This window comes from Streptomyces sp. NPDC058464 (genome assembly GCF_042721035.1).
Taxonomy (GTDB): Bacteria; Actinomycetota; Actinomycetes; order Streptomycetales; family Streptomycetaceae; genus Streptomyces.
The window spans coordinates 46,580-102,583 of the sequence record NZ_JBHXMA010000029.1 but is presented as its reverse complement, the minus strand read 5'-3'; the positions used below and the strand labels follow the sequence as shown (position 1 = coordinate 102,583).

The 56,004-nt window shown below is 70.6% G+C and carries 52 protein-coding genes, 1 tRNA gene and 1 riboswitch (1 of these 54 running past the window's edge); of the genes, 24 read left to right on the top strand and 29 right to left on the bottom strand.

The annotated features are described in order from the left end of the window. A protein-coding gene (locus ACFWPQ_RS33455; RefSeq protein WP_361285183.1) for an HAD-IB family phosphatase crosses the window boundary here: on the top strand, nt 1–215 show its 3' end. 418 nt of this gene lie to the left of the window's left edge; the window shows 215 of its 633 coding nt (coding positions 419–633); its start codon lies beyond the left edge, outside the window; it ends in the stop codon at nt 213–215. A 662-nt stretch (nt 216–877) separates the two neighbouring features. Continuing rightward, nucleotides 878–1,978: a globin domain-containing protein gene (locus ACFWPQ_RS33450; RefSeq protein WP_384043147.1), complete on the top strand. Its 1,101-nt coding sequence runs from the start codon at nt 878–880 to the stop codon at nt 1,976–1,978. A 4-nt stretch (nt 1,979–1,982) separates the two neighbouring features. Here ACFWPQ_RS33450 and ACFWPQ_RS33445 read toward each other — a convergent pair whose 3' ends face one another. The 5 genes from ACFWPQ_RS33445 to ACFWPQ_RS33425 form a co-directional block, all read right to left on the bottom strand. Further along, nucleotides 1,983–2,465 carry an NUDIX domain-containing protein gene (locus ACFWPQ_RS33445; protein WP_384043036.1) on the bottom strand — a complete coding sequence of 161 codons (483 nt, stop codon included), beginning with the start codon at nt 2,463–2,465 and terminating at the stop codon, nt 1,983–1,985. Nucleotides 2,466–2,551: 86 nt separating this feature from the next. Beyond that, nucleotides 2,552–3,457, bottom strand: coding sequence for a LysR family transcriptional regulator (locus ACFWPQ_RS33440; RefSeq protein WP_384043033.1), 906 nt, complete (start codon nt 3,455–3,457; stop codon nt 2,552–2,554). A gap of 230 nt (nt 3,458–3,687) precedes the next feature. Continuing rightward, on the bottom strand, nt 3,688–4,821 hold the full coding sequence (locus tag ACFWPQ_RS33435) for a cystathionine gamma-lyase (RefSeq protein WP_384043030.1): 1,134 nt from the start codon (nt 4,819–4,821) through the stop codon (nt 3,688–3,690). After that, nucleotides 4,818–5,309: a low molecular weight protein-tyrosine-phosphatase gene (locus ACFWPQ_RS33430; RefSeq protein ID WP_384043027.1), complete on the bottom strand. Its 492-nt coding sequence runs from the start codon at nt 5,307–5,309 to the stop codon at nt 4,818–4,820. The genes ACFWPQ_RS33435 and ACFWPQ_RS33430 overlap by 4 nt, the downstream gene beginning before the upstream one ends. 7 nt (nt 5,310–5,316) lie before the next feature. Then, nucleotides 5,317–5,694 (bottom strand): phage holin family protein, encoded by a 378-nt coding sequence (locus ACFWPQ_RS33425; RefSeq protein WP_384043024.1) that lies wholly within the window; start codon nt 5,692–5,694, stop codon nt 5,317–5,319. Between the two features lie 59 nt (nt 5,695–5,753). Between ACFWPQ_RS33425 and ACFWPQ_RS33420 the strand changes: the two genes are divergently transcribed. From ACFWPQ_RS33420 to ACFWPQ_RS33405, 4 genes are all read left to right on the top strand, one after another. Then, a complete protein-coding gene (locus ACFWPQ_RS33420; RefSeq protein ID WP_089100494.1) occupies nt 5,754–6,071 on the top strand; it encodes a cupin domain-containing protein in 318 nt (105 codons plus the stop codon). Between the two features lie 165 nt (nt 6,072–6,236). Beyond that, nucleotides 6,237–6,449, top strand: coding sequence for a DUF5326 family protein (locus tag ACFWPQ_RS33415; protein ID WP_089100495.1), 213 nt, complete (start codon nt 6,237–6,239; stop codon nt 6,447–6,449). A gap of 211 nt (nt 6,450–6,660) precedes the next feature. Then, a complete protein-coding gene (locus ACFWPQ_RS33410; protein ID WP_384043020.1) occupies nt 6,661–7,449 on the top strand; it encodes an IclR family transcriptional regulator in 789 nt (262 codons plus the stop codon). Nucleotides 7,450–7,547: 98 nt separating this feature from the next. After that, entirely contained in the window at nt 7,548–7,985 is a 438-nt protein-coding gene (locus ACFWPQ_RS33405; RefSeq protein ID WP_189262811.1) for an SsgA family sporulation/cell division regulator, read from the top strand. 170 nt (nt 7,986–8,155) lie between these two features. Here ACFWPQ_RS33405 and ACFWPQ_RS33400 read toward each other — a convergent pair whose 3' ends face one another. Next, entirely contained in the window at nt 8,156–9,763 is a 1,608-nt protein-coding gene (locus ACFWPQ_RS33400; RefSeq protein WP_384043016.1) for a YibE/F family protein, read from the bottom strand. Nucleotides 9,764–9,834: 71 nt separating this feature from the next. Next, nucleotides 9,835–10,012, top strand: a riboswitch (TPP riboswitch). Between ACFWPQ_RS33400 and thiC the strand changes: the two genes are divergently transcribed. Next, a complete protein-coding gene (gene thiC / locus ACFWPQ_RS33395; RefSeq protein ID WP_384043014.1) occupies nt 10,005–11,807 on the top strand; it encodes a phosphomethylpyrimidine synthase ThiC in 1,803 nt (600 codons plus the stop codon). It overlaps the preceding riboswitch by 8 nt. Nucleotides 11,808–11,882: 75 nt before the next feature. Here thiC and ACFWPQ_RS33390 read toward each other — a convergent pair whose 3' ends face one another. Next, nucleotides 11,883–12,311 carry an NUDIX domain-containing protein gene (locus ACFWPQ_RS33390; protein WP_384043011.1) on the bottom strand — a complete coding sequence of 143 codons (429 nt, stop codon included), beginning with the start codon at nt 12,309–12,311 and terminating at the stop codon, nt 11,883–11,885. A 33-nt stretch (nt 12,312–12,344) separates the two neighbouring features. Next, nucleotides 12,345–13,283, bottom strand: a complete 939-nt coding sequence (locus ACFWPQ_RS33385; protein WP_384043008.1) for an NADP-dependent oxidoreductase — start codon at nt 13,281–13,283, stop codon at nt 12,345–12,347. Between the two features lie 156 nt (nt 13,284–13,439). Here ACFWPQ_RS33385 and ACFWPQ_RS33380 point away from each other — a divergent pair, with 156 nt between their 5' ends. Next, complete coding sequence (locus ACFWPQ_RS33380; protein ID WP_361285148.1) at nt 13,440–13,856, top strand: helix-turn-helix domain-containing protein; 417 nt, start codon at nt 13,440–13,442, stop codon at nt 13,854–13,856. Nucleotides 13,857–13,902: 46 nt separating this feature from the next. Here ACFWPQ_RS33380 and ACFWPQ_RS33375 read toward each other — a convergent pair whose 3' ends face one another. The 3 genes from ACFWPQ_RS33375 to ACFWPQ_RS33365 all read right to left on the bottom strand — a co-directional run bounded on the left by ACFWPQ_RS33375 (nt 13,903) and on the right by ACFWPQ_RS33365 (nt 17,410). Next, complete coding sequence (locus ACFWPQ_RS33375; RefSeq protein ID WP_384043005.1) at nt 13,903–14,772, bottom strand: hypothetical protein; 870 nt, start codon at nt 14,770–14,772, stop codon at nt 13,903–13,905. A gap of 181 nt (nt 14,773–14,953) precedes the next feature. Beyond that, nucleotides 14,954–16,042, bottom strand: coding sequence for a metallophosphoesterase (locus tag ACFWPQ_RS33370; RefSeq protein ID WP_361285143.1), 1,089 nt, complete (start codon nt 16,040–16,042; stop codon nt 14,954–14,956). A 255-nt stretch (nt 16,043–16,297) separates the two neighbouring features. Further along, a complete protein-coding gene (locus ACFWPQ_RS33365) occupies nt 16,298–17,410 on the bottom strand; it encodes a LacI family DNA-binding transcriptional regulator (RefSeq protein WP_089100504.1) in 1,113 nt (370 codons plus the stop codon). Between the two features lie 470 nt (nt 17,411–17,880). Here ACFWPQ_RS33365 and hisC point away from each other — a divergent pair, with 470 nt between their 5' ends. The 4 genes from hisC to cydD all read left to right on the top strand — a co-directional run bounded on the left by hisC (nt 17,881) and on the right by cydD (nt 25,533). Continuing rightward, a complete protein-coding gene (hisC, locus tag ACFWPQ_RS33360; protein ID WP_384043000.1) occupies nt 17,881–18,960 on the top strand; it encodes a histidinol-phosphate transaminase in 1,080 nt (359 codons plus the stop codon). Nucleotides 18,961–19,235: 275 nt separating this feature from the next. Then, the gene (locus tag ACFWPQ_RS33355; RefSeq protein ID WP_384042998.1) at nt 19,236–20,744 is read left to right on the top strand and encodes a cytochrome ubiquinol oxidase subunit I; all 1,509 of its coding nucleotides are present in this window, start codon (nt 19,236–19,238) and stop codon (nt 20,742–20,744) included. 18 nt (nt 20,745–20,762) lie between these two features. Continuing rightward, on the top strand, nt 20,763–21,770 hold the full coding sequence (cydB, locus tag ACFWPQ_RS33350; protein WP_384042995.1) for a cytochrome d ubiquinol oxidase subunit II: 1,008 nt from the start codon (nt 20,763–20,765) through the stop codon (nt 21,768–21,770). 91 nt (nt 21,771–21,861) lie between these two features. Continuing rightward, nucleotides 21,862–25,533 carry a thiol reductant ABC exporter subunit CydD gene (gene cydD / locus ACFWPQ_RS33345; RefSeq protein ID WP_384042993.1) on the top strand — a complete coding sequence of 1,224 codons (3,672 nt, stop codon included), beginning with the start codon at nt 21,862–21,864 and terminating at the stop codon, nt 25,531–25,533. Between the two features lie 19 nt (nt 25,534–25,552). On the opposite strand, the gene ACFWPQ_RS33340 is transcribed toward cydD, so the two are convergent. From ACFWPQ_RS33340 to ACFWPQ_RS33310, 7 genes are all read right to left on the bottom strand, one after another. Next, nucleotides 25,553–26,440, bottom strand: coding sequence for an HAD hydrolase family protein (locus ACFWPQ_RS33340; RefSeq protein ID WP_384042990.1), 888 nt, complete (start codon nt 26,438–26,440; stop codon nt 25,553–25,555). 71 nt (nt 26,441–26,511) lie between these two features. Beyond that, nucleotides 26,512–27,414: an LLM class flavin-dependent oxidoreductase gene (locus ACFWPQ_RS33335; RefSeq protein WP_384042987.1), complete on the bottom strand. Its 903-nt coding sequence runs from the start codon at nt 27,412–27,414 to the stop codon at nt 26,512–26,514. A 42-nt stretch (nt 27,415–27,456) separates the two neighbouring features. Beyond that, nucleotides 27,457–27,939 (bottom strand): hypothetical protein, encoded by a 483-nt coding sequence (locus ACFWPQ_RS33330; protein WP_384042984.1) that lies wholly within the window; start codon nt 27,937–27,939, stop codon nt 27,457–27,459. 19 nt (nt 27,940–27,958) lie between these two features. Beyond that, complete coding sequence (locus ACFWPQ_RS33325; RefSeq protein ID WP_361285118.1) at nt 27,959–28,534, bottom strand: RNA 2'-phosphotransferase; 576 nt, start codon at nt 28,532–28,534, stop codon at nt 27,959–27,961. Nucleotides 28,535–28,655: 121 nt separating this feature from the next. After that, nucleotides 28,656–29,603, bottom strand: coding sequence for a MerR family transcriptional regulator (locus ACFWPQ_RS33320; RefSeq protein WP_384042981.1), 948 nt, complete (start codon nt 29,601–29,603; stop codon nt 28,656–28,658). Nucleotides 29,604–29,915: 312 nt separating this feature from the next. Beyond that, entirely contained in the window at nt 29,916–31,676 is a 1,761-nt protein-coding gene (locus ACFWPQ_RS33315; RefSeq protein ID WP_384042978.1) for an SDR family oxidoreductase, read from the bottom strand. Beyond that, nucleotides 31,673–32,521, bottom strand: a complete 849-nt coding sequence (locus ACFWPQ_RS33310; protein ID WP_384042975.1) for a M24 family metallopeptidase — start codon at nt 32,519–32,521, stop codon at nt 31,673–31,675. Before ACFWPQ_RS33310 ends, ACFWPQ_RS33315 begins: the two co-directional genes overlap by 4 nt. 230 nt (nt 32,522–32,751) lie before the next feature. On the opposite strand from ACFWPQ_RS33310, the gene ACFWPQ_RS33305 reads away from it, so the two are divergent. From ACFWPQ_RS33305 to ACFWPQ_RS33280, 6 genes are all read left to right on the top strand, one after another. Further along, nucleotides 32,752–33,717 (top strand): ABC transporter ATP-binding protein, encoded by a 966-nt coding sequence (locus tag ACFWPQ_RS33305; RefSeq protein ID WP_384043144.1) that lies wholly within the window; start codon nt 32,752–32,754, stop codon nt 33,715–33,717. Further along, complete coding sequence (locus ACFWPQ_RS33300) at nt 33,707–34,612, top strand: ABC transporter permease subunit (RefSeq protein WP_384042972.1); 906 nt, start codon at nt 33,707–33,709, stop codon at nt 34,610–34,612. The genes ACFWPQ_RS33305 and ACFWPQ_RS33300 overlap by 11 nt, the downstream gene beginning before the upstream one ends. Continuing rightward, nucleotides 34,609–35,520 carry an ABC transporter ATP-binding protein gene (locus ACFWPQ_RS33295; protein WP_384042969.1) on the top strand — a complete coding sequence of 304 codons (912 nt, stop codon included), beginning with the start codon at nt 34,609–34,611 and terminating at the stop codon, nt 35,518–35,520. The genes ACFWPQ_RS33300 and ACFWPQ_RS33295 overlap by 4 nt, the downstream gene beginning before the upstream one ends. Nucleotides 35,521–35,531: 11 nt before the next feature. After that, a complete protein-coding gene (locus ACFWPQ_RS33290; protein WP_384042966.1) occupies nt 35,532–36,251 on the top strand; it encodes an ABC transporter permease subunit in 720 nt (239 codons plus the stop codon). A 79-nt stretch (nt 36,252–36,330) separates the two neighbouring features. Continuing rightward, nucleotides 36,331–36,549: a hypothetical protein gene (locus ACFWPQ_RS33285; RefSeq protein WP_217546002.1), complete on the top strand. Its 219-nt coding sequence runs from the start codon at nt 36,331–36,333 to the stop codon at nt 36,547–36,549. 302 nt (nt 36,550–36,851) lie between these two features. Then, a tRNA-OTHER gene (locus ACFWPQ_RS33280) sits at nt 36,852–36,957 on the top strand. Between the two features lie 121 nt (nt 36,958–37,078). Here ACFWPQ_RS33280 and ACFWPQ_RS33275 read toward each other — a convergent pair. The 9 genes from ACFWPQ_RS33275 to ACFWPQ_RS33235 form a co-directional block, all read right to left on the bottom strand. Next, nucleotides 37,079–37,876, bottom strand: a complete 798-nt coding sequence (locus ACFWPQ_RS33275; protein ID WP_361285096.1) for an HAD family hydrolase — start codon at nt 37,874–37,876, stop codon at nt 37,079–37,081. Then, nucleotides 37,873–39,150: a serine--tRNA ligase gene (gene serS / locus ACFWPQ_RS33270; RefSeq protein ID WP_384042962.1), complete on the bottom strand. Its 1,278-nt coding sequence runs from the start codon at nt 39,148–39,150 to the stop codon at nt 37,873–37,875. The genes ACFWPQ_RS33275 and serS overlap by 4 nt, the downstream gene beginning before the upstream one ends. Nucleotides 39,151–39,680: 530 nt before the next feature. Then, on the bottom strand, nt 39,681–40,616 hold the full coding sequence (pheA, locus tag ACFWPQ_RS33265) for a prephenate dehydratase (RefSeq protein WP_384042959.1): 936 nt from the start codon (nt 40,614–40,616) through the stop codon (nt 39,681–39,683). Between the two features lie 157 nt (nt 40,617–40,773). Further along, a complete protein-coding gene (gene efeB, locus ACFWPQ_RS33260) occupies nt 40,774–42,054 on the bottom strand; it encodes an iron uptake transporter deferrochelatase/peroxidase subunit (protein WP_384042956.1) in 1,281 nt (426 codons plus the stop codon). An 8-nt stretch (nt 42,055–42,062) separates the two neighbouring features. Continuing rightward, nucleotides 42,063–44,138 carry a copper resistance CopC/CopD family protein gene (locus ACFWPQ_RS33255; protein ID WP_384042953.1) on the bottom strand — a complete coding sequence of 692 codons (2,076 nt, stop codon included), beginning with the start codon at nt 44,136–44,138 and terminating at the stop codon, nt 42,063–42,065. A 14-nt stretch (nt 44,139–44,152) separates the two neighbouring features. Further along, a complete protein-coding gene (locus tag ACFWPQ_RS33250; protein ID WP_384042951.1) occupies nt 44,153–44,644 on the bottom strand; it encodes a copper chaperone PCu(A)C in 492 nt (163 codons plus the stop codon). After that, on the bottom strand, nt 44,641–45,297 hold the full coding sequence (locus ACFWPQ_RS33245; protein ID WP_361285078.1) for an SCO family protein: 657 nt from the start codon (nt 45,295–45,297) through the stop codon (nt 44,641–44,643). Before ACFWPQ_RS33245 ends, ACFWPQ_RS33250 begins: the two co-directional genes overlap by 4 nt. Nucleotides 45,298–45,410: 113 nt before the next feature. Continuing rightward, the gene (locus ACFWPQ_RS33240; RefSeq protein ID WP_384042949.1) at nt 45,411–46,178 is read right to left on the bottom strand and encodes a YcnI family protein; all 768 of its coding nucleotides are present in this window, start codon (nt 46,176–46,178) and stop codon (nt 45,411–45,413) included. Nucleotides 46,179–46,424: 246 nt separating this feature from the next. Beyond that, entirely contained in the window at nt 46,425–47,321 is an 897-nt protein-coding gene (locus tag ACFWPQ_RS33235; protein ID WP_384042946.1) for a hypothetical protein, read from the bottom strand. Nucleotides 47,322–47,569: 248 nt separating this feature from the next. Between ACFWPQ_RS33235 and ACFWPQ_RS33230 the strand changes: the two genes are divergently transcribed. The 4 genes from ACFWPQ_RS33230 (at nt 47,570) to ACFWPQ_RS33215 (ending at nt 50,509) form a co-directional block, all read left to right on the top strand. Beyond that, on the top strand, nt 47,570–48,019 hold the full coding sequence (locus ACFWPQ_RS33230; protein WP_361285069.1) for an ATP-binding protein: 450 nt from the start codon (nt 47,570–47,572) through the stop codon (nt 48,017–48,019). A gap of 38 nt (nt 48,020–48,057) precedes the next feature. Continuing rightward, entirely contained in the window at nt 48,058–48,633 is a 576-nt protein-coding gene (locus ACFWPQ_RS33225) for a GNAT family N-acetyltransferase (protein ID WP_384042944.1), read from the top strand. Between the two features lie 99 nt (nt 48,634–48,732). Beyond that, nucleotides 48,733–49,677, top strand: coding sequence for an intradiol ring-cleavage dioxygenase (locus tag ACFWPQ_RS33220; RefSeq protein WP_384042941.1), 945 nt, complete (start codon nt 48,733–48,735; stop codon nt 49,675–49,677). A gap of 10 nt (nt 49,678–49,687) precedes the next feature. Then, the gene (locus ACFWPQ_RS33215; RefSeq protein WP_384042939.1) at nt 49,688–50,509 is read left to right on the top strand and encodes a triphosphoribosyl-dephospho-CoA synthase; all 822 of its coding nucleotides are present in this window, start codon (nt 49,688–49,690) and stop codon (nt 50,507–50,509) included. Between the two features lie 117 nt (nt 50,510–50,626). On the opposite strand, the gene ACFWPQ_RS33210 is transcribed toward ACFWPQ_RS33215, so the two are convergent. Both ACFWPQ_RS33210 and ACFWPQ_RS33205 read right to left on the bottom strand, forming a co-directional pair. Continuing rightward, a complete protein-coding gene (locus tag ACFWPQ_RS33210) occupies nt 50,627–52,123 on the bottom strand; it encodes an aminopeptidase P family protein (RefSeq protein WP_384042937.1) in 1,497 nt (498 codons plus the stop codon). A 142-nt stretch (nt 52,124–52,265) separates the two neighbouring features. After that, complete coding sequence (locus ACFWPQ_RS33205) at nt 52,266–53,660, bottom strand: PP2C family protein-serine/threonine phosphatase (RefSeq protein WP_384042935.1); 1,395 nt, start codon at nt 53,658–53,660, stop codon at nt 52,266–52,268. 646 nt (nt 53,661–54,306) lie between these two features. Here ACFWPQ_RS33205 and ACFWPQ_RS33200 point away from each other — a divergent pair. Both ACFWPQ_RS33200 and ACFWPQ_RS33195 read left to right on the top strand, forming a co-directional pair. Continuing rightward, nucleotides 54,307–54,981, top strand: a complete 675-nt coding sequence (locus ACFWPQ_RS33200; protein WP_384042932.1) for a bifunctional DNA primase/polymerase — start codon at nt 54,307–54,309, stop codon at nt 54,979–54,981. A gap of 54 nt (nt 54,982–55,035) precedes the next feature. Then, on the top strand, nt 55,036–55,653 hold the full coding sequence (locus tag ACFWPQ_RS33195) for a hypothetical protein (RefSeq protein ID WP_384042930.1): 618 nt from the start codon (nt 55,036–55,038) through the stop codon (nt 55,651–55,653). The last annotated feature ends 351 nt before the right edge of the window (nt 55,654–56,004 follow it).

Below are 56,004 nucleotides of genomic sequence, written 5' to 3'. Positions count from 1 at the left end.
AGGTGACGATCGCGGACCGCTTGTGCGAGCAGTTCGGAGTCGGCCGGGCGGACTGTGTCGCCTATGGCGACTCGATGTCGGACCGGGACTTGTTCGCCGCGGTTCCGGTGTCCGTGGCGGTCAATGCGGACGGACATCTCGCCGGTCTGGCGACGTACTCCTACACGGGCAGGGATCTATGGGATGCCTATGAATTGGCGCGCGGCGCCCGGTAATTGAGGGAACCGATGGTTCGCCCGTTGCCAGATTCAAGGGGGAGGCAGGGGGGACTTGTGCGCGCGGCGACGGCCGGTAGGGTCGACTCCGGTTAACGTCCGGGGCTGGACGCTTCCGCGGGAGTGATTGCGGCCCATGTCACACTCTCGCCTTACTTGTCCGTACACGGGGAATTGCGGGTTGAATGTGGTCGTGTCGGCCACGGGGCCTGACCGGGGAGAGCTAGCCGTCAACGGGGGAAAGCAAGCACCTTCCGAGTGAAGTGCGCAGACCGACCGCAAGATGTTCGAGGCGAGGGCACACCATGGACGCTCCGACCACCACGTCGGCGGGCAACGACGGGGCCGGCGGAGGCCACTGGTTCGCCCCCCACGACAGGCCCGCGTTCCACCCCTCCGCCGGGCCTCCGGTCGTGGCGCCGGGCGGAGGGCAGGAAACGCCTCAGAGCCGTCCTCCCGTGCCCGCGGAGCCCCGGGAGCGAATACGGCCGACGGCGGAGCCGCCGCGCCTTCAGGGGGCCGCTCAGGCCCCACCCGGTGGGCAGCCCGTGGCTCCCGGCCCCTTCGGGCCTCCGGCCGGGCACCCCGCACCCGGCACCTTCGAGCAGCGCGTCCCGCCACAGCGCAGTACACAGCAGACGCAGGGCGCCTCCCCGGACGCGATCCGAATCCGCAGCACCATGGCCGAGGTCGGTCCGATCGCCGACAAGGTCACCTCGTACTTCTACGCGCTGCTCTTCGTCCGCCACCCCGAACTGCGTTCACTGTTCCCCGCCGCCATGGACACCCAGCGGGACCGGCTGCTGAAGGCGCTGCTCACCGCGGCCGAGCACATCGACAACACGCCCGTCCTGGTCGAGTACCTGCAGAACCTGGGCCGCGGTCACCGCAAGTACGGCACCAGGCCCGAGCACTACCCGGCTGTCGGCGAGTGCCTCATCGGCGCATTGAGCAGGTACGCCTCGGGCATCTGGGACCCCGAGACAGAGGCGGCCTGGGTACGGGCGTACACGACGATGTCCCAGGTGATGATCGACGCGGCGGCCACGGACGAGTTGCGCGCCCCGGCGTGGTGGCACGCGGAGATCGTCGCCCATGACCTCAGGACCGCGGACGTCGCGGTGCTCACGGTCCGTCCGGACCAGCCGTATCCCTTCCTCGCCGGGCAGTACACGAGCCTGGAGACAGCCTGGTGGCCGCGGGTGTGGCGGCATTACTCCTTCGCCTCCGCGCCCCGCTCGGACGGCCTGCTCATGTTCCATGTGAAGGCCGTCCCCGCCGGCTGGGTCTCCAACTCGCTGGTACATCGCGCCCGCCCTGGTGACGTCGTCCGCCTCGGCCCGCCCGGCGGCTCGATGACCGTCGACCACACGAGGGACAACGGGCTGCTCTGTCTGGGCGGCGGCACCGGCATCGCACCCATCAGGGCGATGGTCGAGGAGATCGCCGAACGCGGCGCGCGCCGCCCGGTCGAGGTGTTCTACGGGGCCCGCACCGACCACGATCTGTACGACATCGACAACCTGCTCCGGCTCCAGCAGATCCATCCCTGGCTCGCGGTCCGGGCGGTCGTCGACCAGCAGGCGCACCTCCAGCTCCCCGACGCCATCCGTGGGTACGGCCCGTGGGTCGATTACGACGCCTATCTCTCCGGCCCGCCCGGAATGATCCGCAACGGGATCACCGCGCTGCGGGACGTCGGCATCCCCGCACACCGCATCCGGCACGACTCGGTCGAGGAACTGGTCGTCGTCGGCGACTGATCCCTTATCCGAGGTCCGGGGCGTGCATGGCCCGCACACCCTCGATGTTGCCGTCCAGGTAGTGCCGCAGTGACAGCGGTACGAGGTGCACGGAGGCGATCCCCACCCGGGTGAAGGGGACGCGCACGATCTCGTACTCGCCGGTGGGCTCGTCGACTTCGGGTCCGTGCCGCAGGGCCGGGTCCATGGACTCCAGCCGGCAGACGAAGAAGTGCTGCACTTTCACACCGGTCGCGCTGCCGTTGTCGCCGATGTGTTCCACGGTGTCCACGAAGCAGGGCACCACGTCGGTGATCTTCGCGCCGAGCTCCTCGTCCACCTCGCGGTGCAGGGCGTCGACGACGGTGGCGTCCTCCGGCTCGACCCCGCCACCGGGGGTGAGCCAGTAGGGATCGACACCAGGCTTGGTGCGCTTGATCAGAATCAGGTTGTCGCCGTCCAGGAGGACGGCACGGGCGGTGCGCTTGACCACGGGTCGGACGGTCATGGGAGGAATGTGGCCCAGCTGGTTCCACGTGAAACATCGCGAGGCGCCACCGTGCGGACGCATCGCGTTAACTCAGCAGGACATGCTCAGCCCCAGTCCGAGGCCGCGTGCTGAAGCCACTCGTGCGCCCGTGCCACATGGGGCATGGCGAGTGTGCCGGTGCGTACCACGAGGAAGTACGTCCGCAAGGGTGGCACCGCGGGATCGTGCAGTGCCACGACCTCCCCGCGCTCCAGAGCGGCCGTGCACAGATACCGGGGCAGTACGGCGAGGCCGGCACCCGCGACCGTACAGGCGAGGACCGCGCGCAGATCGGGCACCACGACCGTGCCCGAGGCGGCCGGACGCGTGTCGAAGACGGAACCCCAGTAGCGCGAGACGAACGGCAGCGACTCATGGACCTCGACGACCGGCAGGTTCTCCAGGGCGGCCCAGCCTTTGCCACGTACGGCGTCGGCGCCGATCTCCTCGGACCAGCGTGGAGCGGCGACCAGCACGTGCTCCTCGTCGCAGAGCGCGGTGGCGGTGAGCAGAGCGCCGCGGGGCCGGGCCGTACTGATGGCCAGGTCATGGTGACCGGCGGACAGCCCCTCCAGGGTCTCCTCGGCGTTCCCGAACGAAGCGCGCAGCGCGAAGCCCTGGCCGTCGTCGCCGGCGAGCTCCGTGAGTGCGGGAAGGGCACGTTCGGCGGTGAACTCCGGTGGGCCGGCGAGATGCAGGGTGCGCACCGAGGAGTCGTCGTCGAGGCCGCGTTCCGCTATCTCCACGAGGGCGTCGAGATGCGGGGCGGCCTTGTGGGCGAGTTCGTCGCCGATGGTCGTGGGGGTCACCCCACGGGCCTGGCGCAGGAAGAGCGGGCGGCCCAGCTGCCGTTCCAGGGTCCGGATCTGGGAGGTCACGGCCGGCTGCGAGAGACCGAGCAGGGCGGCGGCGCGGGTGAAGGAGCCGGCCCGGTGCACGGTGACGAAGGTGCGCAGCAAGGCCAGATCCATCGCACGCCCTCCCGGTTCGCCCTGCCCCTTTCCGGCCCCCGGGCAGGTCCCCAACTATAAATAAGTCGATAGGTCTCTGTCGCTACAGTGATTGGACACTGACGCAGAGTCAACTAGCCTTGGTCGCGCGGTTCTTGGCGCGCGAGAACCGGGACGGTCCGAGCCACGAGGGGGGAGGCTCGGACCGTCCGTTATGCGTAGCCGGACCCGCTGAGGCGTCCGTAATCCGGTCACCGGTCCGACTCGTCGAGCGCGCGCAGCACATCGGCGACGAGATCTTCGGGATCCTCCGCACCGACCGACAGCCGGATGAAGCCCTCCGGTACGTCGTCCCCGCCCCAGCGCCGCCGCCGCTCGGCCGTGGAACGCACCCCGCCGAAGCTCGTGGCATCGTCGACCAGCCGCAGGGCCTGAAGGAAACGCTCGGCACGCGTGCGCGTGGGCAGCGTGAAGGAGATCACCGAGCCGTAGCGGCGCATCTGCTGCGAGGCGATCTTGTGTGCGGGATCGTCGGACAGCCCGGGATAACGCAGGCCGGTCACCTCGGGCCGCTCGCGCAGTGCCTCCGCGAGCAGCAGGGCGGTCGCGTTCTGCCGGTCCACCCGCAGCTGGAGGGTGGCGAGGGAGCGATGGGCCAGCCAGGCCTCCATGGGTCCGGAGATCGCCCCGATGATCTTGCGCCAGCGGCGTACGGCGGTCATGGCCGCCGCGTCGCGCCCGGCGACGTACCCCAGCAGCACGTCTCCGTGGCCGGTGAGCTGCTTGGTGCCGCTGGCCATGGAGAAGTCGGCACCCAGCGCCAGCGGCCGCTGGCCGAGCGGGGTGGCGAGGGTGTTGTCGACGGCGACGAGGGCGCCACGCGCGTGTGCGGCCTCGGCGAGGCGCCGGATGTCGCAGACGTCGAGCCCGGGGTTGCACGGCGTCTCGATCAGCAGCAGCTTCGCCCCGTCCAGGGCGTCGAGCTGGGCGTCGCCGGCGGTCGGTGCGGTGCGCACCTCGATGCCGTACGCCTCCAGCTGGGCGCGGACCAGGGGCAGCACCTGATAGCCGTCGGAGGGCAGCACGACCGTGTCCCCGGCGCTCAGCTGCGAGAAGAGCACCGCCGCGACGGCCGCCACACCGGAGGCGAACACCAGCGTCTCGACGTCCGCCTCGCCGGGCGCCTCCAACTCGCCGATGGCCCGCTCCAGATGGGTCCAGGTCGGGTTCTCGTCGCGCCCGTAGGCGTACGGTCCGCTCACCTCGCCCGGCAGATGGAAGTGCGCGGCGAAGACCGGCCCGGGCAGGGTCGGCTCGTTCTTGACCGGCTCGGGCAGCCCCGCGCGCACCGCCCGCGTGCCCTCGCCCATGGCCGCCTCGCTCATGCCGCCGTTCCCTCCACTTCGTCCCGCACCGCGGCGAGCAGCCCCTCGCTCGCCGCCTCCACCATCTCAAGGCACTCCTCGAAGCCGTCCAGACCGCCGTAGTACGGATCCGGTACGTCGAGGTCGTCACCGGCCGCCGGGTCGTACGCGCGCAGCAGGCGCACCTTGCGCGCGTCCTCCTCGGTGGGGGCCAGCCGCCGCAGGACCTTGAGGTGACCGGAGTCCAGGGCGATCACGAGGTCGAGCCGGCCGAACCAGGACGCCTGGAACTGGCGGGCGGTGTGGTCGCTGCCGTAGCCGTGCTCCGCGAGGACGCGGACGGTGCGCGGGTCGGCGCCGTCGCCCTCGTGCCAGCCGCCGGTGCCGGCACTGTCGGCCTCGACGCGGTCGTCGAGCCCGGCCTCGGTCACGCGGGCGCGGAAGACGGATTCGGCCATCGGGGAACGGCAGATGTTGCCGGTGCAGACGAAGCAGACACGGTAGGTCATCGGGTGCTCAGTCCGAGTCGGGAAGGACCATGTTGAGGGCCCAGGACACGATCGAGATGATCAGACCGCCGAGGACGGCCGTCCAGAAGCCCTCCACGTGGAAGCTGAGGTCGAGCTTGTCGCACACCCACGACGTCAACAGCAGCATCAGCGCGTTGACCACCAGGGTGATCAGGCCGAGGGTGAGGATGAACAGCGGGAAGGTCAGGACCTTCACGATCGGCTTGACCACGAAGTTCACCAGGCCGAAGACCAGGGCGACCAGGATCAGCGTCCAGACCTTCTTGGCGGTGCTGTCGCCGGTCAGGGTGATCTTGTCGAGCAGCCACACGGCGACCGCCAGGGCGCCCGCGTTGGCGATCGTCTTGACTACGAAATTCTTCATGTGTCTGATCGTGGCAGAAGAGATCGGATGCAAATAGTGAGGCGAGGGCGACAACTGAGATGAAGGCATTCCGGCTGGACGAACTGGAGGCGGAACGCGCCGCCAACGACGGGGCATACCTGCAGTTCCTGCGGGAACGGAACATGTCGGTCGGTCTCTACGCCCTCGACGCGGGCTCGCACGACCCGCAGCAGCCGCACAACCAGGACGAGGTCTACTTCGTCGTCAGCGGCCGCGCCGCGATCACCGTCGGCATGGAGACCACGCAGGTGGCGCGCGGCAGCGTGGTGTACGTTCCGGCCGGGGTGGCCCACAAGTTCCATCACATCAGTGAGGATCTGAGGGTTCTGGTGGTCTTCTCTCCCCCCGAGGCCTGACCTCGGCTCTAGGGGTTCCCTAGGGGAAGGGTCAGGGGAGGACAAGGGATCAGGGACCTCCGAACGGCCCCCTCGCGGCTCTAGCATCGAGTGCAGGACATCGCATCGTGCGGGACGCACGAGACCGTACGTGCCGGAGCGCACGAGAAGGCGGAGGACAGGGCAATGCGAGAGATCTTCACGGGTCTGCCGTGGTGGGTGAAGTGGATCGCGGTGCCGGTCATCGCGCTGGTCGTGTTCGGCGGCCTGATCACGGCCGTGATCAGCTGGGTGGTCTTCCTGCTCTTCAAGCTGCTGATCTTCGTGGCGCTGGTCGGCGGACTGATCTACATCGTGCGGAAGTTCATGTCGAACTCCTCGTCGAAGAGCGACTGGTGAGGACCGTGGGAATCGGTGGCCGGTAACAGGAATCACCGGTTCCCTCGGGGGAGGGAAGTTTCCCGCACAGCCGGACCGGGAGCGGTGGCGGACGGTTAGAGTCGCTGACCCCCTCGCGCTCCGGGAGTGACCCTTGGCCACGCTTGACGCCGCCCCCGCACCCACGGAACATCCAGCACCCCCCGTCCAACGACGTTCCGGCACACCCCCCGTGCAGCGGCCGGCCGGCCCGGTCGACCCCGCACAGCCACACTCGGCCACGCTCATCGGCTCCGTGCAGCGCGCGATGCGCCTGCTGGAGTGCGTCGCCGGACACGCGCACGGCGCACCCGCCAAACAACTGGCCCGGGAGACCGGCCTCGCGCTGCCCACCGCCTACCACCTGCTGCGCACCCTCGTTCACGAGGGCTACCTGCGCCGCGACAAGGGGCTGTTCTTCCTCGGTGAGGCGGCGGAGCGGCTGAGCAGCAGCGGAGCACAGCAGAAACGTCGCAGCGCGGTCGTCGACACCCTCGCCCACTGGCGCGATTCGATCGGTGTCCCGGTGTACTACGCCATGTACCGGGACGGCGAGATCGAGGTCATGTGCGTCTCCGACTCCCCGGGGACTCCGGCGGTCGAGGAGTGGGCCGGCTTCCGCGAGACCGGGCACGCGCACGCCATCGGCCAGTGTCTGCTCTCCCAGCTGGACGAGGACGTCCGCCGCGACCATCTCGGCCGCTATCCGGTGCGACCCCTCACCCCGTACACGGTCCGTGACGACCAGACCCTGCTGCGACGGCTGGAACGGACGCGGCGGATGGAACCGGTGGTGGAGCGCCAGGAGTACGCACTGGGGACGGTCTGCGCGGCGATCCCCCTCACCGTCGGCACCACGGCCGCCACGATCGCCGTCTCCCTCCCTCTCCACCAGGCCGACCGGCTGCTGCCCGCCGTCCGGCAGTTGCAGGGCGAAGTGAGCCGGCATCTGGGCTCCCTGGCGATCGCTATCAGTATCTGAAAACTCACTCCTTGTGATCTCCCGTGTACGTTCAGCAAGATTTGACCACCATCAAGGGATAAATCCCGGCCAGTCGGTGTCATATGACGGGGTAGGCAATGCGCGAGTCCGTACAAGCAGAAGTCATGATGAGCTTTCTCGTCTCGGAGGAGCTCTCCTTCCGCATCCCCGTGGAGTTGCGCTACGAGACCTGTGATCCCTATGCCGTCCGGCTCACCTTCCACCTGCCCGGGGACGCGCCGGTGACCTGGGCCTTCGGCCGGGAGCTGCTGATCGACGGGGTGGGGCGGCCGTGCGGCGAGGGCGATGTGCACATCGCGCCCGCCGATTCCGAGGTGCTGGGCGAGGTGCTGATCCGGCTTCAGGTCGGCGGCGACCAGGCGGTGTTCCGGTCCTCCGCACCTCCGTTGGTGGCTTTCCTCGACCGTACGGACAAGCTGGTGCCGCTCGGCCAGGAGGGTTCGCTCGCCGACTTCGACGCCCACCTCGACGAGGCCCTGGACCGCATCCTGGCCGAGGAACAGAGCGCCGGCTGAAGCGTTACGGTACGGGACGCACGCCGCTCCGCCGAGCCGCGTGAGGACGCGCAGGAACGCTTCTGCGCGTCCGGTGCGAGGCCTCTGCCGGCACGCTTCTTCTCATGCGGACCGTCCGTGCCTCACCTCGTGCTTCGTGGACGGCCTCCTCCCGGGCCGTCCACCGCGCCTCACCGCTTCCGGCGCCGTCCCCGTCCGCCCCGTGCCGCGGCCGGCGCGGCCTCCACGGACACGGCTGTCTCCGTGCCCGGCCGGTCGGCGGACACCACCAGGGCCGCGAGCAGCGTGGTGACCGGCACCGAGGCGACCAGGCCGATCGAACCGACCAGGGTGCGCACGATCTCCTCGGCGACCAGCTCGCTGTTGGCGACCGTGGCCACACTGCTCTGCGCGATCGAGAAGAGCAGCAGCAGCGGCAGCGCGGCACCCGCATAAGCCAGGACGAGGGTGTTGACGACGGACGCGATGTGGTCACGGCCGATACGGATGCCCGCCCGGTACAGCCCACGCCAGCCCATTGTCGGGTTGGCCTCGTGCAGCTCCCAGACGGCCGAGGTCTGGGTCACCGTCACGTCGTCCAGGACACCCAGCGAGCCGATGATGACACCGGCCAGCAGCAGACCGCTCATGTCGATCGACGGATACAGGCCGTGGATCAGGCCGGTGTTGTCGTCGGTGTTGCCGGTGAGCGCGGCCCAGTCGATGAACTCCGAGCCGAGCAGTCCGATCAGGCACAGCGAGACCAGCGTGCCGAGCACGGCCACCGAGGTCCGGGCCGACAACCCGTGGCAGATGTACAGGGCGATCAGCATGATGGCGCTCGACCCGACCACCGCCATCAGCAGCGGGTTCGAGCCCTGCAGGATTCCCGGCAGGATGAACAGGGTCAGCACCAGGAAGCTGACCGCCAGCGCGACCAGCGCCATCACACCGCGCAGCCGGCCCACCACCACCACGGCGAGCGCGAAGATCCCGGCCAGCAGCGCCATCGGGAACTTCCGGTTCACGTCGGTGACGGAGTACTGGAGGTCCTTGGGCGCGGAGGGCTCGTACGCTGCCACGACCTTCTCGCCCTCGTGCAACTGCCGCGACTGGTCGGGCTGCACGATCTCGGTGAAGGTACGGCCCTTGTCCTTGCCGGCGTCGACCCGGACCGTGGCCTTCTTGCAGGTGTCTCCCTCCTCCTTCGAGGAAGCGCCGTCGGCGGTGGAGGTGTCTCCGGCCGAGCCGCCGCCGGAGGCGTTGACCGACTTGCAGCTGACCGAGACGACCTTGGTGACCGTCGCCGCCTGCGTCTGGCGGTCGAAGCCGACGCCGGTGCGCTCGTGCGGCGGGGCACCGCCGGGCCACAGCACCACCAGGCCGACCACGACCGCGGCGGTGAAGGGGATCAGGATCGCCGCGATGACCTTGCGCAGATGCTTGGAGACGGGCGCGGCGGGGCCGTGGCTGTGGCTGTGCCCGTGCGAGTGGCCGTGACCACCGCCGGGTCCGGAGCCGCTCTGGCCGGTGCTCGGACCGGGCGCATGGCCATGGGGCCGGCCGTTGGCCGAATGGCCATGGGCCTCTCCGTGGCCGTGACTGTGGCCGGGGGCCTGGCCGTTGTCGTGATGGTGGGTGTGGCTGAGGGCGTGCCCCTGGTCGTACTGCTCGCCCTGACCGTGGGTGTGTCCGTCACCGGCACCATGGCCCCCGTGGCCGGGTCCGCCGCCCTGCGCGGCGCCGTTGCCGCGCCGCGGCTCGGGGGGCGGATAGGGGTGCTGCTGTGTCGAGGTCACCGCCCGATCATCGCAAGAACGGCAGGGGCCCTCTGTTCACCGCGCCCGAATTGACGCTAGCGTGGAGGCACCTTTGCACACGCGGGAGCTCGGAGCACCGGGCTGAGAGGGCGCTGACCTCCGTATTCGCGATGTTTCACGTGGAACGAGTGATGTTTCACATGAAACGCCGCCCGACGGAAGCCGCTGCGTCGACCGCCGAACCTGTTACCGGGTAATGCCGGCGTAGGGAGTAGGTCTCATGGCCAACAAGGACGCACGCACGCCTGCCTTCAGCCAGGACGAACAGCCCATTTCGGGTGAAAAGTCGCCGGAGGTCGGGAAGTCCATCGGCTGGCACAAGGGGTATGTCGAGGGCACCCGCCCCGATCTGCGGGTGCCGGTCCGTCAGGTGCACCTCACCAACGGGCAGTCGGTCACGCTCTACGACACCTCGGGCCCGTACACCGATCCGCTCGTCGAGACCGACGTCCGCAGGGGCCTGCCGCCGCTGCGGGAGAACTGGATCATCGCCCGCGGCGACACCGCCGAGTACGCGGGCCGGCCCGTCCGTCCCGAGGACGACGGGATCAAGCACACCTCGCCGCGTGGTGGCCTGCGCAACCTGGACGCGGTCTTCCCGGGCCGCCCGCGCCAGCCGCGCCGCAGCCGGGACGGCGAGGCGGTGACGCAGCTCGCGTACGCCCGCCGGGGCGAGATCACCCCGGAGATGGAGTACGTGGCCATCCGCGAGAACGTTTCTCCCGAGGTGGTCCGCGAGGAGATCGCGGCGGGCAGGGCCGTACTGCCCGCCAACGTCAACCACCCGGAGATCGAGCCGATGATCATCGGCAAGCGGTTCCTGGTGAAGGTCAACGCCAACATCGGCAACTCCGCGGTCACCTCCTCCATCGAGGAGGAGGTCGAGAAGATGACCTGGGCGACCCGCTGGGGCGCCGACACGGTCATGGACCTCTCCACCGGCCGCAACATCCACACCACCCGCGAGTGGGTGCTGCGCAACTCCCCCGTCCCCATCGGCACGGTGCCGCTGTACCAGGCCCTGGAGAAGGTCGACGGCAGGGCCGAGGAACTGACCTGGGAGATCTACAAGGACACGGTCGTCGAACAGGCCGAGCAGGGCGTGGACTACATGACTGTCCACGCGGGCGTACGCCTCCCGTACGTGCCGCTCACCGCCAACCGCAAGACCGGGATCGTCTCGCGCGGCGGCTCGATCATGGCGGCCTGGTGCCTCGCGCACCACAAGGAGTCGTTCCTGTACGAGAACTTCGAGGAACTCTGCGAGATCCTCGCCGCCTACGACGTCACGTACTCCCTGGGCGACGGCCTGCGCCCCGGCTCCATCGCGGACGCCAACGACGAGGCCCAGTTTGCGGAACTGCGTACCCTCGGGGAACTCAACCGGATCGCGAAGCGTTTCCACGTACAGACGATGATCGAGGGCCCGGGCCATGTCCCGATGCACAAGATCAAGGAGAACATCGACCTTCAGCAGGAGATCTGCGATGAAGCTCCGTTCTATACGCTCGGCCCGCTGACCACGGACGTCGCGCCGGCGTACGACCACATCACCTCCGGCATCGGTGCCGCGATGATCGCCTGGTGGGGCACGGCGATGCTCTGCTACGTCACGCCCAAGGAGCACCTGGGCCTGCCCAACCGGGACGACGTCAAGACCGGCGTCATCACCTACAAGATCGCCGCCCACGCGGCCGACCTCGCCAAGGGCCACCCGGGCGCACAGGAGTGGGACGACGCGCTGTCCGACGCCCGCTTCGAGTTCCGGTGGGAGGACCAGTTCAACCTCGCCCTGGACCCGGATACGGCCCGAGAGTTCCACGACGAGACGCTGCCGGCGGAGCCGGCGAAGACGGCGCACTTCTGCTCGATGTGCGGGCCGAAGTTCTGCTCGATGAAGATCTCGCAGGACATCCGGCGCGAGCACGGCGGGAGTCGGGACGAGGTCGAGGCGGGGATGGCTCAGAAGTCGAAGGAGTTCGCGGCTGCGGGGAACCGGGTGTATCTGCCGATCGCGGACTGAGGGCGGACCCGGGAGTGTGCCGGAGGCTCGGGAAGTGGGCTCCGGCACACGGCCCGGCCGTCGGGACCGCCTCGGCTATCGGGCTCGCCATGCCTCGACGTGGGCCAGCACGTACGCGGCGAGTTCGGGTGGGTGCAGGTCGAGTGCGGTCACGGCGGTGGGGTTCGGCGGGATCCGGACCGGCTCGAAGTCGCCGGTGTCCACCTCGGGGCCGTCGCGGCGGTCCGGGTCCGTGTCCAGCAGGTCGGCGAGGAAGAAGTGCCGGGTGACGGTGAGCGTCCCGCCCGGTTCGGTCACGGTCAGGAGGGGTGTGGCGGGACCGATCGTGGCGCCGATCTCCTCCATGACCTCCCGGCGCAGTGCCGCTTCGAGACCGGCGTCGTCGGGTTCGACGCTGCCGTCCACCGTCGTCCAGTACGGGGAGCCACCCGGCCATCCCCGGCGCAGGAGAACCAGGTGGTCACCGTCGAGCAGGACCACGCGCACCTTGTGACGGACCTTCATGGACGGACCTTCATAGGGGGACGGTGGTGCCTTTCACGGGACCATGACGAGCTTTCCGGCGGTGCGGCCGGCCTCGATCGCGCGGTGGGCCTCGGCGGCCTCGGACAGCGGGTAGGTGTCCTGGACGAGTATCCGCAGCCTGCCCGCCTCGATACGTTCCGTGATCCGTTCCAGCAGCTCACCGGAGGGGGCGGCAGTGACCCACACGTAGCGCATCCCGCGCTCGGCCGCCTGGCGTTCGTCCGTTCCCGGGTCGATCGACGCACCGACGAGCAGGCCGCCGGGGCGCAGCACATCGAGGGAGCGCGGTCCGTAGGAGCCGCCGACCAGGTCCAGAACCGTGTCCACCGGAGCCACGGCGGACTCGAAGCCGGTGGTCGTGTAGTCGATCAGCTCGTCGGCACCCAGCCCGCGCAGCAGGTCGTGCCGGCCGCCCCGGGCCGTGCCGATGACGTACGCCCCCAGCTCCTTGGCCAGCTGCACCGCGACATGGCCGACGCCACCGGCCGCCGCGTGGATGAGCACCCGGTCACCGGGCCGGACCCGCGCCAGCACCGCCAGTGCCTGCCAGGCGGTCACCGCGGCGAGGGGGACGGCACCCGCGACCGCCAGATCCACGTTCCCGGGAGCGGGGGCCAGCGCCCCGGCCGGTACAGCGGTGAACTCGGCGTACGCACCGCGCCGGGAGACCGGCAGCAGGCCGTACACCCTGTCGCCCGGGGCGAACCGTGTCACGCCCTCACCGACCCGCTCCACGGTGCCTGCGACATCGTTGCCCGGCGTCCACGGCAGCTCGACCAGCTCCGGCACCCGGCCGGAGCGGAGCACCGCGTCGCCGGGATTGACCCCGGCCCCGGCGACCCGCAGCAGGACCTCTCCGGGGCCCGGCTCCGGTATGCCGGTCTCGGCGTACTCCAGCGTCTCGGGACCACCGAACACGGACTGGACGACGGCATGCATACGGGCGGACATCGGATCAGGGCTCCTCGGCGACGGGGAGCGACAGGCCGCGGAGGCTAGCGGCGGGTCGCGGTCGTTGTGGTGGCCGCGGCGGTCGCGGCGCGTTCCATGTTCGGCCCCGGCAACCGCCCTGTGGAAGAAGGCACTTTCCTGATATCGAGGTTCCTCATGGATACCGGCTTCGACTTGAGAGAACACGGCGGCGTGGACGTCTTCCTGCGCGACTGCCCCACCCGTGCCGTGCTGGACGTGATCGCCGGCAAGTGGACCATGCTGGTGCTGGTGGCCCTTGCGGACGGCCGGCCCATGCGGTTCGCGGAGCTGCGCAGACGGCTGGACGGCGTGACACCGAAGGTGCTGACGCAGACCCTGCGCGCGCTGGAGCGGGAGGGACTGCTGACGCGCACGGTGTATCCGACGGTGCCGCCGCGGGTCGAGTACCGGCTGACCCGGCTGGGCCGGGAGGCGGGCGGGCTCGTGCAGCGCATCACCGACTGGTCGCAGGCGAACGTGGCCGCCATGCAGGCGGCGCGGGAGGAGTTCGACGGGCGCGCTGCCCGTCAGCTCCCCGGCGCGGCCTCCTAGACCGGTTGTCCGGCCTGCGCCCCCTGGCCGGGGGCGCAAGCCGGCGTCATTCCGGCTGGTGTTCCGGGCCTCCGAAGTCCGGGCTGGTGTAGTCCGGGCTGGTGAAGCTCGGGCGGGGGGCGGGTGCGGCGCCGTCGTCGGTGCTGAAGCCGGGACGGTCGTAGCCGAGCCGCGGCATCCGGCCCGCCGGGCTCGACGGGGCGGTGTGCCGCAGTCCGGCCGTGCCGGTGTCGGTGGCCAGTGCTTCCCGCAGGAAGGGCAGGATGCCGCGCTCCAGCAGGGCGTCCCGCCAGGCCTCGCGGGCCTTGGCCACCTCCCCGCCGGGTTCGCCGTAGGCTCCGGCCTCCAGCGAGGGGCTGTTGCGCAGTGCGGTGAGCAGCAGTCCCGCGCCGGCCATGATGATGGCGGCCGCGGTCACGACGCCGAACACCCAGCCCGCGGTGAGCATGGTCTGGGCGAACGCCGGGGCCGGGTCCAGCATCTTCAGGACGTAGCCGACGAGCAGGAAGATGGCGGCGGCGGTACCGGCGAGCACGGGCGCCAGGACCAGGGCGAGGGCGAAGCCTCCGGCGCCGGTCGTCTCGGCGGCCTCGCCGAGGGTGGTGGCGAGCCCCATGGCGCCGCCCGCGCCCGGCTCCACGGAGCCGGGTTCGTGGACGGCGGCCGGGGTGGACCGCGCCGGATTGCGCAGTTCCTCGCGGACCTTCACATAGTGCTGGTACTCGGTCGCCGCGGCCGCCGTGATCAGAGTGGTGGCGTTGAGCGCCATGGTGCGCAGCTGTTCGGTGTTCAAACGCTGGCCTATACCGGCCAGTTCGGGACGGTACTGGGCGGAGCGCAGCGCCTCGTCGAGGATCCGCTCGTACTCCTGGCGGTCCTCGCTGTGCAGGTGCTGCGGAACGCTGTTCATGTGCATCCCCCGATGCTCCGTAGGGCTGGTGGCTCGCACGCCGGCGAGCCGTCGGGCAGAAACGGAGGGGAGCCTGCTACGGATAAACCGATGGTAGAGCCGTTACGGCACGCGGTGACAGGGGGTTGCCGGAAATTGGGGGTGTCCCGCGTGTGACGTCGGGGGGATCGAACAGCCCGGCGAAAGCTCAGTTGTCCAGCGGAAGTTGCCTCACCAGCAGCTTTCCGGCCATGGTCACGCCGCCGTCCATGGCGATGGCGAGCCCGTCGGCGTAGACGTGCGGTCCCTCCACAACGGGGCCGTTGCCCTCTTCGCCCTCCTCGGAGCCGACTTCTCCCAGCAGATAGGGAATCGGGCTGTGTCCGTGAACGATGCGGGTGCCTCCGTACGTATCGAGAAGGGAACGGACGGCGTCTGCACCCCCCTCGTCGCGGAAGGAGAAGCGCTTGGTGAACTTGCGGAACAGATCCCACACCTCGTCCGCGTCATTACGCGTGATGGTCTCGCGGACCGTGTCGTTGACCGCCTCGATCGAGTCGCCGTAGTCGAGGTAGGCGGTGGTGTCGGAGTGGACCAGCAGATAGCCGTCGACCTCCTCGACGGCGTCCAGGCGGGCCATCCACTGCAGGTGGTGGTCCTGGAGCCGGTCCATGTCGGTCTTCTGGCCGCCGTTGAGCAGCCAGGCCGCCTGGAAGGTGGCGGTGCCCGCGCCGGAGTTGACGGGGGTGTCGCCGAACCGCTTGGCGCCGAGCAGCAGCAGTTCGTGGTTGCCCATGAGGGCCTTGCAGTAGCCGCCGGCCGCGGCCGCCTCGGCGGACAGTCGCATCACCAGGTCGATGACGCCGATGCCGTCCGGACCGCGGTCGGTGAAGTCGCCGAGGAACCACAGCCGGGCGGTGCCCGCACACCACTGTCCGTCCGCGTCGATCAGACCCTGCTCGCGGAGCGCGGCGAACAGCTCGTCGAAGTAGCCGTGCACGTCACCGACCACGAACAGCGGGCCGGGGCCGTTCCCGGGCTGCGCGGCGGGGCCGGCGGCCGGTTCGACGGGCGTCTGGAGCGTGTCGCCGCGGTGGATGACCGGCAGGTCGCGCTGGGTGGGCGTGTATCCGTCCGGATATCCCTCGGGGTACATGTCGTCGAGCGGTGGGACGACGTCGCCGGGGTGGGTGCTGGGGGCGTACGGACCGGTCTCGTTGACGTACCCGGGCACCCGGAAGTCGCGCAACGTCGCCGTCCGCTCCGCCTCGGGTCCCTGACCGGCCCCCTGAGTCATCAGACCCCTCCACCATCGCGCCGCATCTGCACCGCTTCGGACTGCCTGGTCGCAGCGGCCCGCGGTGTCGTGGGCCCATCATAGGAATGCCCGTCGCGCCGTGTGATGACCCAGGGGTGGTGAATCCGGGCAGGACTCCGGTTCAGCGTGGCTTTCGCCCCGGTTGGGCAGGGGTTCGACCCCGCACCGTTCAGCTGCCGGCCGCCGTCCGACGGCGCCCGGCAGCTGCGCCGACCCGCTCTTCGCACGCCCGTGCTACTCCTCTTCCGGTGCCCGCGGCGGGCTGACCGTGGTGCGCTGGGTGCGTCGCTGGGAGGAGGTGCGCACGATCAGTTCGGTCGGTATCACCTGCTCGACCGGCTGGTCCGACTCGACCCCCTCGATCGCGTCGATGAGCAGCTGCACCACCGCCGTGCCGATGCGGCGCGGCTTCAGGGAGAGCGTGGTGATGGGCGGCTCGGTGTTGGCGTACACGGTCGACTCGCTGCAGCACACCAGGAGCAGGTCGTCGGGGACGCGCAGCCCGTAGCGGCGGGCGGCGGCGAGCAGGTCGGTGCCGTTGGGGTCGAAGAGGCCGTAGACGGCGTCGGGACGGTCCGGGCGGGCCAGCAGCCGGTCGGCGGCGACCGCGCCCGCGCACGGGTCGTGCGCCGGGTAGGCCTCGTAGACCGGGTCCTGGCCGACGCGTTCGCACCAGCGCAGGTAGGCGGTGGTCGACAGGTGCGTGTACGTGTCCGTCGTGGTGCCCGTGAGCAGGCCGATCCGGCGGGCGCCCGCGTCGGCGAGATGGTCGAGGATGCCGAGGACGGCGGCCTCGTGGTCGTTGTCCACCCAGGCGGTGACCGGGAGGGAGCCGGCCGGGCGGCCGTCGGAGACCACCGGCAGGCCCTGCCGCACCAGTTCGCTGACCACCGGGTCCTGGTCGGAGGGGTCGATGACGACCGTGCCGTCCAGGGCGACGTTCGACCACACGTCGTGGCGCGAGGTCGCGGGCAGGATCACCAGGGCGTAGCCGCGGGCGAGCGCGGCCGAGGTGGCGGCCCGCGCCATCTCGGCGAAGTACGCGAACTCGGTGAAGGTGAAAGGTTCATCCCCGTACGTCGTCACGGTCAGGCCGATGAGTCCCGACTTGCCGGTACGGAGGGTTCGGGCGGCGGCCGAGGGGCGGTACCCCAGCCGGTCCGCGACTTCTCTGACATGGCGGCGGGTGGCATCCGGGAGCCGCCCCTTGCCGTTCAGGGCGTCGGAGACGGTCGTGATGGAGACTCCGGCGGCGGCGGCCACGTCTCTGATGCCCGCCCGGCCCGGCCGGCTGCCTCGCCGAGAGGTTTCCGCGCGGCTCACCTGGTGCTTCCCTGCTGCTGTCATGGCGAGCCGATAGTAGGGCTCATGCGGTGGGGTAGTGCGGACGCATATGCACGCGTTGACAGGCACGTTTCTGCAAGGTCAATACGGGTCAACTACCTTAGAAAGAAAGTCAGTTGAACGATCCAATAGTGAGACGTGACTTGTCGGCACGGATGGGCCTGCCAAGTGCCCGATGTTTCGAAGAGGTCTCAACTCACCTGCACGGGTGATGCGCGCCACGGCGCGAGCCACCGGCGCGTAGATATATGTAGGGCGCGCCCCCGAAAAATGCGCCTTCGTGCGGTGATGCCCGTGATGCCAGTGGGACGGATGGGGTTCGTCCGCTCCGGTTCGTCCCCCACTCGACTGTCGGGTCGCTCCGGTTCCGCGCGCTTCTTCGCTGTACGCAGCGGCGCCGAATCCTCATAAGGTGAGCAGTATTGGATGTCGGCGGTGCGGACGGTCCGCCGGTGGTCGCGAGGAGGACTGCGGTGAGCGAGACGAGCCCCAAGCTGCGCGCCGAGCTGGAGGGTATCCCCACCTACAAGCCGGGCAGGCCGGCGGCGGCCGACGGTCCGGTCGCGTACAAGCTCTCCTCCAACGAGAACCCGTATCCCCCGCTGCCCGGCGTGATGGAGTCGGTCACCGCGGCCGCCTCCTCCTTCAACCGCTACCCGGACATGGCGTGCACCGGGCTGATGAACGAGCTCTCGGACCGCTTCGGTGTCCCGCTCACCCACCTCGCCACCGGCACCGGGTCGGTCGGTGTCGCCCAGCAGCTGATCCAGGCCACCAGCGGCCCCGGCGACGAGGTGATCTACGCGTGGCGGTCTTTCGAGGCTTACCCGATCATCACGCAGATCAGCGGTGCCCGGTCGGTCCAGGTGCCGCTCACGCCGGGTGATGTGCACGACCTGGACGCGATGGCGGACGCGATCACCGACCGCACCCGCCTGATCTTCGTCTGCAACCCGAACAACCCGACCGGCACGGTGGTGAAGCGGGCCGAGCTGGAGCGGTTCCTGGACCGGGTGCCGGGTGACGTGCTGGTGGTCCTCGACGAGGCCTACCGGGAGTTCATCCGCGATCCCGAGGTGCCCGACGGCGTCGAGATCTACCGGCAGCGCCCCAACGTCTGCGTGCTGCGGACCTTCTCCAAGGCGTACGGCCTCGCCGGGCTGCGCGTCGGCTTCGCGATCGCTCACGAGCCGGTGGCGGCGGCGCTGCGCAAGACGGCGGTGCCCTTCGGCGTGAGCCAGCTCGCCCAGGAGGCCGCGATCGCCTCGCTGCGGGCCGAGGACGAGCTGCTCGGCCGGGTCGGCTCCCTGGTGTGCGAGCGGCAGCGCGTGGTCGAGGCGCTGCGCGGCCAGGGCTGGACGGTGCCCGAGACCCAGGCCAACTTCGTGTGGCTGCGGCTGGGGGAGCGTACGACCGCCTTCGCGCAGCTCTGCGAGGAGCACGGTGTGGTCGTCCGGCCGTTCCCGGGCGAGGGTGTGCGGGTGACGGTCGGCGAGACCGAGGCGAACGACATCTTCGTGAAGGTGACGGAGGCGTTCCGCAAGGAGCTGTAGAGCCCGCGCGGCCGGCGGGGAGCTCTCCGTCGGCCACGGTGGGTGCCGCGGGTGCGGGGTCGTACGGCCGGCATGAGGGCCGGACGGCCCCGTACGCATCTCCCGGAGGGTGCCGAACGGCTCAAGCGCGACCCCCCTTCGATGGTCGACCATCAGTGCGTCATAATGGCTTGTGAATGTGAATGCATTCACAAGCTTGACCCATTTGATCCGTTCTGTACGCGACAAAAGGGTCATGTGCCGCTGTATCACGGCGACGTAAGGAGACTGACGACGTGTACCTGGCTCTGGCGCCGGAGACACTGGCGCGCTGGCAGTTCGGCATCACCACCGTCTACCACTTCCTGTTCGTCCCGCTGACGATCTCGCTGGCCGCTCTCACGGCCGGCCTGCAGACCGCCTGGGTGCGCACGGAGAAGGAGAGGTACCTCAGGGCGACCAAGTTCTGGGGCAAGCTCTTCCTGATCAACATCGCGATGGGCGTGGTCACCGGCATCGTGCAGGAGTTCCAGTTCGGCATGAACTGGTCCGACTACTCGCGGTTCGTCGGTGACATCTTCGGCGCCCCGCTCGCCTTCGAGGCACTGATCGCGTTCTTCTTCGAGTCCACCTTCATCGGGCTGTGGATCTTCGGCTGGGACAAGCTGCCCAAGAAGATCCACCTGGCCTGCATCTGGATGGTCTCCATCGGCACGATCCTGTCCGCGTACTTCATCCTCGCGGCCAACTCGTGGATGCAGCACCCCGTCGGCTACAAGATCGACAAGGCGAAGGGGAGGGCCGAGCTCACCGACTTCTGGGCGGTCCTGACCCAGAACACCGCGCTGGCCCAGGCCTTCCACACGCTGTCCGCGTCCTTCCTGACCGGCGGCGCGTTCATGGTCGGCATCGCCGCCTTCCACCTGTTCCGCAAGAAGCACATCTCCGTGATGAAGACCTCGCTGCGGCTCGGCCTGGTCACCGTCGTCATCGCCGGCATGCTCACCGCGATCAGCGGCGACACCCTCGGCAAGGTCATGTTCAAGCAGCAGCCGATGAAGATGGCCGCCGCCGAGGCCCTGTGGGACGGCCAGAAGCCGGCGCCCTTCTCGATCTTCGCCTACGGCGACGTCAGCAAGGGCCACAACACCGTCGAGCTGTCCGTCCCCGGCCTGCTGTCGTTCCTGGCCGACGACAGCTTCAACTCGTACGTCCCCGGCATCAACGACACCAACAAGGCCGAGCAGCAGAAGTATGGCGCGGGCGACTACCGGCCCATCATCCCCGTCACCTTCTGGGCGTTCCGCTGGATGATCGGCTTCGGCATGGCGTCCTTCGCCATCGGCCTGGCCGGGCTCTGGCTGACCCGCAAGAAGTTCATGCTGCCGCAGCACCTGAGGGTCGGCGAGGACGAGGTGCCGCATCTGGTCCTGTTCAAGAACAAGGCGCTCAGCCCCAAGCTCGGCCGGCTGTACTGGCTGGTGGCGATCTGGACGCTCGGCTTCCCGCTGATCGCCAACTCCTGGGGCTGGATATTCACCGAGATGGGCCGTCAGCCCTGGGTCGTCTACGGCGTCCTGCAGACCCGCGACGCGGTCTCCCCCGGTGTCTCCCAGACCGAGATCCTCATCTCGATGATCACCTTCACCGCGCTCTACGCCGTCCTCGCCGTCGTCGAGGTCAAGCTGCTCGTGAAGTACGTGAAGGCGGGCCCGCCCGAGCTCACCGAGGACGACCTCAACCCGCCCACGAAGATCGGCGGCGAGAACCGTGACGCCGACAAGCCGATGGCCTTCTCGTACTAGGCCGAGGGAGACGCAGTCATGGAACTTCACGACGTCTGGTTCGTCCTGATCGCCGTCCTGTGGACCGGCTACTTCTTCCTGGAGGGCTTCGACTTCGGGGTCGGCATCCTCACCAAGCTGCTCGCCCGGGACCGCCTGGAGAAGCGGGTGCTGATCAACACGATCGGCCCGGTCTGGGACGGCAACGAGGTGTGGCTGCTCACCGCGGGCGGTGCGACCTTCGCCGCCTTCCCCGAGTGGTACGCCACGCTCTTCTCCGGCTTCTACCTGCCCCTGCTGGTCATCCTGGTCTGCCTGATCGTCCGGGGCGTCGCCTTCGAGTACCGGGCGAAGCGGCCCGAGGAGAACTGGCAGCGCAACTGGGAGACCGCGATCTTCTGGACCTCGCTGATCCCGGCGTTCCTGTGGGGCGTGGCCTTCGGGAACATCGTGCACGGCGTGAAGATCGACCGGAACTTCGAGTACGTCGGCACCCTCTGGGACCTGTTCAACCCGTACGCCCTGCTGGGTGGCCTGGTGACGCTGACCCTGTTTACCTTCCACGGGTCGGTGTTCACCGCGCTCAAGACCGTCGGCGACATCCGGGTACGGGCACGGAAGCTGGCGACCAAGGTCGGTGTCCTCACCGCCGTGCTGGCGCTGGCCTTCCTGCTCTGGACCCAGGTCGACAGCGGTGACGGCAAGAGCCTGGTGGCGCTGGTCGTGGCGGTGGCCGCGCTGGTGGCCGCTCTCGGGGCCAATCTGCGGGGCCGTGAAGGATGGGCGTTCGCCCTGTCCGGTGTGACCATCGTGGCCGCCGTGGCAATGCTCTTCCTGTCGCTCTTCCCGAACGTCATGCCGTCGTCGCTCAACGGGGACTGGAGCCTCACGGTCACCAACGCCTCGTCGAGTCCCTACACCCTGAAGATCATGACGTGGCTCGCGGCGATCGCCACACCGCTCGTCCTGCTCTACCAGGGGTGGACCTACTGGGTGTTCCGCAAGCGGATCGGTACGCAGCACATAGCGACCGAAGCCGCGCACTGAGTCCGAGGGGAGGGTGTCTCATGGTGATGGTCGCGGTGGCTCGTGATGTTTCACGTGAAACGCCCTCTCCGGGCCGAAGGGCATGTTTCACGTGAAACCAATCGATCCCCGTCTGCTGCGTTACGCCCGCGCCACCCGCTTCTTCCTGGTGGCCGTCGTCGGCCTCGGTGCCGTCGGAGCCGGGCTGGTCATCGCTCAGGCCATGCTCCTCGCCGAGGTGGTGGTCGGCGCCTTCCAGCATGGCCACTCGGTCTCCGAACTCCGCACGCCCCTGCTGCTGTTGGTGGCCGTGGCGGTCGGCCGGGCGCTGGTCTCCTGGCTGACCGAGCTGGCCGCGCACCGGGCGAGCGCGGCGGTCAAGTCCGAGCTGCGAGGGCGGCTTCTCGACCGGGCTGTGGCACTCGGTCCCGGCTGGCTGGGCGGCCAGCGGACCGGTTCCCTGGTCACCCTCGCCACGCGCGGGGTCGACGCCCTCGACGACTACTTCTCGCGCTATCTGCCGCAGTTGGGGCTGGCGGTGGTCGTGCCGGTCGCGGTGCTGGCGCGGATCGTCACCGAGGACTGGGTGTCCGCGGCGATCATCGTCGGGACGCTGCCGCTGATCCCGCTCTTCATGGTGCTGATCGGCTGGGCCACCCAGTCCCGGACGGAACGTCAGTGGCGGCTGCTGTCTCGGCTCTCCGGCCACTTCCTGGACGTGGTCGCCGGGCTGCCCACGCTGAAGGTGTTCGGGCGGGCCAAGGCGCAGGCCGAGTCCATCCGACGGATCACCGGCGAGTACCGGCAGGCGACCATGCGGACGCTGCGGATCGCCTTCCTCTCCTCCTTCGCGCTGGAACTGCTCGCCACGCTGTCGGTGGCGCTGGTCGCCGTGACCATCGGCATGCGGCTCGTGCACGGCGACATGGACCTGTACATCGGGCTGGTCATCCTGGTGCTGGCGCCCGAGGCGTATCTGCCGTTGCGACAGGTGGGCGCCCAGTTCCACGCGGCGGCGGAGGGGCTGGCGGCGGCGGAGGAGATCTTCGCGGTGCTGGAGACGCCGGTGCCGGTGTCCGGGGCGGGTGAGGTCCCCACGGAGGCCGGCCTGGCCTTCGAAGGGGTGACGGTCCGCTACCCGGGCCGGTCGGCGGACGCGGTGACCGATGTGTCGTTCACCGTCGAACCCGGGGAGACCGTCGCGCTGGTCGGCCCCAGCGGGGTGGGGAAGTCGACGCTGCTGAACGTGCTGCTGGGGTTCGTACGGCCGGTGGCGGGGCGGGTGCGGGTCGGGGGAGCCGACTGTGCCGACCTCGTCGACCTCGCCGACGTCGACCTGGAGGAGTGGCGGTCGCGGATCGCGTGGGTGCCGCAACGGCCGCATCTGTACGCCGGGACGATCGCCGAGAACGTACGGCTGGCGCGTCCCGACGCGGACGACGACGCCGTCCGCAGGGCGTTGCGGGACGCCGGGGCGCTGGAGTTCGTGGACGCGCTGCCGGAGGGGGTGGAGACGGTTCTCGGCGAGGACGGAGCCGGTCTCTCCGCCGGGCAGCGGCAGCGGCTGGCGCTCGCGCGGGCGTTTCTGGCGGACCGGCCGGTGCTGTTGCTGGATGAGCCGACGGCTGCGCTGGACGGGGTGACCGAGGGGGAGGTCGTGGCGGCGGTACGGAGGCTCTCCGAGGGGCGGACCGTGTTGCTGGTGGTGCATCGGCCGGCGTTGCTGTCGGTGGCGGACCGCGTGGTGCGGCTCTCCGGCGGCGAGGTCCCCAGGGGGCTCCGCCCCCTGGACCCCCAGAACCTTCGCCCACCCACCACCCGACTCGGTCAGTTGGAGGGTGAGGTCGCGGATCGGCTCGGTGGGCTGGGAGGCGAGGTCGTGGGGCTGGTCGGTCAGTTGGAAGGCGACGACGCGGACCGGCTCGATCGGTCGGGAAGTGAGGTTGCGGGGTGGGCCGGTGGGCTGGGGAGTGAGGTCGTGGGGCCGGTCGGTGGGCTGGGGCGTGGGGTTGGGGAGTCGGGGGCTGGGCGTCGGCTGAGTGTTCTTGGGCGGGTTCGGGCCGCCTCCGGGGCTCGGCGGGGGCGGCTGCTGCTCGCGCTTGTGCTCGGGGCTCTCGCGCTCGGCAGCGCCGTCGGGCTGATGGCGACTTCCGGGTGGTTGATCTCGCGGGCCTCGCAGCAGCCGCCGGTGCTGTATCTGATGGTCGCCGTGACGGCCACGCGGGCCTTCGGGATCGGGCGGGCCGTGTTCCGGTACGGCGAGCGGCTGGTGTCGCACGACGCGGTGCTGCGGATGCTGGCCGATACGCGGGTCGCCGTGTACCGGCGGCTGGAGCGGCTCGCGCCGGCCGGGCTGCGGACGACCAGGCGGGGTGATCTGCTCAGTCGGCTGGTCGCCGATGTGGACGCCCTGCAGGACTACTGGCTGCGGTGGCTGCTGCCCGCCGGGGTCGCGGTGGTGGTGTCCGCCGGGGCCGTGGGGTTCACGGCCTGGCTGCTGCCCGAGGCCGGGGCCGCGCTGGCGATGGGGCTGCTGGCGGCCGGGGTCGGTGTCCCGCTGGTGACGTCGGCCGTGGCCCGGCGTGCCGAGCACCGGCTGGCGCCCGCCCGCGGGTTGCTGGCGACGCGGGTCACCGACCTGCTCACCGGCACCGCCGAACTGACCGTCGCCGGCGCGCTGCCCGCTCGTACCGACGAAGCCCGGCGGGCCGACGGCACGCTCACCCGGATCGCCTCACGAGGAGCCACGGCCACCGCACTCGGTGACGGGCTGACCGCACTGCTGACGGGGCTCACCGTCGCGGGCGCCGCGCTGCTGGGCGCCCAGGGGGTCGCCGACGGCCGGCTGAGCGGGGTGGCGATGGCGGTCGTCGTGCTCACTCCGCTGGCTGCCTTCGAGGCCGTCCTGGGGCTGCCGCTGGCCGTGCGGCACCGCCAGCGGGTGCGCAGGAGCGCCGAGCGCATCTACGAGGTGCTGGACGCGCCCGAGCCCGTGCGGGAGCCGGAGCGGCCGCGCCAGGCGCCCGCCGCGCCCTTCCCCGTCGTACTGAAGGGCCTGACGGCTCGGTACCCGGGACAGGTGCGGGACGCGCTCGCCGGGCTCGACCTCACCCTGCACGAGGGGCGCAGGGTCGCCGTGGTCGGTGCCTCCGGGGCCGGCAAGTCGACCCTCGCCCAGGTCCTGCTGCGGTTCCTCGACCCGGGCGCGGGCTCCTACACGCTCGCCGGTGTGGACGCGTACGCCCTGGACAGCGACGACGTGCGGCGGTCGGTCGGGCTGTGTGCCCAGGACGCGCACCTCTTCGACAGTTCCGTGCGCGAGAACCTGCTGCTCGCCCGGAAGGCCGCCGACGAGGAGGAGCTGCGGGACGCGCTGGGGCGGGCCCGGCTGCTCGACTGGGTGGACGGGCTGCCCGACGGCCTCGACACGCTGGTCGGCGAGCACGGGGCGCGGCTGTCCGGCGGGCAGCGGCAGCGGCTGGCGCTCGCCCGGGCGCTGCTCGCCGACTTCCCGGTGCTCGTGCTGGACGAGCCCGCGGAGCATCTCGACCTGCCCACGGCCGACGCGCTCACCGCGGATCTGCTGGCCGCCACCGAGGGCCGTACGACGCTCCTCATCACGCACCGGCTGGCGGGCCTGGAGGCCGTGGACGAGGTGATCGTCCTCGACGAGGGCCGGGTGGCGCAGCGCGGGACCTACGCGGAACTGGCCGCCGTGGCCGGACCGCTGCGCGGGATGGCGGAGCGGGAGGCGGCGGCGGAGTCGCTGGTGGGGGCCCGGTAGTCCGGCGCGGCGGACGGTCTCAGCCGCGGGCGGCCAGCAGTTGCTCGATCACGACGGCCACCCCGTCCTCGTTGTTCGCGACCGTACGGCCGGAGGCGGCGGCCACGGCGGCGGGGTGGGCGTTGCCCATGGCGTACGACTGGCCGGCCCAGGTCAGCATCTCGACGTCGTTGGGCATGTCACCGAAGGCGACGACCTCCGCGCGCGAGATGCCGCGCTCGGCGCACTCCAGGGCGAGTGTGCTGGCCTTGGAGACGCCCGGACCGCTGATCTCCAGCAGGGCGCTGGGGCTGGACCGCGTGACCGTGGCGCGTTCGCCTATGGCCAGGCGGGCGATGGCGAGGAAGGCGTCCGGGTCGAGGTCGGGGTGGTAGGCGAGGATCTTGAGCACGGGCTCGCCCGCGCTCGGACCGTCGACCGCGAGGATCTCCTCGGCGGCGAGCAGGTGGTCCGGTATCTCCAGGTGCAGCTTGGGATAGGCCGGCTCCTGGTGGAAGCCGTAGGTCTGCTCGATCGCGTACACCGTGCCCGGCGCGGCCTCGCGCAGCAGGCCCACGGCGTTCAGCGCGTTCTCCCGGGCCAGGTCGCGCACCTTCACGAAGCGATGGGCGCCGGGGCCGCCGTGCAGGTCGACCACGGCCGCGCCGTTGCCGCAGATCGCCAGGCCGTGGCCGTGGACGTGGTCGCTGACCACGTCCATCCAGCGGGCCGGGCGGCCGGTGACGAAGAAGACCTCGATCCCCGCCTCCTCGGCGGCGCCCAGCGCGGCGACCGTCCTCGGGGAGACCGACTTGTCGTCGCGCAGCAGGGTGCCGTCGAGATCGGTGGCGATCAGCCGGGGCGGGGTCGCGAAGGCAGGGGTCTCGGGCTGTCGGGTCGCTGAGGTCACCGGGCCATTCTCGCGCATATGCCCGCACGGTCGTGCGGTCGGGCGCACAGATGAGACACAGACGACTCCGAAGCGTCCTCGGCCGTGCCTCAGCCGAGTTGGGCCACGGCCTCCATGGCGATCTGCTCGAAGACCTTCTGCTCGGCCGCGAAGTCCGAGTCGGGGATCGGCCAGTGGATCACCAACTCGGTGAAGCCCAGCTCCTGGTGGCGGCCTGCGAAGTCCACGAAGGCGTCCAGGGACTCCAGGGGGCGGCCGCGGTCCGGGGTGAAACCGGTGAGCAGGACCTTGTCCAGCTCCGACACGTCCCGGCCGGTCGCCGCGCAGGCCTCGGCGAGCTTCCCCAGCTGACCGCGGAGCGCCTCGACCGACTGCTCGGGCGTGCCGTTCTCGTACAGCTTCGGGTCGCCGGTGGTCACCCACGCCCGGCCGTACCGCGCGGCCAGCTTCAGCCCGCGCGGGCCGGTGGCGGCCACCGCGAAGGGCAGCCGGGGCCGCTGCACACAGCCCGGGATGTTGCGCGCCTCGTCGGCCGAGTAGAACTCGCCCTCGGACGTCACGGCGTCCTCGGTGAGCAGCCGGTCGAGCAGCGCCACGAACTCCGCGAACCGGTCGGCCCGCTCCCGCGGGGTCCACGGCTCCTGGCCCAGCGCGGTGGCGTCGAAGCCGTTGCCGCCCGCGCCGATGCCGAGGGTGATGCGGCCGCCGGAGAGGTCGTCGAGGGAGATCAGCTCCTTGGCGAGGGGCACCGGATGCCGGAAGTTCGGCGAGGTGACCAGCGTGCCGAGGCGCAGTCGGTCGGTGACGGAGGCGGCGGCGGTCAGCGTCGGTATCGCACCGAACCACGGGCCGTCCCGGAAGCTGCGCCAGGACAGGTGGTCGTACGTGTACGCGGTGTGGAAGCCCAGCTCCTCCGCGCGCGTCCAGGCGGCGCGGCCGCCCTCGCTCCAGCGGCGGTACGGGAGGATCACGGTGCTCAGACGCAGACTCATGGGTCCGAGACTAAGGGGACTCGCCGACAACGGACGAAACGGTCACCGTATGCGGCTGCTCAGCCACGGCGTGAGCAGGTGCGCGGCGAGGTATTCCTGGTACGTGCGGTCCCCGGCCAGCGGCACGACCAGGGTGGCCGCCGGCGGGAAGCGGCGGGCCCGGACATGGGCCAGGCCTCCGAAGACGGAGTGCAGGAAGGCGGGCACGTCGTCGCGCGGGACGTCGTGGAAGTCCACGCCCTCGACGGTGATCAGCGCGTCGTCCTCCGGGAAGAGCCGCACGCTCACCCGGGGCAGACCGCCGAACTCGGCGTACGCCTCGTGCGGCAGCGAACCGTCCGGGTCCGTGGTGACACCGAAGCCCGCCGCGCTGCGCCGCGAGGTCCGATCGGCACCGATGTCGTGCGTGACCTCGATCGCGCGTCCGTGCTCGGCGGCGATCGCGCGGAGCGCGCCGACGGCCGCCTCGGTGGTCGGCAGGTGCTCTCGGTGGTTGCGGTGCTCCTGGTACTCCGAATGGTCCATACCACTCATGATGCCGAGGTCAGTGCGGATCGGGGAAGCGCAGGTAGCGCGGCGGTACGGCCTGGGTCAGCCACACCCCGTTCGCACTGATGTGGAAGACGTGCCCGTCCCGGTGCATCGCGCCCGCGTCGACCGAGAGCACCACGGGGCGCCCGCGCCGGGCACCCACCCGCGTCGCGGTCTCCCGGTCCGCCGACAGATGCACGTCGTGCCTGTTCATCGGCCTGAGACCCTCGCTCCGGATCGCATCCAGATTCCTTGCGACGGTGCCGTGGTAGAGATACGGCGGCGGGGTCGCCGGGGGCAGTCCGAGGTCGACGTCGATGCTGTGGCCCTGGCTGGCGCGGATCCGGGTGCCGTCGATCGCGAACCGCTGCTTGTCGTTGGCGGCGACTACGTGGTCCAGCTCCTCGCGGGTGACCGGGAAACCGTGCGCCGCTGCCGCCGCGAGCAGCGTGTCGATCTCCACCCAGCCCGCGTCGTCCAGGCTGAGCCCGATGCGTTCGGGCTGGTGGCGCAGGTGTTTCGAGAGGTACTTCGACACCTTCACGGTGCGCCGCTCGTCCTGTGCTCCTTCGTTGTGTCTCGTGTTCATGCCATCAGGGTGCCGGGCGAGACGTGGATCACGCAGATATTTTTCGCCGCAGGTTTGATCCACAACCAAGTGCGGTTATCCACAAGGAAATTGGCCGAGTTGTGGACAAGTGCTGGGCAGTTCAGGGTGTTTCGTCAAGATCGTTAACAGGGTTGTGATCTGCGGCGAGTGCGTCCAAACGCCGGGCCCGGACCTCGCGTTCGGCGGCGATCGCGAAGAACTCGGCGATGCGGTCCGGGCCGACGAGCCGTCGTACGGCCTGAATCGTGTCGATGGGGAGGGACACGGGGCGCGTCTCGTCGGGGGTTTTCGGCTGCTCCCCCGCACCGAGTCGCCGGCGCACCTCACGGGTGGCGAACAGGCGCATGGCGCGGGCGAGTTCGGCGTCCACGGTCTGCTGGGCGAGGGGGCGCAGCCGGCGCACCAGCGAGGCCGCTTCGGCCGCGCCGGCGTCGGTGCGGTGGTCCGGGTCGTCGAGGTAGCGGGCGAAGACGTGCTCGGTGGTGAACTCCAGGAAACGGGCCGCGATGTGCTCGACCTGCACCCTCAACTCCCGCAGGTGCCCGGCGATCGCGGAGAGGGGGACGCCCGCCGCGTACAACTCCGCTGCCACGGCCAGCTCCTGGGGGCTGGGGACGAGGAAGGAACCGGGGTCGCCGTCCACCGGTTCCAGTACGCCGAGTGCCACGGCCTCGGCGACGGCCGTGTCGTCGGGGGTGCCGCCGAAGCGGGCGTCCAGGTCGGTACGGGACAGGCGCACCGGTTCCTCGTCGGTCCAGGGGCCCTCGGCCTCGGTGACCAGTCCGAGGACGCCGGCCAGGCCGCGGCCGGTGTCCCAGGCGTCGAGCAGTTCCTTGATGGAGGCGAGGGTGTAGCCGCGGGCGAGGAGGTCGGCGATCTGGTGGAGGCGGGTGAGGTGGGCGTCGGAGTAGAGGTTGGCGCGGCCCTGGCGTTCGGGGCGGGGGAGGAGGCCCTTGTCCTGGTAGGCGCGGATGGTGCGGACGGTGGTGCGGGAGCGGTGGGCCAGGTCCTCTATGCGGTAGGCGGGGGTGGCCGGGGGGTCGGTCATGTGGGAGGTCCTTGGCTGGTGCGGCTGGGTGGGGGCCGGGGGCGGGGTGGGGACGCTTACCGGCGCTGGCCGGGTGCCTCCCCCAGCCTTCGGCCGGGGGGACCCCGAGCGCCCACCCGTGCCGCCCTGCGGCACGCCTGCTGGCCGGGTGCCTCCCCCAGCCTTCGGCCGGGGGGACCCCCAGCGCCCACCCGTGCCGCCCTGCGGCACGCCTGCCCGCGGCTGGGAAGAAGCGGCGGGCGAAGCGCCCCGTCAGGGGCGCGGGGAACTGCGCGGTCAGCCCCCACGCAGCCGCGGCCGAAGAACGACGCACTACAACTTCGGCTCCACCCGCGCGATCCTCCTCAACACCCCCGGCGCCAGCCGCGACAGCGCCCACGCACCCTTCGCCTCCGGCGTCACCGGGACCACCGCGCGGTTGTGTTCCACCGCCTCCAGGATCGCCGAAGCCACCTTCTCCGGCGGGTAGTTGCGCATGCCGTACAGCCGTGCCGACCGCTGCTGCCGGCGGCGTTCCTCCTCCTCGTCGACCCCCGTGAAGCGGGCCGTGGAGGTGATGTTGGTGTTGATGAGCCCGGGGCAGATCGCGGTCACCCCGATGCGCCGGGAGGCGAGTTCGGCGCGCAGGCACTCGGACAGCATCAGGACCGCCGCCTTGGAGGTGCTGTAGGCCGGCAGGGCGCGGGAGGGCTGGTACGCGGCGGCCGACGCCACGTTCACGATGTGGCCGCCCTGGGCGCGTTCCGCCATCCGCGCCCCGAAGAGGCGGCAGCCGTGGATGACGCCCCAGAGGTTGACGTCCAGGACCCGCCGCCAGTCCTCGGTCGTCGTCGTGAAGAAGGACCCCGACAGGCCGATGCCCGCGTTGTTGACCAGCACGTCCAGGACCCCGTACTCGCGGTGGACCTTCTCCGCGAGCTTCTCCATGGCCTGCTCGTCGGAGACGTCCGCCGTCTCGGGCCAGGCCTCGGCCGCTCCGATCAGCCGGGACAGCTCGGCGGTGCGTGCGGCGGCCTCCGCGTCCCGGTCCACGGCCACCACCCGCGCGCCCGCCTCCGCGAACGCGAACGCCGTCGCCCGCCCGATGCCGCTGCCCGCACCGGTGACCAGGACCAACTGGCCCCCGAACCGCTGGGCGTGGCGGTCCGCGGGCTTCTGCTCCGCGCTCCGGCCGGCCTCCACCGACGTCACGAACTCCTCGACCCAGGACGCCACCTGGTCCGGGCGCGTGCGCGGAACCCAGTGCTTGTCGGGCAGGGTGCGGCGGGTGAGCCGGGGCACCCAGCGCTCCAGGTCGTCGTAGAGCCGCTCGGAGAGGAACGCGTCGCCGAGGGGCGTGATGAGCTGCACGGGCGCGTGCGCGTACGCGTCCTCGCGCGGGCGGCGCAGCCGGGCCCGTACGTTGTCGCGGTACAGCCAGGCGCCGTGCGCCGCGTCGGAGGGCAGGGAGGAGGTCGGGTAGTCCCCTGCGGGGAGGTTCTCGGCCCGCTGGAGGATCCTCGGCCAGGCCTTGCCCAGGGGGCCGCGCCAGGCCAGTTCGGGAAGGGCCGGGGTGTGCAGCAGGTACACGTACCAGGACTTGGCGCCCTGGCCGAGGAGCTGGCCCACCCGGCGGGGCGTCGGACGCCGCACGCGCGCGTCGATCCAGTGTCCGAAGTGGTCCAGGGACGGCCCGGACATCGACGTGAAGGAGGCGATACGGCCCTCCGTGCGCCCCACCGTGACGAACTCCCAGGACTGCACCGATCCCCAGTCGTGGCCGACCAGGTGCACCGGGCGGTCCGGGCTGACCTCGTCGATCACCGCCAGGAAGTCGTCCGTGAGCTTGGCGAGGGTGAAGCCGCCGCGCAGGGGCCTGGGGGCGGTGGAGCGGCCGTGGCCGCGGACGTCGTACAGGACGACGTGGAAGCGGTCGGCGAGGCGGGCCGCCACGTCGGACCAGACCTCCTTGCTGTCCGGGTAGCCGTGGACGAGGACGACCGTCGGGGCCGACGGGTCGCCCAGCTCCGCCACGCACAGGTCGACGCCGCCCGTACGCACCCGGCGCTCGCGGGCGCCTTCGATGTCCGTCACTTGTCCTCCGCCCAGCGCCGCACGTGCGGCAGATCGTCGTCCAGCCAGAAGGCGCTCTGCTCGGGGTCCCGGGAGTCGGTGACCACGAGGATCTCCTCGAACTTGGCGCCCGTGCCCCGGAAACCGAGGTGCGGTTCGACCGCCCACAGGCCCGGCTTGGGCGGGTGGTCGGAGAAGCGGTACGGCGACCACAGGGGCGACCAGCCCTCGCGGTGGCCGTGCAGCGCGTCGGACGCCAGGCCCTTCAGGGACTGGGTGCCGAACCCGAAGAGGTGCGGTGACCAGCGGCGCTGCTTCACCCGGTCCACCTTGTGGGCGATCACGCCGAAGGGGTAGGCGCGGTGCCGGTTGGCGTAGCCCTGGCGGACCATGAGGCGGTCCACGTCCTCGTAGATCTCGCGCAGCGGGCGCCGCTCGCGCACCTCGCGCAGGATCAGCTCCCGGTGCGCCTCCAGGTCGGCCATCAGCCGGTCCTGCACGGGGTTGGGCCCGAGGGAGCCGGAGTAGCCGATGTCGGCCGTGTAGCCCTCGTACACCGGGGCCAGGTCCAGGATGAACGGCATCCCGGGCGCGAGCCGGCGGTCGGTCGGGAAGAACTGCAGCGGTATGCGGAAGTCCGTGAACGCCGTGCGGTCGCCGAACCAGGCGAAGGGGAGGTGGAACCAGTCCCGCACGCCCCGCGCGCGCAGCCACTCGCGCTGCATCCGGGCCGCCTCGCGCTCGGTGATCCCCGGCTCCAGCCGGGCCGCGACCGCCTCCGCGCACTCGTACGCGAGCCGTTGGACCCGCCGGAAACCCTGGAGCTCCGTGGCGCGTTCATCGTGCAATGCCACTGCCGTCGTCATCCGCCCCGTCCCCGTCTCCGTCGACTGCGGTACGTGCCCGTAACTTGACACTGGTGAATGTGACAGTTGTTAGAGGCGACGTCAATAGGAGGGTCGAGGCCTGTGGACAACTCTGCGTAGCTCTCAGGCAGGGGTTCCCCTAGGGCCCCGTAATACTGGAGTCTGACGCGAAGACGGCTGCAAGGTTGACGACCGCAGTGGCCCGGGTCACTAACTTCTATGCCGTGACTGTGATCGCGACCGAAAGCCTGAGCAAGCGGTTCCCCCGGGTGACCGCGCTCGACCGGCTGTCCGTGGACATCGGACCCGGTGTGACCGGACTCGTCGGAGCCAACGGCGCCGGCAAGTCCACCCTGATCAAGATCCTGCTGGGTCTGTCCCCCGCGACCGAGGGCCGCGCCGAAGTGCTCGGCCTCGACGTCGCGACCAAGGGCGCCGCCATCCGCGAGCGGGTGGGCTACATGCCGGAGCACGACTGCCTGCCGCCCGACGTCTCGGCCACCGAGTTCGTCGTGCACATGGCCCGCATGTCCGGCCTGCCGCCCGCCGCCGCCCGTGAGCGCACCGCCGACACCCTGCGCCACGTCGGGCTCTACGAGGAGCGGTACCGCCCCATCGGCGGCTACTCGACCGGCATGAAGCAGCGCGTCAAGCTCGCCCAGGCCCTGGTGCACGACCCGCAGCTGGTCTTCCTCGACGAGCCGACCAACGGCCTCGACCCGGTCGGCCGCGACGACATGCTCGGCCTGATCCGCCGGATCCACACCGACTTCGGCATCTCGGTCCTGGTCACCTCGCACCTGCTCGGCGAACTGGAACGCACCTGCGACCACGTGGTCGTCGTCGACGGCGGCAAGCTGCTGCGGTCCAGCTCCACCACCGACTTCACGCAGTCCACGACCACCCTCGCCATCGAGGTCACCGACAGCGACGAGCACCCCGACGGCACCCGCGCGGTGCGCGACGCGCTCCACGCGCGCGGGGTGGAGACGGACAACGAGGGCGGCGGCCTGCCCGGTGCCGGCCACATCCTGCTGCTCACCGCCCAGGGCGAGGAGACGTACGACCTCGTCCGCGACGTCGTCGCCGACCTCGGCCTCGGCCTGGTGCGCATGGAGCAGCGCCGGCACCACATCTCCGAGGTGTTCACCAACGACGACGAGCAGCGGAAGGAGGCGACCGTCCATGGCGGTTGACCAGCCCATCGCGGGACCGGGTGACCAGTCCCGGATCCATGACATCGGCTACCGCGGCTACGACGGCCCCCGCCTCGGCCGCGCGTACGCCCGCCGGTCCCTCTACTCGCAGACCCTGCGCGGCTCCTACGGCCTCGGCCGCTCGGTGAAGTCCAAGGTGCTGCCGATGCTGCTGTTCGCGGTGATGTGCGTGCCGGCGGCCATCATGGTCGCCGTCGCCGTCGCCACCAAGGCGCACGACCTGCCGGTGCCCTACACGCGGTACGCGATCATCATGCAGGCCGTCATCAGCCTGTACGTCGCCTCCCAGGCACCCCAGGCCGTCTCCCGCGACCTGCGCTTCAAGACCATCCCGTTGTACTTCTCCCGGCCCATCGAGACCGCCGACTACGTCCAGGCCAAGTTCGCGGCCCTGGCCTCCGCGATGTTCGTCCTCACCGGCGCCCCGCTGGTCGTGCTGTACATCGGCGCCCTGCTCGCCAAGATGGACTTCGCCCACCAGACCAAGGGGTTCGGCCAGGGACTGCTCGCGGTGGCCCTGCTGTCCCTGCTCTTCGCCGGCATCGGCCTGGTCATCGCGTCGATCACCCCGCGCCGCGGCTTCGGCATCGCCGCCGTCATCGCCGTACTGATCGTCTCCTACGGCGCGGTCTCCACCCTCCAGGCCATCGCCGACTCCCAGGGCAGCACCAGCGCCATCCCCTGGATCGGCCTCTTCTCGCCGGTCACCCTGATCGGCGGCCTGAGCACCGCCCTGCTCGGCGGCACCAACACCTTCCCGGGCGGCGACGGACCCTCCCACGCCCAGGGCGCGGTGTACCTGCTCGTCGTCCTCGGCCTCATCGCCGCGAGCTATGGCCTTCTGCTGCGCCGCTACAAGAAGGTGGGACTGTGACCACGCTCTCCATCGACCACGTCTCCCGCTGGTTCGGCAACGTGGTCGCCGTCAACGACATCACCATGACCATCGGCCCCGGCGTCACCGGCCTCCTCGGCCCCAACGGCGCCGGAAAGTCCACCCTCATCAACATGATGGGCGGCTTCCTCGCCCCCTCCACCGGCACGGTCACCCTCGACGGCAAGCCGACCTGGCGCAACGAGGCCATCTACAAGCACATCGGCATCGTCCCCGAGCGCGAGGCGATGTACGACTTCCTCACCGGCCGCGAATTCGTCGTCGCCAACGCCGAGTTGCAGGGCCTGGGCGCCAAGGCCGCCCAGAAGGCCCTGGCCACGGTCGAGATGGAGTACGCGCAGGACCGCAGGATCTCGACGTACTCCAAGGGCATGCGCCAGCGCGTGAAGATGGCGTCCGCCCTGGTCCACGAGCCGTCCCTGCTCCTCCTCGACGAGCCCTTCAACGGCATGGACCCGCGCCAGCGCATGCAGCTCATGGACCTGCTGCGCCGCATGGGCGACGAGGGCCGCACCGTCCTCTTCTCGTCCCACATCCTCGAAGAGGTCGAGCAACTCGCCTGGCACATCGAGGTCGTGGTCGCCGGACGGCACGCGGCCAGCGGCGACTTCCGCAAGATCCGCCGCCTGATGACCGACCGCCCGCACCGCTACCTGGTCCGCTCCAGCGACGACCGTGCCCTCGCGGCCGCCCTCATCGCCGACCCCTCCACCTCGGGCATCGAAGTGGACCTCGCCGAGGGCGCACTGCGCATCCAGGCCGTCGACTTCGGCCGCTTCACCGCCCTGCTGCCCAAGGTCGCCCGCGACCACGGCATCCGGCTGCTCACGGTCTCGCCGTCCGACGAGTCCCTCGAATCCGTGTTCTCGTATCTGGTCGCGGCGTAGGAGGCCAAGAGATGTACGACCCCACAGTCGCCCGGCTCACCTACCGAGCCCTGCTCGGCCGCCGCCGGGCCCTCATCCTGGGCGCCCTGCCCCTGCTGCTGATCGCGATCTCCGTCGTCGTCCGCGGCCTCGCCGGCGCCGACGACCAGACGGCCTCCGACCTGCTCGGCGGCCTTGCCCTCGCCACCATGGTGCCGATCATCGGCGTCATCGCCGGCACCGGCGCGATCGGCCCGGAGATCGACGACGGCTCGGTGGTGTACCTGCTGTCCAAGCCGATCAAACGGCCGACGATCATCCTCACCAAGCTGATCGTGGCCATCGCCGTGACGATGGTCTTCTCCGCCCTGCCGACCCTGATCGCGGGCTTCATCCTCAACGGCAACGGCCAGCAGATCGCCGTCGCCTACACGGTCGCCGCGCTGGTCGCCTCCATCGCGTACGCCGCGCTCTTCCTGCTGCTCGGGACGGTGTCCCGGCACGCGGTGGTCTTCGGGCTGGTCTACGCCCTGGTCTGGGAGGCCCTGTTCGGCTCCCTGGTGCCGGGGGCGCGGACGCTGAGCGTCCAGCAGTGGTCCCTGGCGGTCGCCCACAAGGTGACCGGCGGCGAGCTGGTCACGTCCGACGTGTCCCTGACGACGGGCACGGTGCTGCTGGTCGCGGTGACCGTCCTGGCCACCTGGTACGCCGGCCAGAAGCTGCGCGCGCTGACGCTGGCGGGCGAGGAGTAGACGCCCGCTTTATTGACGGGGGCTTCATCCGGGCCCGGGCACACTGGGCAAAGGGGATGTTCTGTGGAGAGGAACGGGGATGGCTGAGGGCTTCCGGGACGCCGACGCAGACTGGGACGGCGTGGTGCTGGACGAGGAGTTCATACGGTCCGCGGGGGCGGCGGAGCCGTCCGCGCGAGCGCGGATGCTGGCAGCCCGCTGGAAGGCCGAGAAACCCGAGCCTCAGCCGTGGCGGTCGGACGAGCCGCCGGCGGGGTGGTTCTTCAGCAAGGGGCGGCGTAAGTGGTGGCGGCGATAGACCGTTGTGAACTGCGGGCCGGCGGGGGCTGGTCGCGCCCGCGCGGCGGGAGCCGCAAATCAAACACAGCCCCGCGCTCCTGATGGGGCGCTCCAGTGGGCCCCGTTTAATCAGTGGCGGTCAACTCGGGTCAAAGGCACAGTTGTTGTGTCACCCCACCGTCTGGGAGAGGAGCCGGACGATGTCCATGCACGACAGTACGTCCCGCTCCCGTCAGGGCAGCCTTCGGCGGGTCGCCGTGTAGCTGCCCGGGGCGGCCGCTTCGAGCACGCGATGGTCGCTCTCGCGTGGGCCGCCCACCCGGAGGATTGGCCGAGTGGTAAGGCACTGGCTTGCGCTGTGTTTGATTGAAAGCGAGTCATGGTCGGGCCTGGAAAGCCCGCGCACGTTCGATCCGTGCATCCTCCGCGAGCATTGAACAGACCTGAGCTGGAGCGCCCCTATAGGGGCGCTGGGGGTACCCCCGGCCGAAGGCTGGGGGAGGAACTGCGCGACCGGCTCCCACCGGGCCCGCAGTCACCCCACCGCCTCAACCCAGCAGACGCTCCACGACCACCGCGATCCCGTCCTCCTCGTTGGAAGACGTCACCTCGTCGGCCACCTCGCGAAGCTCCTCGTGAGCGTTGGCCATGGCCACGCCCCGCGCCGCCCAGGCGAACATCGGGATGTCGTTCGGCATGTCGCCGAAGGCGATCGTGTCGGCGGACTTCAGGCCCAGTCGGCGTGCGGCCAGGGACAGGCCCGTCGCCTTCGAGAGACCGAGGGGCAGCAGCTCCACGATGCCCTCGCCCGCCATGGCGACGGTGACGAAACCCCCGGCGGCCTGCCGCGAGGCCTCCGCGAGCTCGTCGTCGGACAGCTCCGGGTGCTGTATGTAGATCTTGTTCAGCGGGGCCGCCCAGAGGTCGGCCACGTCCGTGAAGGGGGTCGACGGGAGGTGGCCCGACACCGCGTACCCCGGCCCCACCAGCACCTCGCCGTCGAGGCCGTCGCGGCTCGCCGCGAGGTGCAGCGGGCCGACCTCCGCCTCGATCTTCGCGAGGGCGACCGCGGCCAGCTGTCGGTCCAGGGTCACGGACGTGAGGAGGCGGTGCGCCCCGGCGTCGTACACCTGCGCGCCCTGGGCGCACACGGCGAGGCCGTCGTAGCCGAGGTCGTCGAGGATGTGCCGGGTCCAGGGGGCCCCGCGTCCGGTGACGACCAGGTGCGTGGCGCCCGCCGCGGTGGCCGCGGCGAGCGCGTCACGGGTGCGCTGTGAGATCGACTCGTCGGAGCGCAGCAGCGTCCCGTCGAGGTCGGTGGCGATGAGCCCGTAGGGGAAGCTCACCGGGACACCGGCTCCAGGACCTCCCGGCCGCCCAGGTACGGGCGCAGCACCTCGGGCACGTACACCGAACCGTCGGCCTGCTGGTGGTTCTCCAGGATCGCCACGATGGTGCGCGGTACGGCGCACAGCGTGCCGTTGAGCGTGGCCAGCGGCTTGACCTGCTTGCCGTCGCGCACCCGGATCGACAGCCGGCGGGACTGGAACTCGGTGCAGTCCGACGTCGACGTCAGCTCGCGGTACTTGCCCTGCGTCGGGATCCACGCCTCGCAGTCGAACTTGCGGGCGGCCGAGGCGCCGAGGTCACCGGTGGCGACGTCGATGACGCGGAACGGCAGCTCCAGCGAGGTCAGCCACTGCTTCTCCCAGGCCAGCAGGCGCTGGTGCTCCGCCTCCGAGTCCTCGGGGGCGACGTAGGAGAACATCTCCACCTTGTCGAACTGGTGGACGCGGAAGATGCCCTTGGTGTCCTTGCCGTGCGAACCGGCCTCGCGGCGGAAGCAGGGCGAGAAGCCGGCGTACCGGAGCGGAAGGCGCTCCGCCTCGATGATCTCGTCCATGTGGTACGCGGCGAGGGGCACCTCGGACGTGCCGACCAGGTAGAGGTCGTCCTTGTCGAGGTGGTAGACGTCCTGGGCCGCCTGGCCGAGGAAGCCGGTGCCCGCCATGGACTGGGGGCGGACCAGCGCCGGGGTCAGCATCGGCGTGAAGCCGGCCTCGGTGGCCTGGGCGATCGCCGCGTTGACGAGCGCCAGCTCCAGCAGGGCGCCGACACCGGTCAGGAAGTAGAAGCGGGAGCCGGAGACCTTGGCGCCGCGCTCGACGTCGATCGCGCCGAGGAGCTGGCCGAGCTCCAGGTGGTCCCTGGGCTCGAAGCCCTCGGCGCCGAAGTCACGGATGGCGCCGTGCTCCTCGAGGGTGACGAAGTCCTCCTCGCCGCCGACGGGCACGTCGGGGTGGACCAGGTTGCCGAGCCGGAGCAGCAGCTCGTGGGCCTCGGCGTCGGCGGCGTCGCGCTCGGCGTCGGCGCTCTTGACGTCGGCCTTCAGCTGCTCGGCCTTCTTGAGCAGCTCGGCCTTCTCGTCGGCGGAGGCCTTGGGGATGAGCTTGCCGAGCTGCTTCTGTTCGTTGCGCAGCTCGTCGAAGCGGACGCCGGAGGACCTGCGCCGCTCGTCGGCAGAGAGGAGGGCGTCGACGAGCGCGACGTCCTCTCCACGGGCGCGCTGGGACGCGCGCACACGGTCGGGGTCCTCACGGAGCAGGCGAAGGTCAATCACGCAGCCAAGGCTACCGGTGCAGGGTTGCCCCTCACGAATCACTATTGACACGTGTTCCGAATCGCGGCTTACGTTCCGTTATGGGGGAATTGCCGAGCGTGTCAATAAAAAGTGTCTCACTCCCTGGGACGGGGCATGCGTGAGGCCTGCGGTTGACTGGATTTCCTTGTGGGGGACGGGACTTGAGGGCGAGGTTGTCCACAGGGATCCATGCCCTCCCAAGAGTTATCCACAGGGTGTGTGGAAGAGATGTGGACTTCGGAATTGATCACTCGGCGAGCAACCTGTGAAGAGAGGAATTCCCGGCCCAAACCATGACAACACCCTCTTTCGAGTGGAAAGGCGTCGCTCTAAAAGATGAACCAAGGGAAACGAGTGGACGAAGGGTGACGTGGGCGAGCAGGGCCGAGCCGATGGCCTGTAGGGCGATTTGTCGACAGACTCATGCTTCGCTGTCGACTTGTCCCCAGGTCGAGAAGGGCACCTGTGGATAACTTCTGTGGATAACGAAGATATGAGGGTACGGCTGGTTAGAAGCGGCCGTCCTGGCAGTGCGCCACCCAGTCGGAGGCCGCCACGAACTCCTCGTCCGACGTGCCCGGCCGGGTGGGCCCCGCGACCTCGCCCGGCTTGACGTCCGCCCGCGGGTAGGAGCCCAGGAACCGCACCTGGCGGCAGATCCGCTTCAGCCCCATCAGCGCCTCCGCCACCCGCCGGTCGGAGATGTGGCCCTCGGCGTCGATACAGAAGCAGTAGTTGCCGATGCCGGCTCCGGTCGGCCGGGACTGCAGCAGCATGAGGTTGATGCCCCGGGTGGCGAACTCGCCGAGCAGGTCGCGCAGCCCGCCGGGGTGGTCGTCGTTCTGCCAGAGGACGACCGACGTCTTGTCGGCGCCCGTGCGGGCGGCGGGCCGGGCCGGGCGGCCGACCAGGACGAACCGGGTCTGCGCGTTCTCCGCGTCGTGGATCCCGGTCTCCAGGGCCTCCAGGCCGTACCGCTCGGCCGCGAACTCACCGGCGAACGCCGCGTCGTAGCGGCCCTCCTGGACCAGGCGGGCGCCGTCCGCGTTCGAGGCGGCGGACTCCCAGAGGGCGTCCGGGAGGTTGGCCCGCAGCCAGTTGCGGACCTGCGGCTGGGCCACCGGATGGGCGGTCACCGTCTTGATCTCGGAGAGCTTGGTGCCGGGGCGGACCAGCAGGGCGAAGGTGATCGACAGCAGCACCTCGCGGTAGATCATCAGCGGCTCGCCCGCGACCAGCTCGTCGAGGGTCGTGGTGACCCCGCCCTCCACGGAGTTCTCGATCGGCACGAACGCGGCCTCGGCCTCGCCGTTGCGCACGGCGTCCAGCGCGGACTGCACGGAGACGTACGGGATCAGCTCCCGGGTCGCGGCCTCCGGAAGGGTGCGCAGGGCGACTTCGGTGAAGGTGCCTTCAGGACCGAGATACGCATAGCTCGCTGGCATGTCCCTCACCCTAATGGGCGCAGCGAGACGCGGCTCACTTGTCTCATCGGATCCACTCGACCGGGTGGTTTGAAACCCGGAAACGCACCAATAGTGATCAGAAACCTCAGAAACCACTGAGGTGACCCGCCATCGCCCGGCTGCCATCCCCCGGCTGTCAACCCTCCAGCAGCCGCTGCCCCACGTACTCCCCGGCGGCCGCACCGCCCGGCACCGCGAACAGGCCGCTCGCCTCGTGCCGGATGTACTGGGACAGCGCGTCCCCGCGGTCCAGCTTCCGCTGCAGCGGCACGAACCCGCGCAGCGGATCGGCCTGCCAGCAGACGAAGAGCAGCCCCGCGTCCGGCGCCCCGTCCGCGTCGATGCCGTCGTGGTACGAGAACGGGCGCCGCAGGATCGCCGCGCCCCCGTTCTGGTCGGGCCGGGTGATCCGGGCATGGGCGTTGATCGGGACGACGTACTCCCCGTCCGCCTTGGCCTTCTCCAGGTCCATCGCCGTCGTCTCGGTGCCTCCGGACAGCGGCGCCCCGTTCGACTTCTTCCGCCCGATCACGTTCTCCTGGGTCGTGAGCGACAGCTTCTCCCAGTCGTCGAGCAGCATGCGGATCCGGCGAACGACGGCGTAGGAGCCGTTCGCCATCCACGCCGGGCCGCTCGAACCGCTCGCCGGCACGAAGATCCGCTTGTCGAAGTCCGACTCCGTCGGCTTCGGGTTGCGGGTGCCGTCCAGCTGGCCCATGAGGTTGCGGGCCGTCATGGGGTGGGCGGTGGCGCCCGGGGTGCGGTTGAAGCCGTTCATCTGCCAGCGGACCTTCGCCGCCCTGCCCGCGTCCTTCTGGATCGCGCGCAGGGCGTGGAAGGCGACGAGGGCGTCGTCGGCGCCGATCTGCACCCACAGGTCGCCGTTGCTGCGGGCCTTGTCGAGGTGGTCGGAGGAGAAGTCGGGCAGCGGGTCCAGGGCGGACGGCCGCTGCTTCTGCAGGCCGGTACGGGTGAAGAAGCTGTTGCCGAAGCCGAAGGTGATCGTCAGCGCCGAGGGACCCGCGTCCCGGGCCACGTCCGTGTCGTCCTGCGTCATCGGCTCGCCCGCCATCAGCCGCTCGGCCGTCGTCGACCAGCGGCGCAGCAGCGCGGCGGCCTCGGTGCGGCCCGCGCCCGCCGCCAGGTCGAAGGCGACGAGATGGCCGCGCGCCTGGAGGCCCTCGGTGATGCCGGGCTGATGTTTCCCGTGAAACATCGCCCGGTCGGAGCCCACCGAGCTGAGCGGGGTGGCCTGGGCGGGGGCGGCCGTGTAGCCGACGCCCGCGCCCGCCGCGCCGAGCACGAGACCGGTGGCCCCGGCGCTGCCGAGCAGCGCACGCCTACTGACGCCCCCGGCCGGGGGAGCCTCGGCGGCTGCGGTACGGGCCTCGGGGACGGACTGGGACTGTTCGGGCATGGTGCGGTTCAGCCGATCTGCGCGTTCTTGGAGACGGTCACCTGGTCGATGTCGGAGGTCCGCACGGTGACGGAGACCTTCCAGTCGCCGGCCATGGGGATCTGCACGCCGTTCGCGGCCCAGTGCCCGGTGGTGACGTGGTCGGGCGCCACGGGAAGCGGCCCGATCTTCTTGGCGTCGAGGGTGAAGGCGACCTTCACCTCGGGGATGTCGAAGGCGCGGCCGTTGGGGCGCTGGACGTAGACGTGCATCTCGTTGCTGCCCACGGTCGCGGGGTCGAGATCCACGCGGACGACACCCTTGCCGTCCTTGCCGCCGGTGTCGAAGGACATGTCGAGGGTCAGTGCGCCGGAGGACGAGTTCGACGACGAGGACGAGGAGGAGGACGCCGCTGCGGTGGCGGCCTTGGCCTCCTGCTCGGTCCGGCTCGGCTCGGTCTGTGTCAGCACGGTCGTGACGGCGAGCAGGACGACGGCGACCCCGGCCTCGGCGAGCACCGAGCGGCGCAGGCCGAAGCGGTGCGGGTCGGCGTCGCGCAGGCGCTTCTGCCGGGCGGTGTCCATCGCGGACTGCTGACGGGCGAGCTGGGCGGCGCGCTCGGAGGCGTCGTCGGCGGACGCGACCTTGCCGGAGACCGCGGAAGCACCGGAAACTCCGGAAGCACCGGAAACGGCTGAAGCACCGGCAACAGCGGAGGCGCTGGTGCCGGCCTTGGCGGCCTTCACGGACGCCTCCTTCGTGGCGGCGGACGCCTTGACCGTCTCCTTCTCCTCCGCAGCCTCTTCCTCCGCCTCGGCCTCTTCCGCCGTGTCCGTGTCCGCGTCCGTGTCCGTGTGCGTCTGTGTCACCGCCGCGTCCGCGAGCCGTCCCGTCCACCGTCGCGAGATGGACGCGATACCGATGAGCAGCGCCACGAGCCCGATCTTGACCAGCAGCAGCTCGCCGTACGTCGTGTCGGTGAACGCAGACCAGGAGCCGAGCTGGCGCCAGGACTGGTAGATGCCGGTGCCGACCAGGGCGAGCACCGACCCGAAGGCGACGCGGGAGAAGCGGCGTACGGCGGTGGAATCGACCGGGGTGTCGGCGGGCGCCCGGTAGAGGGCGACCAGCAGGGCGGTGAGGCCGCCCAGCCAGGTGGCCACGGCGAGCAGATGGATGATGTCGACCGGCATCGCGATGCCCGGCTGGAGTCCGGTGGAGGCGTGCTCGGCCATGGCCCAGCTCGCCGCGAGCCCGGCGGCCACGACGGTCCCGCCGATCGCGAGCCCGAAGGTCAGGTCGCGCTTCTCGTCCTCCTCCTCGCGCTTGTCGTAGGCGCCGAAGAGGACGGCGATGAACAGTGCGGCCGCCGCGAGCAGCAGCAGCCGGGAGACCAGGGCGGCGCCGGGCTTGGTCTGCAGGACCTGGCCGAGGAGGTTCAGGTCGAAGATGTCGCCGACGCTGCCGGAGGTCGTGTACGAGCCGCGCAGGAGCAGCAGCCAGAGGGTGGCGGCGGTGAGCGTCAGCCAGCCGGCCACGACGAGGCGCTGCATGGCCCGCACCCCGGAGCCGCGCTGCCAGCAGGCGAGGACGAAGGCCGCACCGCCGACGAGCACGATGTACCCGGCGTACGACATGTACCGCCCGAAGCCGTAGAGCCAGCCGACGATCCCGCCGCCCACGTCCTGGTCCGGGACGGAGGCGACGGTCTTGGAGGGTGTGCCCACGGAGAAGGTGAAGGCGCCGCCGACGGGATGGCTGTCCGCCGAGACGACCTGGTAGGCGACGGTGTACGTGCCCTTGCCGAGCCCGCTCTTGAGCTGCACGGCGTAGGTCGTGCCGCTCAGGTTCGTCGGCTTGCCCAGGTCGACGCGCTTGCCCTTGGGGTCGAGGACCCGGAACGAGTTGTCGTTCAGTGACACGTTCTCGGAGAACGTGAGCGAGACCTGGTCGGGCGCCTTCGGGACCACCACCCCCTGGGAGGGGTCGCTGCCGGTCAGCGCGGCGTGCGCGGAGGCCGGCCCGGCGCCGGCCAGCAGCGCGCCGGTGACGGCGAGGAACAGCAGCACCAGGGTGCGCAGGCGGGGCGTGATGGTCCGCGTCAAGGTCGGTCCCTCCCTCAGTGTCCGGTCGACGGGTTGTACGTGGCGGACTTCACCGGCATCTCGACGGTGAGTGGACCGGATTCGGCGAACTTGAGTTTCAAGGTGATCGTGTCGCCCTGTTCCGGGCGGCGCCTCAGCTTCTCGAACATCAGATGGTTGCCACCGCTTTTGAACACGAGTTGACCGTGAGCGGGCACCTCGAAGGAGGTGACCTCCTCCATCGCGCCGCCGTTGGTCTCGTGCATGGTGATCTCACCGGCGGAGTCGCTGGTGACGGACGTCAGCTCGTCCTTCGTGCCGCCCTTGTTGGTGATCGTCAGGAATCCGGCGGCCATGTCGGCGGAGACCGGCTGGGGCATGTAGGAGGCGCCGACGGACAGCTCGGCCCCCGAGGAGCCCGAGGAACCGGAGGAACCCGAGCCGCCGCAGCCCGCGAGGGCCAGCGCCCCCGTGATCGCTATTCCGGTCAGGGCGAGGTGCCTGCCGGTCGGAGTCGGGCGTTTCACGGGTTCTCTCCCTTGATCAGCTTGGGGAGGTCCTTGGTGTAGTCGTCCACGGTGGCGTCCTCGCCGTAGAGGACGTATCCGCCGTCGGTCTTCGGCGAGAACGCGATGACCTGGGTGCCGTGCACCGAGACGACCTTGCCGGTCTTCTTGTCCTTGTGGGTCGGCTCGATGGAGATGCCGAGGGTGCGGGCGCCGGCCTGGATGGTGGCGAAGTCGCCGGTCAGCCCGACGAAGCTCGGGTCGATGCCCTTGAGCCACTTGCCGAGCTCGGTCGGGGTGTCCCGGGCCGGGTCGGTGGTGACGAACACGACCCGCAGCTTCGCCTGGTCCGCCTTGGACAGCGCCTTCTTGGCGACCGCGAGGTTGTTCATGGTCAGCGGGCAGACGTCGGGGCAGTGCGTGTAGCCGAAGTAGATCAGCGTCGGAGCGCCCTTGGTCTCGGCGCGCAGGTCGTACTTCTTGCCGTGGGTGTCGGTGAGCACCAGGTCCGGCTTCTCGAACGGCGTGTCCAGGATGGTCGCGGCCTTGTTCGAGGTGTCCCCGGAGACCACGGTGACGGGTGACTTCGCGTCGTCGTCGCCGCTGCCGCAGGCGGAGAGGGTCAGGGTGGCGGCGGCGAGCAGCGCGGCCGCGGCGAACGTCTTCTTGCGCATACGAAAATGTCCCAGATGTGAGAGATCCGGCGCGCACCGGGGGGCCGGACGACAGCCGTACGACAGCTGCGACAGCGTCGCACGGCCCCCTGTGCGCGTCACGGACGCGGAGCTCAGGCCTCGGTGCCGGTGGTGGACCGGCGGCGGCCGGCGAGGACGCCGTAGGCGACCCCGGCCGCGCCGACGACGATGCCCACGACGCCGAGGACGCGGGCGGTGGTGTCACTGCCGCCGGCGGAGCCGGAGTCGTCGGACGACGCGGTGGTCTCGGTCTTCGCCGAGGTCTCCTCGGCTGTGTCCGTGGCCGTGTCCCCGGCCGCGGCGGACCCGTGGTGGTCGCCGGTGGCGGCGGACAGCGCGAGGACGGGGGCCGGGTTCTCCGGCTCGTCCTGGCCCTCCTGCTGGACCTCGATCCAGCGGACGACCTCCTTGTTCGAGTACGTCTGGACCGCCTTGAAGACCAGCTCGTCGGTGTCCTCGGGCAGCGCGCCGACGGAGAGCGGGAACTTCTGGAAGTAGCCCGGCTCGATGCCCTTGCCGTCGGAGGCGGTCCAGGTGACCTTGGTGACCGCCTGGTCGATCTTCTCGCCGTGCATCTCCAGCGGCTTGGCCAGCTTGGACTTGGTGACCTCGATCTTCCAGCCGGCCATCGGCTGCGGCATCACGGAGGCCACCGGGTGGTCGGCGGGGAAGTTGACCTCGACCTTGGTGGTCGAGGCGTCGTCGCGCTCGTTGGGGACCTTGAAGTCGATGACCGCGTAACCGCCCTTGGCGGCGGTGCCTTCGGGCTGGACGCTGACGTGCGCGAACGCGGGCGAGGTGACGGCCAGTACGGCGGTACCCGTGACGGCGGCGACGGCGGCGATACGAGAGGCCTTCATGGCGGAAGCCTTCATGGCAGGGAGCACTCCACTCCGAGTGAGTTCTGTCGTTGAGGGGGCGCGTGGCAGGCCGAAAGCCGGAAGCGGCCGTAAGCCGGAAGCGGCCGTAAGCCGGAAGCGGCCGTAAGCCGGAAGCGGCCGTAAGCCGCAAGCGGCCGTCGGAAAGCGCACGCGCGCGTGCCGCACGACGGCGGCAGGCCCCTCCGCATCCGGGCAGACCCCGGGGAGTGCTCTGGTCGCGTCGTGTCAGGCGGCGAGAACGAGAACGGCGGCGGCCACCGGCGGCCCGCGCCGGATCACGGAATGCTGGAGCGCGACGGTGTGCGGAGCGGTCGGCACGTCCCAGGCGCCACGGCGGCCACGCGCGGGCGCCTCGGGTACGGCCACGAGCCCGGCGCACAGCGCACACGCCAGCGCGAGCGCCCCGCGCAGGGAACGGACGAGCGCCCCCTCGGCGACCCCGTGCGCCGAATCGGCCGACAGCTGGATCAGCCGCAGCAGCGCCAGGTCGCCCCGGCGCAGCAGCCACCCCGCCACGACGGCCGCGAGGACATGTCCGAGCAGCATGGGCACGGAGGGCAGCAGCGAGCCGGAGGCCCCGGTGGCGTCCGCGGCGTGGGCCGCCCCGCTCGTGCCGGTGGCCGGGACGCCGGTGCTGAGATGCGCGTCCACGAGGATCCTGTACGCGTGGGCGGGGCTGATCTGAGCGGCCCCGGCCCCGCACACCAGCCGCGCGGCCCGCTCCACCAGCGAGGCGTCGCTCAGGGACATCGAAGGCATCGACGACGTCGACGGCATGGACGTCATCGATGACATGGAAGCCATGGACGACACGGACATCGACCCGCCGGACATCGCGGAGCCGCCGTGCTGACCGAGCCCGAACAGCGTGTGCAGGACGGTCTGCAGTACGGCGAGCAGGGCCACGATCCCCGGCAGCGAGCGGGCCCGGCCGGTCAGCGGGGCGACGAGCGCCAGGGTGCCCAGGAAGCCCGCACCGAGCGTCCACAGCGGAACGGTCGCGCAGGAGGCCAGGGTGTGCCCGGCCGCCGCCAGCACGACGCAGAGCGCGGCGAACACCGCGGCCCGCAGGAGCCGCAGTCCGCTTCCGGTGCGCGCCGCGCGCGGGTGGGGGGCAGTCATGGCGCGCTCATCATCGCACCGGGCCCGTGCCCGCTTGACGCCAGGTCCAGAAGATTCCGTTATGCCCGAGAGCGGTGATCGAGAGGAAGAACCGAAAGATCATCCTTGTGCCGAACCACCCGCTCATACACCGAAACCTCCCCCTGCGCATCCCCCGGATGGGCGTTCTCACATGAACGGAGTGCTTACACCCGCGCACGGGTGGCAATAGGTATCGGTATGTCGAGCCGCGGCCAGGAGGCTGGAGCATGAGCATCTGGTGGTCACTCCATCTGCGGCGTGAGGCCGCGAGCGTGCCGCTCGCCCGCAGGCTGCTGATCGGCACGATGGAGACGGCGGGCGTCGACCCCGACGTCTCCTACGACCTCTCCGTCGCCCTCAGCGAGGCCTGCGCGAACGCCGTCGAGCACGGCGGGGCCGGCCGTCCCTCGGAGGCCTACCGGGTCACCGCCTACCTGGACGGCGAGAAGTGCCGTATCGAAGTGGCGGATTCGGGGCCGGGGCTCGGTCCGGGGTTCGCCCGCACCCAGGACCTCAGACCCGCCCGTCCCGACGCCGAGAGCGGGAGAGGCCTCTGTCTCATCAGAGAACTCGCGGATCACGTCCACATCGGCAACAAGCCGGGCCGCGGCGGCACCGTGGTCAGCTTCGACAAGATCCTCAAGTGGAAGAAAGATCCTTCTCTGCTTTCGGCATGACCCTCGCCCCCGCATAACACCCGCGCTAGGGTGCGCGCATGATTCTCAGAAACATTAAAGAAAGCCTGCTCCTGCCCGGGGTGATATTGCGTCCGATTGCCGTCGGCGACGCGAAAGCGCTGTGCGCCGCATACGTCGGCAACCGAAGGCATCTCGAACCCTGGGAACCGGTCAGACCCGAGTCCTTCTTCACCGTCGAGGGGCAGACCGAGCGCATCGATGGCCTGCTGGGACAGGCCGCCGACGGCCTCCTGGCCCCCTGGATCATGGAGTCGGCGGAGGACGGCCGGATCGTCGGCGCGATCACCCTTTCCGGAATTTCCCTGGGTCCTTTCTGCAGTTCCTACGTCGGCTATTGGGTGGCCGGTGATCAGCAGGGCCGTGGTCTGGCCACCGCCGCCCTGGAGCAGGTCTGCGAGATAGCCCGGGACATCGTGGGACTTCACCGGATCGAGGCGTCCACCCTGATCGAGAACACGACGTCCCAGCGCGTGCTGAAGAAATGCGGGTTCGAGACGATCGGGGACGCGCCGCAGTATCTGCACATCAATGGAGAATGGCGCGACAGCCGACTGTTCCAGCGGGTCCTGCACGACCGAGCCCCGGCTCTGTGACCAGCGGCTTCCCGACGGGTTCAGCTTCCTGGGCGTTCACAGGCCGTTGCCAGCTCCCGCCCATGCCCCTGACAAACGGCGTTCCTAGCTTCATCGGCCATGACGGGAAACCACAAAAACACGTCGATCACCCGCCGCCGTGCCCTCGCGGTCTCCGGCGGCACGGTGGCGGCCGGCGGCCTCGCGGTCGCCGGCTTCCAGTCGGCCTTCGCCGACACGACCGACACCAGCGCCGACGCGGACGCCACGGCCTCCGCGAGTTCCACCAGCAGTGAGTGCATGACGCTGATGAGCAGCGTCACGGAAGGGCCGTACTACCTCGATGGTGCCTTGGTGCGCAAGGACATCACCGAGGGCAAGGCCGGCGTTCCGCTGACCCTTCGCCTGACCGTCGTGGACGCCACCGACGGCTGCACCCCGGTCAAGGGCGCCGCGGTCGAGATCTGGCACTGCGACGCCTGGGGCTACTACTCCGGCTACACCACCGCCAACCCGGGCGGCTCCGCCCCCGCGGAGAGCGAGGAGGGCGACTCCGCCGACGACAACACCTACCTGCGCGGCTACCAGATCGCCAACGCCAACGGGGTCGTCAAGTTCGAGACGATCTTCCCGGGCTGGTACACCCCGCGCACCTGCCACATCCACGTGAAGGTGCACACGGGCGGCGAGAAGGAGGACGGCACCTACGAGGGCGGCAAGGTCAACTACACCGGCCAGCTGTTCTTCGCCGACGACATCGCCGAGGAGATCTTCACGCTCGACCCCTACTCCAAGCACACCGGCAGCTACACCACGCTCGCCAACGACATGGTGTACGACGGCGGTGGCGCCTCCAGCGGTCTGCTGACCCTGAAGGCCGTGCACAAGAAGGACCCCTCGAAGGGCTACAAGGGCTTCCTGACCCTGGGCGTCGACCCGGACGCCGAGAACACGGGCGCCGGCAGCGGCGGCGGAGGCACTCCGCCGAGCGATGCCCCGACGGGCACTCCGCCGAGCGACGCTCCCAGCGACAGCGCCTCCCCTTCGGCCTCCGCCTCCTCATAAGGTAAGGGACATGACAAGCCGCGAGGACGACGCGCTGGCGCAGGCCGCCGTGGCCGCGCTCACCGGTCAGCTGGCCCTGGCCCCCAAGCCGGGCCTGCCCGACCCCCGTGACCTGGACGCCCGCAGTACGCGCCGGGAGCACGACAGTCTGCGCTGGTCGGCCAGGGCGCTGGCGCCCGGCCTCGCGGCGATGGCCGCCTCCGCCCGCCGTACCGGCGAGGCCACGCCGGTGCTGCGGGCGGAACTGGGCGCGATCGGCCGGTGCACCGAGCACTCGGTGGGCCTGGCCGGCGGCGGCCACAAGGGCGCCCTGTGGGCCCTCGGCTTCCTGGTCGCCGCGGTCGCCCTGGACCCCCGGGCCAAGGCCCGTGAGATCGCCGCGAACGCCCGGAAGATCGCCGCGTTCAACGACAAGGGCGCCCCCAAGCGCCCCTCCCGGGGCTCCTCGATCTCCGTCAAGTACGGCGCGGCCGGCGCCCGGGGCGAGGCCAGGGCCGGATTCCCGCACGTACGCAGGGCGTTGGACGCCCTGGCGACGGCCCGAAAGGCGGGCGCCACCGAGAACCAGGCCCGCCTGGATGCGTTGATGACGGTGATGTGCACCCTCCAGGACACCGAACTCCTCTACACGGCGGGCCCGTTGGGCCTGCGCGAAGTCCAGGCGGGAGCACGGGCGGTACTGGAGGCCGGCGGCACGGCGACAGAGGCAGGCGCGGAGGCACTCCGCACCCTGGACGCAGACCTGCACGAGAAGGGCTGGAGCCCGCGCGGCAGCGCGGGCCTGCTGGCCGGCGCGCTCTTTCTGGATGGGCTCGCTGGAGCGCCCCTTTAGGGGCGCGGGGCTGTATTCGATTTGCGGCTCCGCCGCGTGGGCGCGACCAGCCACCGACTACCCGCAGAACGCAACGATGGCCGGGCACCCACTTGGTACCCGGCCATTTCACATCCGTCAGCCCCTCAGAGAAGCCATCCAGCTCTCGACCTCGTCCGACCGCCGAGGCAGCCCAGCCGAAAGATTCCGGTTCCCGTCGGCCGTCACCAGGATGTCGTCCTCGATCCGCACCCCGATCCCCCGGTACTCCGCCGGCACGGTCAGGTCGTCGGCCTGGAAGTACAGCCCCGGCTCGACGGTCAGCACCATCCCCGCCTCCAGGACCCCCTCCACATACGTCTCGGTCCGCGCGGCGGCACAGTCGTGGACGTCGAGCCCGAGCATGTGCCCGGTCCCGTGCAGCGTCCACCGGCGCTGCAGACCCAGCTCCAGCACCCGCTCCACCGGCCCCTCCACGAGCCCCCACTCGACGAGCCGCTCGGCCAGCACCCGCTGCGCGGCATCGTGGAAGTCGCGGTACTTGGCGCCCGGCTGCACCGCCGCGATCCCGGCCTCCTGGGCGTCGTACACGGCGTCGTAGATCTTCTTCTGGATCTCGCTGTACGTGCCGCTGATCGGCAGCGTGCGCGTGACGTCGGCGGTGTACAGGCTGTGCGTCTCGACGCCGGCGTCCAGGAGGAGCAGGTCGCCGGAGCGCACCGGGCCGTCGTTGCGGACCCAGTGCAGGGTGCAGGCGTGCGGGCCGGCCGCGCAGATCGAGCCGTAGCCGATGTCGTTGCCCTCCACACGCGCGCGGAGGAAGAACGTGCCCTCGATGTAGCGCTCGCTGGTGGCCTCGGCCTTGTCGAGGACCTTCACGACGTCCTCGAAGCCGCGGACCGTGGAGTCGACGGCCTTCTGCAGCTCGCCGACCTCCCACTCGTCCTTGACCAGCCGCGCCTCGGAGAGGAAGACCCGCAGCTCCTCGTCGCGCTCGGCGGTGACCTTGTCGGTCAGCGCCTCCTGGATGCCGGCGTCGTACCCGCGGACGACCCGCACCGGGCCGGTGGCCTCGCGCAGTTTGCCGGCGAGCTCGCGCACGTCGGCGGCGGGGATGCCGTAGAGCGCCTCGGACTCGGTGAGGGAGTGCCTGCGGCCGACCCACAGCTCGCCCTGTCCGGAGAGCCAGAACTCGCCGTTCTCGCGGTCGGAGCGGGGCAGCAGGTAGACGGTGGCGGCATGGCCGTCGTCCTTCGGCTCCAGGACGAGTACGCCGTCCTCGGTCTGGTTGCCGGTGAGATAGACGTACTCGACCGACGCCCGGAACGGGTAGTCCGTGTCGTTCGAGCGGGTCTTCAGGTTGCCGGCCGGGATCACCAGGCGCTCGCCCGGGAAGCGGGCGGACAGCTCGGCGCGGCGGCGGGCGGTGTGCCCGGCCTGCTCGACGGGCTTGAGATCGCGCAGCTCGGTGTCGGCCCAGCCGGACTTCATGCTCTCGGCGAGCTCGTCGGACACGCCTGGGTACAGGCCGTTCTTGCGCTGCTTGATCGGCTCTTCCGACTCGGTCTCCGGGGTCTCCGGACCCGCTGCGGTAGCAGCATCATCTGATACCGCCGGGGTGAGCTCGTCGGACACGGTCATCCTCCTCGACACTGCACTGAATCCCGTCCATCGTACGGTCGTACCGAACGGCGTCCCAGGGAGTTCGGGCCCACAGCGGTGTGAGGTGTGTCCGTTTCCGTCTTGTTCCCTCGTGTTCGCCTTGTTGACTGACCGATCAGTCGAACCGGGCCGCCAGCAGGACCACGTCCTCCTCGCTGTCGGCCTCGGCCAGGCCGTCCGGCAGCACCGTGCGCAGGACGTGGTCGGCGATCGCCCCGGGGTCGTGACGCAGCGCGCGCGGGATGCTCGCGGCGGCCGTGTGCAGCCGGGCGAAGGCGCGGTCCATGGGGTCGCCGGTGCGGTGCAGCAGCCCGTCGGTGTAGAGGAGAACGGTTTCCCCGGCTTCCGCCTCGATCTCCACGCTGGGCGCCTCCCAGCAGGCGAGCATGCCCAGCGGCGCGGACACGGAGGTCTCCGCGAACTCGGTGCGGTGCTCCCCGATCAGCAGCGGCGGGCTGTGGCCGGCCCCGGCGAGGGTGACCTTGCGCAGCGCGGGCTCGCAGTAGGCGAACAGGGCGGTGGCGGAGCGGGCCGGTTCGGTCAGCCGCAGCAGGAGTTCCAGGTCGGAGAGGACCGCCACCGGATCCTCGCCCTCCATCACGGCGTACGCCCGCAGGGAGGCGCGCAGCCTGCCCATCGCGGCGACCGCGCTCGGCCCGGAGCCGGTGACCGAGCCGACGGCGAGGCCCAGGGCGGCGTCAGGCAGCGGCAGCGCGTCGTACCAGTCGCCGCCGCCGCGCGGGCCGGTGCGGTGCCGGGCGGCGAGCTGGACGCCGGCCACCCGGGGCAGCCGGGAGGGGAGCAGCTCCTCGGCGATGGTCGCCATGCACGCGCGCGTGCGCTCGACCTCCAGCAGCCGGGCCAGGTGCTCGGCCGCGTACCGGACGTAGAGGCCGACGAGGTGGCGCTGGCGCTCGTGCGGCTCGGCCGGTTCGGCGTACAGCCAGGCGACCGCGCCGAGCCGGCCGGCCGCCTCGGTGACCAGGGGGAGTGCGTAGCTGGCGGCGTAGCCGAGGCGGGCGGCGACCTCGCGGTGGCGCGGGTCGAGGCCGTCCTCGGCGAAGAGGTCGGGGCGCACGACCTCGGCGGTGCCACCGCCGTCGTACGGCAGCGCGCCGCGCGGGACGGTCTCCAGATGGCCGAGGTCCGCGCGGCCGAGGCCGAGGCCGAGCGTGGTGTGCGGGCCGAGTCCGTCGGCGGGCTCCAGCGCCACGAGACCGCGCCGGGCGCCCACGAGGGCGGCACCGGCGCGCAGCAGTTCCTGGAGGGCCGACTCGAGCGAGCCGGTGCGGGCGAGCCGTTCGGTCAGTTCATGGAGGGTGGTGAGGTCCGAGACCCAGCCGGCCAGCCGGTCCTGGAGAACGGTGCCGGGCGCCGGAGCGGCGGGGGTTTTCGGGACGGGAGGTGCGGCCGGGGCGGCCGGAACGGGGGGGACCGGCGCGACAGTGTGTGCGGGCGTGGGAACCGTTGAATCGATTCCAGCCACTTTCGGAGGGTGCGGGGCGTTCATCGCGTCCGGCTTTCAGACCTGTGCGTATTGCTCAAAAGCATCGCAAACCCCCATGTCCTTCTGCACCGCTAGCAGTGTCTCCACATGTACACGCACTCGTGAGGAGATGTCCAGCATTGTCCTGCCGGGATTCCTGGTGTCCGTGGGCCTCTTGGGGTCTTGCCGAGGACTTCTCGCGGACGGCTTGCACAAAAGCAAAGTTGGCTTAAAACTGACTCGGGTATCGGTTCATTGCGGTCGACTGGCCTTGCTCCACGGAGCGTCACAGCGGTCGTGATGGGTACGTACTCGGAGAAGGCCAGGGGTGGTTGGGAACCACCCGGAACCTGGCGACGGACCCGGGCGTCTTAACCACCGACGACCGTGCCCCATCCTCCCGTGGCGGAGGCGGAGAGAAACACTCGGAACGGCAAAACGCCAGACTTCGCCACCCCCGCGCCGTGGCCGTGCTTTTGATAGACGCAGTACGAGCAGTACGACGCAGTTCTTGTGAACGCGGGCGCGGTCCCCGCTCGAACCCCAGGGGTTCCCCTTGCCCAGGGCAGGGGTGTGATGCGCCAACAGGTACGCACAGTGCAGTGATCGACACATGATGTGATGTGGTCCACGGTGTTGCCAGCGGTGCAACGGAAAGGAACGAGCGCTCATGCGCGAGATCCTCGGAAGGCGACGCAGGCTCCTGTCCAGGCGGAACGACAAGGGGCCTGAGCTTCTCGGCGCGGCCCTGACCTTCGCGACGGAATGGCAGTGGCCCGTACTCCCGGGCGTGGCTCCCGACCCTCAGGGGCGGGCCCGGTGCGCGTGTCCCGACCCCGAGTGCACGGTGCCCGGTGCACACCCCTTCGATCCCGGCCTGCTCGCCGCCACCACCGACGAGCGCATGGTCCGCTGGTGGTGGGGCAACCGGCCGACGGCCCCGATCGTCCTCGCCACCGGCGCAGCCGGCGGAACGGCGCCCTGCGCGGTCAGTCTGCCCGCCCTCGCCGCCTCCCGCGCCCTCGCGCTCCTCGACCGCCGCGGCATGCGGCTCGGTCCGGTGGTCGCCGCGCCCACCCGCTGGGCGCTGCTCGTCAAGCCGTACTCCATGGAGCAGCTGGGCGAGCTGCTCTACGCCAAGGACTTCGTCCCCGGCTCGCTCCGCTTCCACGGCGAGGGCGGCTACCTCGCCCTGCCGCCCTCCGAGACCGGACAGGGCGCCATCCGCTGGGAGCGGGCCCCGCTGCCCGGCTCGGCCAAGCCCTGGGTGCCCGACGTGGAGGCCGTGGTGGACGCCGTGGTCGACGCCCTCACTCGTACGGGTGTGAGCGCACCCGAGTTGTAAGGGTGTCGGGCGCGAGAACCCGGCTTGCCGCGTCCGCCTGGTTACTCTCCGCACATGCTGCGTAATTCTGGGGACCGTCCCTCAGACCCCCGACTACGTCTGCTCGCCCTCGTGGGCGTCATGGTGTGCGCGGTCGTGCTGCCGCTGACCGTGGCGTCCGCGGGACAGGTGGGCGACGCTGCCGTACACCGCGCCCGGAACGACGACGAGAAGCTGCCGGCGCCGGTCCGGTCCCCGCTGGTGCTCGGTCTGGGCCTGGCCACGGCCGCCCGCTGCGGTCCCGAACTCACCTCGCCCGACGGCGTCGAGGCGCAGACCTGTGTGATGACCCAGGGCGCGGACACCTGGGCACGCACCTACTACCGCAACGCCACCGGGGCGGCCCTGCAGGCCGTGCTGAGCCTGCTGGGCCCGCACGGCCGCACCGTGCAGACGCACTGCGCCGCGGACGCCGACGACGAGCCCGCCACCTGTGAGACGCCCCGGGAGCACACCCGGGGCACGCTGGACGCCTACACGGCGGTCGCGGAGTTCGCGGCACGCGACGGCGACGGTCCCCTGCTGCTGCGTTCCGCGAGCAACTCGGCGGACGGCTCCGGGCGCCCGGCCGGCGGCTCGGGGGACTCGGGGGACTCGGGGGACTCGGCCGACGGTTCCGGGGCTCGGCCGTAGGCAACTCCCGGCGGTCAAACGGGAGTTGACGAATCGCTACGGTCCGTACACCGGATGCGGGCATGAAAAGGCCCGGTTGCTGGCGACGGGGGATGCACCAGCAACCGGGCTACTGAGACGGTAACAAGAGATCGGCGGTTCGCAAATTCGATCTCGGCTATTCGGACACGTATTTGCTTGCCGTGTAGGGAAGTTGTGACAGGAGTCACCCGATTCGACGGGCCCGGTGGGGGGGGGCCGCCCGGGCGCCCCCCCCCCCTGGGCGCCCGGGTAGGAAGCGGGTGGGGGGCGGGGGGGTGGTGAGTGCCCCCCCGGGGCCCCCCCCCCCCCCCGGGGGGGGGGGCGCCCCGG

What these genes read in the sequence shown, in the direction of transcription:
- efeB (WP_384042956.1), bottom strand. Translation starts at nt 42,054, where the DNA reads ATGCCCGAACAGTCCCAGTCCGTCCCCGAGGCCCGTACCGCAGCCGCC.
- ACFWPQ_RS33370 (WP_361285143.1), bottom strand. Translation starts at nt 16,042, where the DNA reads ATGACTCAGGGGGCCGGTCAGGGACCCGAGGCGGAGCGGACGGCGACG.
- ACFWPQ_RS33245 (WP_361285078.1), bottom strand. Translation starts at nt 45,297, where the DNA reads ATGCGCAAGAAGACGTTCGCCGCGGCCGCGCTGCTCGCCGCCGCCACC.
- thiC (WP_384043014.1), top strand. Translation starts at nt 10,005, where the DNA reads ATGGCCAACAAGGACGCACGCACGCCTGCCTTCAGCCAGGACGAACAG.
- ACFWPQ_RS33240 (WP_384042949.1), bottom strand. Translation starts at nt 46,178, where the DNA reads ATGAAGGCCTCTCGTATCGCCGCCGTCGCCGCCGTCACGGGTACCGCC.
- ACFWPQ_RS33205 (WP_384042935.1), bottom strand. Translation starts at nt 53,660, where the DNA reads ATGAACGCCCCGCACCCTCCGAAAGTGGCTGGAATCGATTCAACGGTT.
- ACFWPQ_RS33300 (WP_384042972.1), top strand. Translation starts at nt 33,707, where the DNA reads ATGGCGGTTGACCAGCCCATCGCGGGACCGGGTGACCAGTCCCGGATC.
- ACFWPQ_RS33330 (WP_384042984.1), bottom strand. Translation starts at nt 27,939, where the DNA reads ATGGACCATTCGGAGTACCAGGAGCACCGCAACCACCGAGAGCACCTG.
- ACFWPQ_RS33445 (WP_384043036.1), bottom strand. Translation starts at nt 2,465, where the DNA reads ATGACCGTCCGACCCGTGGTCAAGCGCACCGCCCGTGCCGTCCTCCTG.
- ACFWPQ_RS33325 (WP_361285118.1), bottom strand. Translation starts at nt 28,534, where the DNA reads ATGAACACGAGACACAACGAAGGAGCACAGGACGAGCGGCGCACCGTG.
- ACFWPQ_RS33335 (WP_384042987.1), bottom strand. Translation starts at nt 27,414, where the DNA reads ATGAGTCTGCGTCTGAGCACCGTGATCCTCCCGTACCGCCGCTGGAGC.
- pheA (WP_384042959.1), bottom strand. Translation starts at nt 40,616, where the DNA reads ATGCCAGCGAGCTATGCGTATCTCGGTCCTGAAGGCACCTTCACCGAA.
- ACFWPQ_RS33200 (WP_384042932.1), top strand. Translation starts at nt 54,307, where the DNA reads ATGCGCGAGATCCTCGGAAGGCGACGCAGGCTCCTGTCCAGGCGGAAC.
- ACFWPQ_RS33340 (WP_384042990.1), bottom strand. Translation starts at nt 26,440, where the DNA reads ATGCGCGAGAATGGCCCGGTGACCTCAGCGACCCGACAGCCCGAGACC.
- ACFWPQ_RS33310 (WP_384042975.1), bottom strand. Translation starts at nt 32,521, where the DNA reads ATGACGACGGCAGTGGCATTGCACGATGAACGCGCCACGGAGCTCCAG.
- ACFWPQ_RS33285 (WP_217546002.1), top strand. Translation starts at nt 36,331, where the DNA reads ATGGCTGAGGGCTTCCGGGACGCCGACGCAGACTGGGACGGCGTGGTG.
- ACFWPQ_RS33385 (WP_384043008.1), bottom strand. Translation starts at nt 13,283, where the DNA reads ATGTCCGCCCGTATGCATGCCGTCGTCCAGTCCGTGTTCGGTGGTCCC.
- ACFWPQ_RS33420 (WP_089100494.1), top strand. Translation starts at nt 5,754, where the DNA reads ATGAAGGCATTCCGGCTGGACGAACTGGAGGCGGAACGCGCCGCCAAC.
- ACFWPQ_RS33435 (WP_384043030.1), bottom strand. Translation starts at nt 4,821, where the DNA reads ATGAGCGAGGCGGCCATGGGCGAGGGCACGCGGGCGGTGCGCGCGGGG.
- ACFWPQ_RS33235 (WP_384042946.1), bottom strand. Translation starts at nt 47,321, where the DNA reads ATGACTGCCCCCCACCCGCGCGCGGCGCGCACCGGAAGCGGACTGCGG.
- ACFWPQ_RS33320 (WP_384042981.1), bottom strand. Translation starts at nt 29,603, where the DNA reads ATGACCGACCCCCCGGCCACCCCCGCCTACCGCATAGAGGACCTGGCC.
- ACFWPQ_RS33365 (WP_089100504.1), bottom strand. Translation starts at nt 17,410, where the DNA reads ATGACAGCAGCAGGGAAGCACCAGGTGAGCCGCGCGGAAACCTCTCGG.
- ACFWPQ_RS33375 (WP_384043005.1), bottom strand. Translation starts at nt 14,772, where the DNA reads ATGCACATGAACAGCGTTCCGCAGCACCTGCACAGCGAGGACCGCCAG.
- ACFWPQ_RS33195 (WP_384042930.1), top strand. Translation starts at nt 55,036, where the DNA reads ATGCTGCGTAATTCTGGGGACCGTCCCTCAGACCCCCGACTACGTCTG.
- ACFWPQ_RS33430 (WP_384043027.1), bottom strand. Translation starts at nt 5,309, where the DNA reads ATGACCTACCGTGTCTGCTTCGTCTGCACCGGCAACATCTGCCGTTCC.
- ACFWPQ_RS33220 (WP_384042941.1), top strand. Translation starts at nt 48,733, where the DNA reads ATGACGGGAAACCACAAAAACACGTCGATCACCCGCCGCCGTGCCCTC.
- cydB (WP_384042995.1), top strand. Translation starts at nt 20,763, where the DNA reads ATGGAACTTCACGACGTCTGGTTCGTCCTGATCGCCGTCCTGTGGACC.
- ACFWPQ_RS33230 (WP_361285069.1), top strand. Translation starts at nt 47,570, where the DNA reads ATGAGCATCTGGTGGTCACTCCATCTGCGGCGTGAGGCCGCGAGCGTG.
- ACFWPQ_RS33415 (WP_089100495.1), top strand. Translation starts at nt 6,237, where the DNA reads ATGCGAGAGATCTTCACGGGTCTGCCGTGGTGGGTGAAGTGGATCGCG.
- ACFWPQ_RS33225 (WP_384042944.1), top strand. Translation starts at nt 48,058, where the DNA reads ATGATTCTCAGAAACATTAAAGAAAGCCTGCTCCTGCCCGGGGTGATA.
- ACFWPQ_RS33425 (WP_384043024.1), bottom strand. Translation starts at nt 5,694, where the DNA reads ATGAAGAATTTCGTAGTCAAGACGATCGCCAACGCGGGCGCCCTGGCG.
- ACFWPQ_RS33390 (WP_384043011.1), bottom strand. Translation starts at nt 12,311, where the DNA reads ATGAAGGTCCGTCACAAGGTGCGCGTGGTCCTGCTCGACGGTGACCAC.
- ACFWPQ_RS33440 (WP_384043033.1), bottom strand. Translation starts at nt 3,457, where the DNA reads ATGGATCTGGCCTTGCTGCGCACCTTCGTCACCGTGCACCGGGCCGGC.
- ACFWPQ_RS33215 (WP_384042939.1), top strand. Translation starts at nt 49,688, where the DNA reads ATGACAAGCCGCGAGGACGACGCGCTGGCGCAGGCCGCCGTGGCCGCG.
- ACFWPQ_RS33380 (WP_361285148.1), top strand. Translation starts at nt 13,440, where the DNA reads ATGGATACCGGCTTCGACTTGAGAGAACACGGCGGCGTGGACGTCTTC.
- ACFWPQ_RS33405 (WP_189262811.1), top strand. Translation starts at nt 7,548, where the DNA reads ATGCGCGAGTCCGTACAAGCAGAAGTCATGATGAGCTTTCTCGTCTCG.
- ACFWPQ_RS33290 (WP_384042966.1), top strand. Translation starts at nt 35,532, where the DNA reads ATGTACGACCCCACAGTCGCCCGGCTCACCTACCGAGCCCTGCTCGGC.